Origin of the sequence: Kribbella sp. VKM Ac-2566, assembly GCF_004366005.1 — a bacterium.
Lineage (GTDB): Bacteria > Actinomycetota > Actinomycetes > Propionibacteriales > Kribbellaceae > Kribbella > Kribbella pratensis.
Genome location: NZ_SODT01000010.1, coordinates 283800 through 341470, shown reverse-complemented (window position 1 = coordinate 341470; position 57671 = coordinate 283800). Strand labels below are relative to the sequence as shown.

General features: G+C 68.3%; 54 protein-coding genes and 2 pseudogenes (2 of these 56 cut by a window edge). 41 read left to right on the top strand and 15 right to left on the bottom strand.

Annotation, left to right across the window (positions count from 1 at the left end):
* From EV647_RS20025 to EV647_RS20010, 4 genes are all read left to right on the top strand, one after another.
* Positions 1-750 carry the 3' portion of a DUF4389 domain-containing protein gene (locus EV647_RS20025; RefSeq protein WP_134005042.1) on the top strand. It extends 705 nt beyond the left edge of the window, so only the last 750 of its 1455 coding nucleotides appear in the window; the start codon falls outside the window, past its left edge; the stop codon is at positions 748-750.
* Between the two features lie 35 nt (positions 751-785).
* Positions 786-1781, top strand: coding sequence for a PEP/pyruvate-binding domain-containing protein (locus EV647_RS20020; protein WP_134005040.1), 996 nt, complete (start codon positions 786-788; stop codon positions 1779-1781).
* A gap of 74 nt (positions 1782-1855) precedes the next feature.
* Positions 1856-2704: a universal stress protein gene (locus EV647_RS20015; protein ID WP_166680385.1), complete on the top strand. Its 849-nt coding sequence runs from the start codon at positions 1856-1858 to the stop codon at positions 2702-2704.
* A complete protein-coding gene (locus EV647_RS20010; protein ID WP_202876237.1) occupies positions 2701-3378 on the top strand; it encodes a CBS domain-containing protein in 678 nt (225 codons plus the stop codon). Before EV647_RS20015 ends, EV647_RS20010 begins: the two co-directional genes overlap by 4 nt.
* Before the next feature lie 84 nt (positions 3379-3462).
* Here the strand turns inward: EV647_RS20010 and EV647_RS20005 are convergent, their stop codons facing one another.
* The 3 genes from EV647_RS20005 to EV647_RS19990 form a co-directional block, all read right to left on the bottom strand.
* Positions 3463-4329 (bottom strand): universal stress protein, encoded by an 867-nt coding sequence (locus EV647_RS20005; protein ID WP_134005036.1) that lies wholly within the window; start codon positions 4327-4329, stop codon positions 3463-3465.
* Between the two features lie 336 nt (positions 4330-4665).
* Positions 4666-5541, bottom strand: coding sequence for a universal stress protein (locus tag EV647_RS19995; RefSeq protein WP_166680384.1), 876 nt, complete (start codon positions 5539-5541; stop codon positions 4666-4668).
* Positions 5542-5558: 17 nt separating this feature from the next.
* The gene (locus EV647_RS19990) at positions 5559-6527 is read right to left on the bottom strand and encodes a nitroreductase (RefSeq protein ID WP_134005032.1); all 969 of its coding nucleotides are present in this window, start codon (positions 6525-6527) and stop codon (positions 5559-5561) included.
* 193 nt (positions 6528-6720) lie between these two features.
* Between EV647_RS19990 and EV647_RS19985 the strand changes: the two genes are divergently transcribed.
* The 5 genes from EV647_RS19985 to EV647_RS19965 all read left to right on the top strand — a co-directional run bounded on the left by EV647_RS19985 (position 6721) and on the right by EV647_RS19965 (position 9842).
* Positions 6721-7275, top strand: coding sequence for a hypothetical protein (locus tag EV647_RS19985; protein ID WP_134005030.1), 555 nt, complete (start codon positions 6721-6723; stop codon positions 7273-7275).
* A gap of 5 nt (positions 7276-7280) precedes the next feature.
* Positions 7281-8192: a universal stress protein gene (locus EV647_RS19980; RefSeq protein ID WP_134005028.1), complete on the top strand. Its 912-nt coding sequence runs from the start codon at positions 7281-7283 to the stop codon at positions 8190-8192.
* Positions 8193-8220: 28 nt separating this feature from the next.
* A complete protein-coding gene (locus EV647_RS19975) occupies positions 8221-8769 on the top strand; it encodes a hypothetical protein (RefSeq protein ID WP_202876236.1) in 549 nt (182 codons plus the stop codon).
* 9 nt (positions 8770-8778) lie between these two features.
* Entirely contained in the window at positions 8779-9021 is a 243-nt protein-coding gene (locus EV647_RS42585; RefSeq protein ID WP_202876235.1) for an SHOCT domain-containing protein, read from the top strand.
* A gap of 170 nt (positions 9022-9191) precedes the next feature.
* A complete protein-coding gene (locus tag EV647_RS19965; protein WP_134005026.1) occupies positions 9192-9842 on the top strand; it encodes a response regulator transcription factor in 651 nt (216 codons plus the stop codon).
* Between the two features lie 33 nt (positions 9843-9875).
* Here the strand turns inward: EV647_RS19965 and EV647_RS19960 are convergent, their stop codons facing one another.
* The 3 genes from EV647_RS19960 to EV647_RS19950 all read right to left on the bottom strand — a co-directional run bounded on the left by EV647_RS19960 (position 9876) and on the right by EV647_RS19950 (position 13646).
* Entirely contained in the window at positions 9876-10592 is a 717-nt protein-coding gene (locus EV647_RS19960) for a DUF4386 domain-containing protein (protein WP_202876234.1), read from the bottom strand.
* Positions 10589-10846: a hypothetical protein gene (locus tag EV647_RS19955; RefSeq protein WP_202876233.1), complete on the bottom strand. Its 258-nt coding sequence runs from the start codon at positions 10844-10846 to the stop codon at positions 10589-10591. Before EV647_RS19955 ends, EV647_RS19960 begins: the two co-directional genes overlap by 4 nt.
* Positions 10847-10934: 88 nt before the next feature.
* Entirely contained in the window at positions 10935-13646 is a 2712-nt protein-coding gene (locus tag EV647_RS19950; protein ID WP_134005024.1) for a LuxR C-terminal-related transcriptional regulator, read from the bottom strand.
* A 146-nt stretch (positions 13647-13792) separates the two neighbouring features.
* On the opposite strand from EV647_RS19950, the gene EV647_RS19945 reads away from it, so the two are divergent.
* From EV647_RS19945 to EV647_RS19870, 15 genes are all read left to right on the top strand, one after another.
* Positions 13793-14965: an alcohol dehydrogenase catalytic domain-containing protein gene (locus tag EV647_RS19945; protein ID WP_134005022.1), complete on the top strand. Its 1173-nt coding sequence runs from the start codon at positions 13793-13795 to the stop codon at positions 14963-14965.
* A 22-nt stretch (positions 14966-14987) separates the two neighbouring features.
* Positions 14988-16337, top strand: coding sequence for a serine/threonine-protein kinase (locus tag EV647_RS19940; protein WP_134005020.1), 1350 nt, complete (start codon positions 14988-14990; stop codon positions 16335-16337).
* A gap of 104 nt (positions 16338-16441) precedes the next feature.
* Positions 16442-16930 (top strand): CinA family protein, encoded by a 489-nt coding sequence (locus EV647_RS19935; RefSeq protein WP_134005018.1) that lies wholly within the window; start codon positions 16442-16444, stop codon positions 16928-16930.
* Between the two features lie 48 nt (positions 16931-16978).
* Positions 16979-17938 carry a TIGR03557 family F420-dependent LLM class oxidoreductase gene (locus tag EV647_RS19930; protein WP_134005016.1) on the top strand — a complete coding sequence of 320 codons (960 nt, stop codon included), beginning with the start codon at positions 16979-16981 and terminating at the stop codon, positions 17936-17938.
* Positions 17939-18186: 248 nt separating this feature from the next.
* Positions 18187-18360 carry a CsbD family protein gene (locus tag EV647_RS19920; RefSeq protein ID WP_133790049.1) on the top strand — a complete coding sequence of 58 codons (174 nt, stop codon included), beginning with the start codon at positions 18187-18189 and terminating at the stop codon, positions 18358-18360.
* 469 nt (positions 18361-18829) lie between these two features.
* Positions 18830-19954, top strand: coding sequence for a multiple monosaccharide ABC transporter substrate-binding protein (chvE, locus tag EV647_RS19915; RefSeq protein WP_238177301.1), 1125 nt, complete (start codon positions 18830-18832; stop codon positions 19952-19954).
* An 84-nt stretch (positions 19955-20038) separates the two neighbouring features.
* Positions 20039-21577 carry a multiple monosaccharide ABC transporter ATP-binding protein gene (mmsA, locus tag EV647_RS19910; protein WP_134005010.1) on the top strand — a complete coding sequence of 513 codons (1539 nt, stop codon included), beginning with the start codon at positions 20039-20041 and terminating at the stop codon, positions 21575-21577.
* Positions 21574-22824: a multiple monosaccharide ABC transporter permease gene (mmsB, locus tag EV647_RS19905; RefSeq protein ID WP_134005008.1), complete on the top strand. Its 1251-nt coding sequence runs from the start codon at positions 21574-21576 to the stop codon at positions 22822-22824. The genes mmsA and mmsB overlap by 4 nt, the downstream gene beginning before the upstream one ends.
* A gap of 12 nt (positions 22825-22836) precedes the next feature.
* The gene (locus EV647_RS19900; RefSeq protein ID WP_134005006.1) at positions 22837-23928 is read left to right on the top strand and encodes a LacI family DNA-binding transcriptional regulator; all 1092 of its coding nucleotides are present in this window, start codon (positions 22837-22839) and stop codon (positions 23926-23928) included.
* Positions 23929-23976: 48 nt separating this feature from the next.
* The gene (locus tag EV647_RS19895) at positions 23977-24960 is read left to right on the top strand and encodes a LacI family DNA-binding transcriptional regulator (RefSeq protein ID WP_134005004.1); all 984 of its coding nucleotides are present in this window, start codon (positions 23977-23979) and stop codon (positions 24958-24960) included.
* A 119-nt stretch (positions 24961-25079) separates the two neighbouring features.
* A complete protein-coding gene (gene araB / locus EV647_RS19890) occupies positions 25080-26744 on the top strand; it encodes a ribulokinase (protein ID WP_134005002.1) in 1665 nt (554 codons plus the stop codon).
* On the top strand, positions 26741-27418 hold the full coding sequence (locus tag EV647_RS19885) for an L-ribulose-5-phosphate 4-epimerase (RefSeq protein WP_134005000.1): 678 nt from the start codon (positions 26741-26743) through the stop codon (positions 27416-27418). The genes araB and EV647_RS19885 overlap by 4 nt, the downstream gene beginning before the upstream one ends.
* A gap of 43 nt (positions 27419-27461) precedes the next feature.
* A complete protein-coding gene (gene araA, locus EV647_RS19880; protein ID WP_370343504.1) occupies positions 27462-28967 on the top strand; it encodes an L-arabinose isomerase in 1506 nt (501 codons plus the stop codon).
* A gap of 90 nt (positions 28968-29057) precedes the next feature.
* Positions 29058-29828 carry an SDR family oxidoreductase gene (locus EV647_RS19875; protein ID WP_134004996.1) on the top strand — a complete coding sequence of 257 codons (771 nt, stop codon included), beginning with the start codon at positions 29058-29060 and terminating at the stop codon, positions 29826-29828.
* Positions 29825-31093: a wax ester/triacylglycerol synthase domain-containing protein gene (locus EV647_RS19870; protein ID WP_134004994.1), complete on the top strand. Its 1269-nt coding sequence runs from the start codon at positions 29825-29827 to the stop codon at positions 31091-31093. Before EV647_RS19875 ends, EV647_RS19870 begins: the two co-directional genes overlap by 4 nt.
* Here the strand turns inward: EV647_RS19870 and EV647_RS19865 are convergent.
* Positions 31049-32245: a CdaR family transcriptional regulator gene (locus tag EV647_RS19865; RefSeq protein WP_134004992.1), complete on the bottom strand. Its 1197-nt coding sequence runs from the start codon at positions 32243-32245 to the stop codon at positions 31049-31051. The genes EV647_RS19870 and EV647_RS19865 overlap by 45 nt on opposite strands.
* Positions 32246-32374: 129 nt before the next feature.
* Between EV647_RS19865 and hpnC the strand changes: the two genes are divergently transcribed.
* From hpnC to EV647_RS19820, 10 genes are all read left to right on the top strand, one after another.
* A complete protein-coding gene (hpnC, locus tag EV647_RS19860; protein WP_134004990.1) occupies positions 32375-33205 on the top strand; it encodes a squalene synthase HpnC in 831 nt (276 codons plus the stop codon).
* Positions 33202-34086 carry a squalene/phytoene synthase family protein gene (locus EV647_RS19855; protein WP_134004988.1) on the top strand — a complete coding sequence of 295 codons (885 nt, stop codon included), beginning with the start codon at positions 33202-33204 and terminating at the stop codon, positions 34084-34086. The genes hpnC and EV647_RS19855 overlap by 4 nt, the downstream gene beginning before the upstream one ends.
* Positions 34083-35423 carry a hydroxysqualene dehydroxylase HpnE gene (gene hpnE, locus EV647_RS19850; protein ID WP_134004986.1) on the top strand — a complete coding sequence of 447 codons (1341 nt, stop codon included), beginning with the start codon at positions 34083-34085 and terminating at the stop codon, positions 35421-35423. Before EV647_RS19855 ends, hpnE begins: the two co-directional genes overlap by 4 nt.
* On the top strand, positions 35420-36460 hold the full coding sequence (locus tag EV647_RS19845; RefSeq protein ID WP_134004984.1) for a polyprenyl synthetase family protein: 1041 nt from the start codon (positions 35420-35422) through the stop codon (positions 36458-36460). The genes hpnE and EV647_RS19845 overlap by 4 nt, the downstream gene beginning before the upstream one ends.
* Positions 36457-38370, top strand: coding sequence for a squalene--hopene cyclase (gene shc, locus EV647_RS19840; protein ID WP_202876232.1), 1914 nt, complete (start codon positions 36457-36459; stop codon positions 38368-38370). Before EV647_RS19845 ends, shc begins: the two co-directional genes overlap by 4 nt.
* Positions 38367-39818: a 4-hydroxy-3-methylbut-2-enyl diphosphate reductase gene (gene ispH / locus EV647_RS19835; RefSeq protein ID WP_134004982.1), complete on the top strand. Its 1452-nt coding sequence runs from the start codon at positions 38367-38369 to the stop codon at positions 39816-39818. Before shc ends, ispH begins: the two co-directional genes overlap by 4 nt.
* Positions 39819-39820: 2 nt before the next feature.
* Positions 39821-40816 carry an adenosyl-hopene transferase HpnH gene (gene hpnH, locus EV647_RS19830; RefSeq protein WP_238177343.1) on the top strand — a complete coding sequence of 332 codons (996 nt, stop codon included), beginning with the start codon at positions 39821-39823 and terminating at the stop codon, positions 40814-40816.
* 118 nt (positions 40817-40934) lie between these two features.
* Entirely contained in the window at positions 40935-41909 is a 975-nt protein-coding gene (locus EV647_RS19825; RefSeq protein ID WP_134004978.1) for an N-acetyltransferase, read from the top strand.
* Between the two features lie 143 nt (positions 41910-42052).
* On the top strand, positions 42053-42208 hold the full coding sequence (locus tag EV647_RS42090) for a hypothetical protein (protein WP_166680383.1): 156 nt from the start codon (positions 42053-42055) through the stop codon (positions 42206-42208).
* 3 nt (positions 42209-42211) lie between these two features.
* On the top strand, positions 42212-42523 hold the full coding sequence (locus EV647_RS19820) for a hypothetical protein (RefSeq protein ID WP_134004976.1): 312 nt from the start codon (positions 42212-42214) through the stop codon (positions 42521-42523).
* On the opposite strand, the gene EV647_RS19815 is transcribed toward EV647_RS19820, so the two are convergent.
* On the bottom strand, positions 42499-43107 hold the full coding sequence (locus EV647_RS19815) for a rhomboid family intramembrane serine protease (RefSeq protein WP_202876231.1): 609 nt from the start codon (positions 43105-43107) through the stop codon (positions 42499-42501). The two genes, EV647_RS19820 and EV647_RS19815, sit on opposite strands and share 25 nt — an antisense overlap.
* 116 nt (positions 43108-43223) lie before the next feature.
* A complete protein-coding gene (locus EV647_RS19810) occupies positions 43224-43931 on the bottom strand; it encodes a hypothetical protein (RefSeq protein WP_238177299.1) in 708 nt (235 codons plus the stop codon).
* Positions 43932-44296: 365 nt separating this feature from the next.
* Here EV647_RS19810 and EV647_RS19805 point away from each other — a divergent pair, with 365 nt between their 5' ends.
* Together EV647_RS19805 and EV647_RS19800 are read left to right on the top strand one after the other, a co-directional pair.
* Entirely contained in the window at positions 44297-45415 is a 1119-nt protein-coding gene (locus EV647_RS19805) for a hypothetical protein (RefSeq protein WP_134004974.1), read from the top strand.
* A 231-nt stretch (positions 45416-45646) separates the two neighbouring features.
* Positions 45647-47014: a mycothione reductase gene (locus EV647_RS19800; RefSeq protein ID WP_134004972.1), complete on the top strand. Its 1368-nt coding sequence runs from the start codon at positions 45647-45649 to the stop codon at positions 47012-47014.
* Positions 47015-47172: 158 nt separating this feature from the next.
* On the opposite strand, the pseudogene EV647_RS43075 reads toward EV647_RS19800, so the two are convergent.
* Positions 47173-47277: pseudogene (locus EV647_RS43075) on the bottom strand (NAD(P)-dependent dehydrogenase); the annotation flags it as partial.
* Positions 47278-47439: 162 nt separating this feature from the next.
* Between EV647_RS43075 and EV647_RS19790 the strand changes: the two are divergent.
* The 3 genes and pseudogenes from EV647_RS19790 to EV647_RS19780 all read left to right on the top strand — a co-directional run bounded on the left by EV647_RS19790 (position 47440) and on the right by EV647_RS19780 (position 49291).
* A complete protein-coding gene (locus EV647_RS19790; protein WP_134004970.1) occupies positions 47440-48312 on the top strand; it encodes an alpha/beta fold hydrolase in 873 nt (290 codons plus the stop codon).
* Between the two features lie 301 nt (positions 48313-48613).
* Positions 48614-48785 (top strand): annotated as a pseudogene (locus EV647_RS43070) (ANTAR domain-containing protein); the annotation flags it as partial.
* Between the two features lie 233 nt (positions 48786-49018).
* A complete protein-coding gene (locus EV647_RS19780; RefSeq protein WP_134004968.1) occupies positions 49019-49291 on the top strand; it encodes a GlsB/YeaQ/YmgE family stress response membrane protein in 273 nt (90 codons plus the stop codon).
* 154 nt (positions 49292-49445) lie between these two features.
* Here EV647_RS19780 and nadB read toward each other — a convergent pair whose 3' ends face one another.
* The 3 genes from nadB to nadC are packed head-to-tail and all read right to left on the bottom strand — an operon-like array spanning position 49446 to position 52868.
* Positions 49446-50960, bottom strand: coding sequence for an L-aspartate oxidase (gene nadB / locus EV647_RS19775; RefSeq protein WP_134004967.1), 1515 nt, complete (start codon positions 50958-50960; stop codon positions 49446-49448).
* Positions 50957-51988: a quinolinate synthase NadA gene (gene nadA / locus EV647_RS19770; RefSeq protein WP_134004965.1), complete on the bottom strand. Its 1032-nt coding sequence runs from the start codon at positions 51986-51988 to the stop codon at positions 50957-50959. Before nadA ends, nadB begins: the two co-directional genes overlap by 4 nt.
* Before the next feature lie 13 nt (positions 51989-52001).
* A complete protein-coding gene (gene nadC, locus EV647_RS19765) occupies positions 52002-52868 on the bottom strand; it encodes a carboxylating nicotinate-nucleotide diphosphorylase (protein ID WP_134004963.1) in 867 nt (288 codons plus the stop codon).
* Between the two features lie 68 nt (positions 52869-52936).
* Between nadC and EV647_RS19760 the strand changes: the two genes are divergently transcribed.
* Positions 52937-53641, top strand: coding sequence for an NUDIX domain-containing protein (locus EV647_RS19760; protein ID WP_238177298.1), 705 nt, complete (start codon positions 52937-52939; stop codon positions 53639-53641).
* Between the two features lie 225 nt (positions 53642-53866).
* Here EV647_RS19760 and EV647_RS19755 read toward each other — a convergent pair whose 3' ends face one another.
* The gene (locus EV647_RS19755) at positions 53867-54955 is read right to left on the bottom strand and encodes a hypothetical protein (RefSeq protein WP_134004959.1); all 1089 of its coding nucleotides are present in this window, start codon (positions 54953-54955) and stop codon (positions 53867-53869) included.
* A gap of 98 nt (positions 54956-55053) precedes the next feature.
* Positions 55054-55212 (bottom strand): PLDc N-terminal domain-containing protein, encoded by a 159-nt coding sequence (locus EV647_RS43730; RefSeq protein WP_202870781.1) that lies wholly within the window; start codon positions 55210-55212, stop codon positions 55054-55056.
* Positions 55213-55449: 237 nt separating this feature from the next.
* Between EV647_RS43730 and hrpB the strand changes: the two genes are divergently transcribed.
* Positions 55450-57671, top strand: the 5' portion of a protein-coding gene (gene hrpB, locus EV647_RS19745) for an ATP-dependent helicase HrpB (RefSeq protein WP_134004957.1). 295 nt of this gene lie beyond the right edge of the window; only the first 2222 of its 2517 coding nucleotides appear in the window; it begins with the start codon at positions 55450-55452; its stop codon lies off the right edge, out of view.

Here is a 57671-nt window from a genome sequence, read left to right as displayed (position 1 = left end):
AGCACACCGCCGGCCGGCGCACCATCGCCGGGGTCGGCGCAGCGGATGTCGGCTGGACGGATCGTCGCCCTCGTCCTCGGCGTTGTGGTGACGCTCGCGTCCGTCGCCGGCCTCGCGGTCGGCGGAGCGCTGGCCTGGCTCGACCAAGGTCGCCGGGACTCGGCGGGCTTCGTCACGTCGGGTCAGGTGGCGATGTCCACGTCGGGCTACGCGCTGACCAGTGAAAGGTTCACGATCGACGCCGGTGCGACGACGGTTCCGCGGAGCTGGTTCGGTGACGCGCGACTGCGCGTGGCCTCGACCGGCGGCGCACCCGTCTTCGTCGGTCTGGCGAGGTCGGCCGATGTGGCCACCTACCTGACCGGCGTCGGCCACACAACGGTGAAGGCGATCGGGCCGAACAACACGACGTACGACGATCACGCCGGCGGCGCGCCCTCGACCGAGCCCGCGGCGCTGCACATCTGGCGTGTCCAGGCCTCCGGTCCGGGGGAGCAGACGATCACCTGGCCGGTCGAGAACGGCGACTGGACGCTCGTCGTGATGGCCGCCGACGGCAGTGGGAACGTCAGTGTCCGAGCGGACGTCGGTGCGACCGCGCCGGCCCTCGAGTGGGCGTGGATCGTGGTGCTCGCGAGTGCGGGCATGACGCTCGTACTCGGCCTGCTCCTCGTGGTGCCGGCGGTCGTCCGGCGAGAGCAGCCGGGACCTTCGGCCCTGCAACAACCGCCACTCCCATCGGTGGAATGAGTACGACGGATCTGTGAGCAGTTCAGGAGGATGAGATGAACAGCGAGTACGTCGTACGACTCGACGGTGAAGCGACGCAGTCCGCTGTCGAGGCGGGTCCGGAGCAGGTCGGAGTGAAGGCAGCCCGGCTGGCCGAGTTGGCCCGTGAGGGCATCCGCGTGCCCGAGGGGTTCGCGGTGACCGCTGCGGCGTACCGCGAGTTCGTCCACCACGCCGGTCTCGGACCGACGATCGCACAGGAGATCCGTAGGTTCCGGGCCGGTCGCGACCTCGTCGTGGCAGCGGCCGAGGTCCGCTCGGCCTTCCGCGACGCGTCGCTGCCCGCGGCAGTGGCCGAGGAGATCCTCGACGCGTACGACGAGCTGGGTGGGGACGGCACGGAGGTCGCAGTTCGCTGCAGCCCGGTGACGTCCGCGGACGCCCTGCAGGACGACGTGTTCCTGCACCTCACCAGCGGCGCCGACGTCGTCGCGGCCTGCCGGCGGTGCTTCGCGTCGCTGTACAACACCGTTGCCGTTGGCAATCGCGAGGCCGAGGGGATCGACCACCTGAAGGTCGCGATGCCGGTGACTGTGCAGCGGATGGTGCGTGCCGATCTCGGTGGTTCGGGCTCCGCCCGCGGCGAGAACACCTTCGTCCGGGTCCGGGCCTCGTGGGGCCTCGGTGAAGGGGCCGACGCCGACCAGTACTCGGTGCACCCGGGCGCGCGGCCGACGATCGTGCGGCACTGTGGGGCCAAGCTCACCCAGACCGTGTACGCCGACCCCCGCGGGACCCGGCGTGTGCCGACGACGCCCGCCGAACGAGCCGTCCTCGTGCTGACCGACGAAGACCTTCAGGAACTCGCCCGCTGGTCGGTTGTGGCAGACAAACACTTCCGCCGTCCGACGACGCTCGACTGGGCGAAGGACGGTCACACCGGTGCGCTGTACCTCCTCGAGGTCCGGCCGGGTGTGGCACCCGCGGTCGCCATCGTGGCGCGCGGTCGATCCTTCCTTCCTCAAACACGGCTGTCGGCCCAGCGCGCATAGGACGTTCGGCTCTGCCGGGTCTCCGCGGCGCGACCGACAGTGGAGACATGAGGGCGAACGAAGGGAATTCGGTCATGACGAAGTACATCCTCGTCGGTGTGGACGACACGCCTGAGGCACAGATCGCGCTGCGCTGGGCCGTGGACGCGGCCGAACAGCGCGATCTTGCGGTGCGGGTCGTGCGGGCGTACCTGAATGATCTCAAGCGCTGGCCCGCGGTCAGCTTGGAGGGATATGTGCCACCGGCGATGCCGCTGGGCACGTTGCAGCGCGAGCTCGACGAGGCGGTGCAGTTCGCCCGCGACCGGCTCGGGTACGAGCGTGGGTCCGGGTGGCTGGCAGCCGAGGCTGCGCAGGACGCGCTCCTGATGGAGGCCGGCGGGGCCGAGATGGTTGTCGTCGGCTCGCGGTCGCGGAGCAAGATGTCGGCTGCGGTGCTCGGATCGGTGGCGACGGCGGTTGCGGCCAAGGCGCCGTGCCCGGTGGTCGTGGTGCGCAGTGAACGGCGTACCGGTCCCGTCATAGTCGGCACGGACGGCTCGCCCGACTCCGAGGACGCGGTGCTGTTCGCGTTCGAGGAGGCATCGCGGACCGGTCAGCCGCTCAGGGTCGTGTACTGCTGGCAGCCGCAGGCGGAGCACGCGGCGTCGATCGACACCACTGACGGTCTGCTGAAGAACTGGCTCGCCGAGAGTCTTGCGACCTACCGGGACAAGTACCCCACCGTCACAGTAGGCGCCTCCGTGACCGAGGGGCGGGCGAGTTCGCAACTGATCAAGCTGTCGGAAACTGCCTCGCTGGTCGTCGTCGGCTCGCGCGGCCGTGGCGGCGTCGCCGGCTTGCTGATGGGTTCCGTCAGCCAGAGCCTTCTGCACCACGCGGACTCGCCTGTCGCGATCGTCCGCCGGCATGAGGAGTCATGATGCGCCACTTCCTGACCGTCTCCGACGTGATGACCAAGGACGTCGTCACCGTCGCCGAGGACACGCCGTTCAAGACCGTCGCCGCGATCCTGGCCGAGCACCACATCAGCGCGGTTCCGGTCCGCAGTCCGTACGGCGGAGTCGCCGGCGTGGTGTCCGAAACGGACCTCCTGCGCAAGGAGGAGTTTCAGCGTTCACCGCGGCGCGCACTCCACCTCGCGCACCGCAAGGCCCACACGAAGGCGGAGGCGTTGACCGCCGGACAGTTGATGACCAGCCCCGCGGTGACGGTGGATCGCCGCTGCACTCTGGACGAGGCCGCGCGGTTGATGGCGGCTCGCGGGCTCACCCGCCTGGTCGTGACAGACGGCGGCGAACTGACCGGAATCGTGGCCCGCTCCGATCTGCTGCGAGCCTTCCTTGCCACGGATGAGGAACTCCTCGCCCGGGTACGGCGAGATGTCGTCGACCGCCATCTGTGGGACGACACGTTCGCCGTGGAGGTGAGTGTGCGCGAGGGCGTCGTGACGCTGAGCGGACAGGTCGAGAACCGCAGCACGGTTGCCTTCGCGGAACAGTTGATCGGCGGTATCGACGGCGTGGTCGGAGTGCGTAACGAGCTGACCTGGAGATTCGACGACACAACACGCGCGACCGGCGCCACGTTCTACTAGAAGCCTCGGCGCGGGTACGCGCGACGGTCCTGAGCAGCTCCGAACCGTTTGGTGAGGTTGTGGGTTCTGATGACGTGGTCCGTGTCAGGACTCCGGGTGGTGTACGACGGCGACGGGGCAGTGGGAGTGGTGGAGGAGGCCGCGGGCCACGGAGCCCATGCGCAGTTCGGAGAACGCCGTACGGCCGAGGCCGCCTACCACCACGAGGTCAGCGTTCTGGGACTCGCGGGCCAGGACGAGAACTGGGTGGTCGGCGACGCCGCCCTGCTGGACGGCGACGTCCGGGTACTTCGCGGTCCAGCCTTCGAGGGCCTGTGTCAGTAGCTCGTCGGAGGTCTCGATCCACGGCTGCCGGGCCGGGTCGAACCACTTGCCGGGGTCCGGGTACTTCTCCCGGACCTCGGTCGCGTGGACGCCGAGAATCTCCGCACCGGTCGCGGCCGCCAACTCGAAGGCGAAGCGGAGTGCGTCCTGGCCCTCAACGGAGCCGTCGACGCCGACGACGATCCGCTGATGTGCGGGCCCTGCGGGGTCCCAGGTGTCGGGGACGACGATCAGGGGGACCTTCGTGGCCAGCGCCGTACAGGCCTGGGAGGTGGAGCCGAGCACGAGCTCGGCGAAGCCACCCATGCCGCGCCGGCCGACGACCAGGGCGACGGACCGTTCGGAGAGCTCGTGGAGTGCCTGTGCAGGATGGCCGTGGCGGACCTCGAGCGACGCGTCGCGGAATCCCAGTCGATCGAGCTCCTCCAGGGCGTCGCCGAGTACCTCGGTGCCGTCGTCCGCTCCGATGGACGGCGGGCCGCCGCCGACCTCGCGCTCGTCGTCGAGGACGTACACGGCGTGCAGCGGTGCGTGATGCAAAGCGGCGTAAGCCGCGGCCCAGATGAGCGCGATCAGGCCGTCGCGGGATCCGTCGATTCCTACCAGTACGGGCAGTTCGTTGGTCATCGCACCTCCTCCGGCACCTCCAGTCAAGGCGACCCGAGCCGGTGTGTGCAGGACGGAAGGTCCCGAACACGAGCACCGAAGGTCCCGGTCCACAGGTGCTGTTCGGCCGCTGCCACGGACAGCCGCGCGGACGAGAGTCGAGGGTGTCGGTGTGCACGGCGCGCCGGCGACGCTGCACCTGGAAGACCTGTGGATCAAGAACGTCACCATCACCACCGGTCTGGTCGACACGTTCTCGACGCCGAGGCTGCTGTCGATGCTGGCCGCCGGCCGGTTGCAACTGCCCGGCCTGATCACCCACCGCTTCGGCTTCGTGGACCGCGGCTCATTTCGTGCTCAGCGGACGATGGCGATCGGGCAGTGCGTGTGGTGCAGGGCGCTCTGGCCGACGGACCCGAGGAGAAGGCCGGTGAACCCACCCCGGCCGCGGGAACCGACGACCAGCAGGTCGGCGGACTCGGAGCGCCGTACCAACGCCTGTGCCGCAGAGCCCATGGCCAGCTCGGTCGACCACTCCACGTCAGGATGCTCGGCCGCCGCGCCGGCTACCGACTCGGCGACCAGCAGGCGGGACTCCTCGCGGACCTTCTCCTCGTCGAACTGCAGCATCGACGCGCCGTCGGCGTACGTGAGGAACGGGCTGGTCCACGCGTGCACGGCGATGACCTTGGCGTGCAACGACTCGGCCTGGTCGAAGGCGAAGTCGATGGCCTTCGCCGATGCCTTGGAACCGTCGACGCCGACGACCACGGTGGACCCTTCGTGAGCTCGCGCTCGCAGGTCGTGCGGTACGACGACGACCGGGCACTCCGCGTGCGTGGTCACCTGTGTCGCGACTGAGCCGACCAGCAGGCCGCTCCAGCCGCCGAGACCGCGCGATCCGAGGACCACGAGCCGGGCGTCCTGCACTGCCTCGATCAAGGCCCCCGGAGCGGGGCCGCCCACGAGGCTCGTCTCGACCCGCAGGCCGGGGTACTGCGTGCGGATGTCGTCGGCCAATTGGTCGAGGCCTGTCTGGCGGGCCGTTCGGACCGCGTCCAGCGGAACGATGTGGCCTGGAGATGGGCGGGTGACGACGACGATCTCGAAAGCCTCGACGATCCGAAGCGGTGCCATGGCGCGGTGCGCCGCGACGGCGGCCCATTGCAATGCGGACCTGCTGCCTTGCGAGCCGTCGTACCCGATCACGATCGGAGCGGACTGTGTCGACATGATGTGGCCTCCTGTGTTCAGAACCATTGGTCGAAGGAACTGCGCCAGTCCAGCCGCGAGGTGTGACTCGCCGGCTGGGCCGGATAGCCGGCACGGAGAACGATCTGCGGCCAGGACCGGCCGCCGATCAGCTCCCGCACGCCGGCGCGGTCAGCTGGGCGTTCGAGGACTTGATTGAGGAACGACGCCGTCAGGTCGTACGACGTGGCGACCAGGAGCACACGCTCGAGCGCGACACCTGCACCGACCCACGCCGCACCGTCCTCGTCCTCGGTGCTCAGTACGGCGATCGCTGGATGAGCCTCGTAGCCGATGCGGTCGCGGTGGCTGCTGTCCAGACCGAGCGACAGGTCGCGTACGAAGGCTGTGCCCGCCGGGAGCGGCCCGAGCGTCTCCTCCGGAATTCCGTCGCGTGACCGGTCTCCGCCGACCCAGCGCAGCCGCTCGTTCAGGCGGTCTTCGTCGGCGAGATCCGCGGCGTCGGCCTGGCGTTGTAGTTCGGCGAGCCGCGACATGGCCGTCGAGCCGAGCCAGTGCAACTGCGCGCCCTCGCGGCGTGCAGCGTCGTCCAGATGGACTTGCACCCGTCGCGGGATCGGGACGTCGAGCAGCGGCCCACGGTAGGTGTGCCGCTCGGACACGTCGGCGTACAGCTTGCCGAGTTCCGGGACGGGCGCCGTGCGGTCGTCGAGGAACAGCCGGGCCACGACCTCGGGACGTGCGGGATCCGGATCGATCGCAAGACGCGACTTGTGGCCGAGGACAGCGGCGGCCACGCGGAGGTTGAACGCCGCCGCGCCGATCGCGACGCGTGCGGCCCGCCCGGACGGATCCGCGATGGGCAGCGAACGCTCCTCGTCGGCCAGTACGTCGATGACCGGCCCGTGCACCTCGAAGCGCCAGGGCTGTGTGTTGTACATCGACGGTGCGTGCGCGGCGGCCGTGAGCAGGATGTCCACCTCGTCGTCAGTCAGTACAGCGTTCATGATGCAGCCCTCTCTACCGGCGGACGTTCCGCCCGGTTCCAGCGTCTGCGTGTTGCCGGGCGACGGACAGCGGCAGACGTCCCGGGTCAGGAGGGCCGTTCGACTCCTGAGACCGAGGTGACAACGGCTCTGCCGGATCTCGCGGCGAAATCGGACGATCGAGGTGTCAGAAGTTCAAGGAAAGGACGACATCATGACCACCACGCCGCACCGGCGCGATCTCCAGACTCCTGCGACGGAACCCGTTCGCCATCCGATCATCACCACTGCGGCCGGCCGTGCGCTCGCCGTACTGCGGGTTGTTGTCGGGCTGTCGTTCTTGTGGGCGTTCGTCGACAAGGTCTTCGGTCTCGGGTACGCGACTCCGTCGGGTAAGGGCTGGATCGACGGCGGCGACCCGACGGCGGGGTTCCTGGGTAAGGGAACCAGTGGCCCGTTGGCGGATTTCTATCAGTCGTTGGTGGGTGACTGGTGGGTCAGCCCGTTGTTCATGATCGGTCTGGCCGGCATCGGTCTGGCGCTGACCCTAGGGATCGGGATGCGGATCGCGGCCGTCAGTGGCGCGATGCTGTATCTGCTGATGTGGTCGGCGAATCTGCCGCCGGAGAACAACCCGGTCCTGGACGACCACATCGTCGGTGCTGTCACGGTTGTCGTGCTCGCACTGGTTGCGGCTGGCAACGTCTGGGGCTTCGGTAAGTGGTGGAGCGGCCTGGACTTCGTTCGCAAGTACCCGTGGCTGCGGTGAGCTCGATGACTGACTGGAACCGCACCGGACCCGTTGTGGTCGAGGTGGACGGGACTGCGGAGAACCTTCGGGTGGTGGATTATGCGTCCGCCGAGGCGCTGCGGACGGGCGCGGAGTTGGTGCTTGTCGCGCCGTACTCCGCGCATGGGTCGTACACGCCGATGATGCCGGAGTACGCGCCGAAGTCGTCGGCCGAGCCGGCGGACGCCGCTCTGCGGTCCGCGGTGGCGCACGTGCGGCACCGCGACGGGTACGCGACCGAACTGGTCGCGCTCGCCGAGGAAGGCTCGCGGCTGCGGGTCCTCGCACATGCGGCACGGGCGGCGCGGATGCTGGTGGTCGGGCGGTCCCGGAGCCGTGGCCCGCAGCGGCTGGTGCATACGCAGACGAATCTGCGGCTCGCGGCGCGGGCCGGTTGCCCGATGGTCGTCGTACCGCTGTCGTGGCAGCCGTCGTTGCTCGACCGGAAGGTTGCCGTCGGCATCGACGGTACGGCGTTGTCCGCGGAGGCGCTGGAGTTCGCGTTCGGGATCGCGGCAGGGCGTGAGGGTGATCTGATCGTCGTGCACGCGGGTCTGCCGGCCGAGCGTCCGTTCATGGACGAGGACCCGGAGTGCTCGTGGATCAGCCGGGCCGACTACATCCTGTCGGAGACGCTCGCGCCGTGGACCGGTCGGTTCCCGGAAGTGAAGGTCACACGGTTCCTGAGCAGCCGGCCGCCGTCCGCGGCGCTGGTGCACGAGAGCGCCGACGTCGGCCTGGTGGTTGTCGGATCGCACAGTGGTCCGTTGGCGATCGATCCGGTCGCACGGCGCTCGGTGGCGGCGATGACGTGCCCGGTCGCGATCGTGCCGCATCACGTGACGGAGACCGAACACGCGGTGACGCGTGCGCGGGCCGTCGTACCGAGTCATTGATGGTCATTGATTCCAGAGGTGAGAGGTCATGTCCGAGAGTGTTCGTGCGCTGATCGTGTACGAGTCGATGTTCGGCAACACCGAGCGGATCGCTCGGGCGGTCCGGGACGGGTTGCGTCAGTACCTTCCGGCCGAGACGGCGCCGGTGAACCAGGCGCCGGACGTGGTGCCCGATGACGTCCGGCTGCTGGTGGTCGGGGGACCGACCCACGCGTTCTCGATGAGCCGGCTGTCGACCCGGCAGGAGGCCTGGAAACAAGGCGGCCTGGTCACGCCGGTCGAGGTCGGCATCCGCGACTGGCTGGCCGCGCTGAAAGCGCCGGCCGGAAGTCAGGCGAAGACGCTGCGGGTGACGACCTTCGACACCCGGATCGCCAGTGTACGGCGGCTGCCTGGATCGGCGGCGCGATCGGCGGCGAAGGTCCTGCGCCGGAGGGGCTACCGGATGGTCTCCACGTCCGAGAGCTTCTTCGTGAACGACACGACTGGACCCATCCGCGACGTGGAGATCGAGCGGGCGGAGCGCTGGGGCGCCGAACTCGGCCGTCTGCTGACCGGATCCGCGAAAGTCGCGTGAGGAGGAGTCATGATGCACTCGACGGCAGGCGCGGCCTTCTGGTCCGTGCTCGTGCTGGCGCTGTGGGTCGTGGCGATCGGTGGCGCGGGCTGGGCCGCCGTACGGATGATCCACCAGCCTCGGCGGCAACCGCCGCCGCACCTCCCGTCACCCTTGGACATCCTCGAACGCCGCTTCGCAGCAGGCGAAATCACCCACGAAGAATTCGACGAGGCCCGAGCCCGCCTCCGCGAACACCACCTCGACGTCTGACTCGGAGCGGATGCGGCGGCCGGTCGGGTGGGCAGGGGTGGCGGCGGCCGCCGAAGGTCCTGCACAAGGCGGGACTCTGGTCCCTGGCGGGTAGCGTGGGTACGGCGGGATGCTGGGGAGGGCCCCGGGCACCGGCTGGCCGGAGCGAGACGTGGTTGAAGGAGTTCGTGATGGCGATCAAGGTGTTCCTGCTCGACGACCACGAGGTGGTGCGGCTGGGGCTGCATCAGTTGCTCGACGCGGAGCCGGACATCGAGGTGGTCGGGGATGCGTCGACGGCAGCCGAGGCGATTGCCCGGATTCCCGCCGTACGTCCCGATGTCGCTGTCTTGGATGTGCGGCTGCCTGACGGTGACGGGATCAGCGTGTGCCGGGAGGTCCGCTCGCAGATGGACGAGCCGCCGGCGTGCCTGATGCTGACCTCGTTCTCCGACGACGAGGCGCTGTTCACCGCGATCATGGCCGGCGCGTCCGGGTACCTGCTGAAGCAGATCCACGGTCAGGCCTTGATCGACGCCGTACGTCGTCTTGCGGCCGGGGAGTCGCTGCTGGACCCGAGCATGACCGCCAAGGTGCTGGACCGTCTGCGGCACCCGGTTGACACCGAGGACCCGCGGTACGCGTCGTTGACCGAGCAGGAACGCCGGATCCTCGCCGAGATCGCCGAGGGCAAGACCAACCGCCAGATCGCGCAGTCGCTGTTCCTGGCCGAGAAGACCGTCAAGAACTACGTGTCCTCGCTGCTGCGCAAACTCAACCTGGAGCGCCGCACCGAGGCGGCTGTGTTCGCTGTCGAGCACGAGCGGAAGCAGCGCGGCTGAACCTCGATAGCGGCTGTCGTGAAGCGCCGATAGTCAGGGCCGGGGTTCGGTGTTCGTGATGGGGGAGGGCTTGAAACCCTTGGTGACCAGATAGACGCCGAGCGAGAGCTCCCACACGGCGATCGGGAGGGTCAGGACGGCTGAGATGGCGGACGTCTGCGCCCAGAGATCGAACAGTGTTCCGATCACGGAGATGACGAGGAGTGGGGCGCCGATCAGGCCGAGCACCGGGAGTGCTCGCGGCACGAGGCGCGACTGGTACAGCAGGGTGCCGATCAGCAGGGCGTTCACCGCCGGGATGAAGCCTTGCCCGAGCAAGAAGATCCAGTCATGGAACGCGACCAGCGCCCGGGCAGCCACTTCTGTGTCCGGTGCGGCGCCGGCCCTTCGCAGGCTGACGACGGACATCAGGCTCACGACGCAGCCGACGATGGTGGCAGCCTCGAGGACGCGCGCTCCGACGAAGCCCAGCGCACGCAGTTCGCTCTGCCTGCGCACCACCGGGTACAGCGCGACCGCGGTGCCGATGCAGGCCAGAGCGACGATCATCTCCAGGATGCCGCCGATGACCACCGGGGTGTCCGGTCCGGGGCCGGTGACATAGTTCGGCTCGCGGACCTTGCTGTAGAGGCCGAGCGTCGGGATCGAGACGAAGCTGAGCAGGTAGAAGGCGCCGGCGACGAGGGCGGTCTTCCGCAGGGAAGTCATCGGGACCCGGGTCGGCGTCGTGGTCTGCTTGAGGGTGGTCATGGGGTTCTCCTTGCGTGCGTTGAGGTGCCGTCCGGGTACGGCGTACCGGCTTGCGGTTGTCTGGTGACCGAGATCAGCGGCAGGCCCAGGTCACGGACCTTGTCCAGCAGACCGTGCAGGGCGGCTTGGTCGGCGACGTGGCCGGAGATGACGGTGGTGCCGTCGGGCTCGACGGTCAGGTTCAGGCCGTCGAACCAGGTAGCCCATCGGCGGTCGAGGTGGCCCTGCAGGCGGATCTCGTAGGCGTCGCTCACGATTCCTCCGTCCCTCGCCTTGATCGAAAGGTAGAAGGAGAGGCGGTGAGCGAGCATCACCACATGTGGTGATCTGCGTGATGAAAGGCTAGGCCAGCAGACCGAGTTCTCGAGCCCGGCGGACCGCGGCCCGGCGGTTGTTGACCCCGAGCTTGGCGTAGACGTGTTTGGTGTGGGTCCGCACCGTATTCAGGGAGACGACGAGTTCCCGGGCGATGTCGGGACCGTCCAGGTCGGTGTTGAGCATCCTCAGAATGTCCAGTTCCCGCGCACTCAGTTCCTCGACGAGGCCGCGTTCGGCCGGCCGGTTCGTCGCGACGCCGCTCAGGAGCCTCCGAACGTAACTCGGCGCGATGCCCCGTTTCGCGGCGGTTCTCAACAGCGTCGTCATCGGCGCGCCCTCGTCCGCGAAGACGCGAACGTAGTGTTCCGGCTCGGCCAGGGTCAGCGCTCGTCGCAGCAACGCGAGCGCGGAGGCGGTGTCGCCTCGCGCTTGATGCGCGAGGGCCTGTACGACCAGGATCTCGATGACGCTTCCCGTTCGCAGGCCCTCTTCGGCCGCTGTCAGGAGACGCTCGAGGAGCCGTACGGCGTCATTGATCAGGCCTTGGTCATGCTCGGCCGTGGAGCGGGCGAGAAGCAGCCTGGCGAGGGTGAGGTGTTCGAACTCGCGGCCGTAGCTCAGCTCGTCCTCGGTGGACAGAGTCGCGTGGTGCGCCCAGTCGAGGGCTTCGCCAAGATTGCCTTGCCGGATCCAGACGCGTGCTCTGAGTGCAGGGATCGGCCGTACGGCGGGGAAGAAGTCACCCACGTACACGCGCTCCGCCGCGTTGAGCAGTGTGACGGCGCCCTCCAGATCTCCGTCGGCTTCGCAGATCCTTGCCATCGCGACCCGTCGGCGGTACGGGTTCTGCGGTAGTCCGGTGTTCTCGCCCAGCTCTTGAGCGTGCTGCAGTTGCTTCCTTGCCGCTCGGAGGTCGCCGCGCTCGCGGTGGAGCTCGCTCAGGCCGACGTACATGTCCGCGGTGCCGCGCAGCACAGGCTTGCCTTCCTCGGCGGCTCGGCTCAGTGCCTGTTCGTAGGTGCGTAGTGCATCGCGGAGACGCCCCTGGGTGACCCGGATGTCTGCCAGCGCGATCGCGCAGCCCAAGGTGTCGGCGACGAACCCGGCCTTCAACAGTCCTGCGACGCAATCGGAATACGCCCGGTGTCCGGCCTCGAGATCTCCGCTGCCCCAGAACGCGAGCCCCATCAGACCGGCGGAGCCGGCACGGCACAGATCATCCTCGTCCTGGGCCAGACTGATCGCCTGCTGAGCGTGTCTGACGGTGGCCGCTGTGTTGCCTTCGGCAAGAGCGAGCGCGGCGCGGTACATCTCGATCGTCGCTGGAAGGCGGGAGAACTCGGCCCGGTCGACGACGACCATCTCGATCGCCGGGTCCTCCGACGGGGTCGCGACCGCTGATCGGTGAATCCACCGCTCCGCGATCCGCAGCCGGTTGTCGACGCCGTCCAGCTGACCGCCGGACAGCAGAGCGCCGGCCAGCCCAACGGTGAGTACGGGGCGCTGGTGGACGAGGTCGTCGGGCAGCATCTTCTGCCAGACCCGCAGTGCGGCCTCCTGTCTGGTACGGCGCATTGCCGGGATCGCCAGTTCGATGAGGCCGGCCGCTCGTTCCAGGTCTCCCGCGGCGAACGCGTGGCGGATCGCCTCGGCCGCGTCGTCGTTCTGCTGGTACCACAAGCTCGCACGCCGATGCAGCTCGGGAACATCGCCGGATCGCTCGTCCAGGAGATGCGCCTGGAGAACGTCGGCGAACAGTTGGTGATAGCGATACCACTGGCGGCGGTCGTCGAGCGGAACCAGGAAGAGGTTGGCGCGCTCCAGGGCCGCGAGCTGTGCGGTGCCACCGGACTGAGAGGTGACTGCGTCGCACAGCGGGCCGCTCAGCCGGTCGAGGATCGAGGTCATCAGCAGAAACAGCCGGGTGGATTCCGGCTGCCGTTGCAGGACTTCCTCGGCCAGGTAGTCGACGACGTACCGGTCGTCTCCACCGAAGCCTGCGACGAACCCGGCGACGTCCTCACGGCCCTGCATCGAGAGCGCGGCCAGTTGCAGGGCGGCGATCCAGCCTTCCGTACGTCGCTCCAGCATCAGGATCTCCTGTGCTGTCAGGGACAGTCCCATGGTCTCGCTCAGATAGGCCGCGGCTTCGTCGGGGGTGAATCGCAGGTCCGCGACCCGGATCTCCACGAGCTCGCCCTGCCCTCGCAGCCGCCCCAGCGGAAGTAGTGGATCTGTGCGGCCGGCGATCACCACGTGGACCTGTTCGGGCAGGTGTTCGAGCAGGAAGGCCATCCCGTCGTGGATGTCGCGTGTGTCGATGTGGTGGTAGTCGTCGAGCACCAGCACGACGTCCGTCGGGGCGGCGTGCAGATCGTTGAGCAGGGCGCTGAGAACAGCCTCCACCGGCGGCTGGGGCGACTGCAGGAGGGCCAGCGCGCCTGCGCCGATCCCGTCCACAGCAGTTCGCAGCGCGGCCACGACGTACGTCCAGAACACCGTGGGGTCGTTGTCCCGCTGATCGAGGGAGAGCCAGGCGATGGCCCGGCCGTCGCGCCCAAGTCCGGCCACCCAGTCCGTCAGCAGCGTCGTCTTGCCGAACCCGGCCGGAGCAGACACCAGCGTGAGCACCGAATCCGACCCACGGCTCATCCGGTCACTCAGCCGAGGACGTGCGACCAGCCCACGCCGCAGCCTCGGGACACGGACCTTGGCGTCGAGCAGCGTCCCCGCCATCACAACCTCCCCCTCGCGAGTTCCATTGTGACCGGACCAGCGCGAACCGGACAGCCTGGGCGGGACCGACCGTTTTCGAGGTCGACGACGCGGGCACCCGGCAAACACGGGCGAAACGCTGATCGGAACCGGGACCGGAGGGCTAAGTGAAAGCGCTGACCTGGCAAGGCAAGCGGGACGTCGCGTACGGCGATGTGCCCGACCCGATCATCCAGCAGCCGACCGACGCGATCATCAAGGTCACGTCGACCGGGATCTGCGGGTCCGACCTGCACCTGTACGAGGTGATGGCGCCGTACCTCGAGGAAGGCGATGTGCTCGGCCACGAGCCGATCGGCATCGTCACCGAGGTCGGTGCGGAAGTGACCGGCCTCGCTCCCGGTGACCGCGTCGTCGTACCGTTCCAGATCGCCTGCGGGCGGTGCTTCATGTGCGATCAAGGCCTGCAGACGCAGTGCGAGACCACTCAGGTCCGCGATCAGGGGATGGGCGCGGCGCTCTTCGGCTACACCAAGCTCTACGGGCAGGTCCCGGGCGCGCAGGCGGAATACTTACGCGTCCCGCAGGCGCAGTACGGGCCGATCAAGGTGCCGGCGGGGCCGCCGGACGACCGGTTCGTCTACCTGTCCGACGTACTGCCGACGGCCTGGCAGGCGGTCGAGTACGCCGACGTGCCGCCGGGCGGGACCGTCGTGGTGATCGGGCTCGGTCCGATCGGCGACATGGCTGCCCGGATCGCGATGCACCGCAGCTGTCGGGTGATCGGCATCGACCTGGTCGCGGAGCGGCTCGAACGCGCCCGGCGGCGCGGCGTCGAGACACTGGAGTACGGCGACGACGTGGCCGAGGTGGTCCGCGAGCTGACCGCCGGGCGCGGGGCCGACGCGGTGATCGATGCGGTCGGGATGGAGGCGCACGGGTCACCGGTCGCGAAATTCGGGCAGCAGTTGGCCGGGTTGCTGCCCGACAAGGTCCAGCAGCGGTTCATGGAGACGGCGGGAGTGGACCGGCTGGCAGCGCTGTACCTGGCGATCGACGTGGTCCGTCGCGGCGGCACGATCTCGTTGGTCGGTGTCTACGGCGGGATGGCGGATCCGCTGCCGATGCTGACGATCTTCGACAAGCAGATCCAGTTGCGGATGGGGCAGGCCAACGTTCGCCGCTGGGTGGACCAGATTCTCCCGCTCCTCGGGAACGACGATCCGCTCGGGGTCGACGACTTCGCCACCCATCGCCTGCCGTTGTCGGACGGGCCTGCAGCGTACGAGATGTTCCAGAAAAAGCAGGACGGCGCGGTCAAGATCCTTTTGGCTCCGTAGCCGGGTGGGTACCGGTAGCGGGATGTTGGCAGCAGGACGGTACAGACTGGGCTCCGTCATCGGGCGGGGCGGAATGGGCGAGGTCTTCCGCGCGACCGATGAACAGCTGGGACGTCCGGTTGCGGTCAAGGTGCTGTTACCGTCCGATCGCGATCCGTGCGCGGGGGAGAGGTTCCACCGCGAGGCGCGCGCCGCGGCGAGGCTGAACGATCCGCACGTCGTGTCCGTGTACGACTTCGGCCACCACGACGACGGTTTCTTCCTGGTCATGGAACTGGTCGAAGGTCGTACGATCGCCGACGAGTTGGCCGAGCACGGGCCACTGCCGAAAGACCGGGCGATCGACATCGTCGAGCAGGCCGCCGCGGGACTGGCCGCGGCACATCGTGAGTCCGTCGTGCATCGCGACGTCAAGCCGGGCAATCTTCTGCTGGCGGCGGACGGGACCGTCAAGGTCGCGGACTTCGGGATCGCTCAGCTTCCAGGAGATGGCGCGGCAACGCTGACGGCTGGCGGCCAGATCATCGGCAGCGCGCCGTACCTCGCGCCCGAGCGTGCCAGCGGCGGTCAGGCCGGCCAGCCGTCCGATGTGTACGCCTTGGGTTGCGTGCTCTACCAGTTGGTCACGGGGCAGCCACCGTTCACCGGGGAACACCCAGCGGCGATCCTCTACCAGCACGTCGACGCCGATCCCGAGCCGCCGAGTCTGCTCCGCCCCGAACTCGGCGGACAGTTCGAGAGCGTTCTGCTCAGCATGCTCGCCAAGGATCCCGCCGGCCGTCCGTCCGCTTCCGAGATCGCCACCGGCGCGCTGCGTGCTGCGCCACCCCGTACGCCAGACCGTACGCCAGTCGCCGCGCCTGTTGGTGCGCCTGTCGGCTCGCGGCTGAAGGCGTTGCTGGCCGGGGGGATCGCGGTCCTCGCGACCACAGCTGCCGTGCTGGCCGGAGTCGTCCTGGACGACAGTGAGAAGAGGTTGCCTCCGACAACCGACGTCGGTCCGCAACCGATCGTGACATCTGGTACGCCGGAAGCGCGCCCGACCGCGACGAGAACGTCAACCTCCACAACGCGACGTACCCCGTCAGGGGCGACGAGGTCAGCTCCGGCGTCGCAACGGGTGTCGCCGAGCACGCCTGCGGCTGCCACGACCTCGACCGAGCAGTCGCCGTCGAGCGCACCCACTCGAAGCAGCACGACACGAACGCCGGAAACGCCTGCAACCGGTCCATCCTCCTCGGCCCCGCCGACGACATCCGCGAGCCCGACGCCTGACAGGCCGACATCCGGCTCCCCGGCATCCGGCACGCCGTCGCCGAGTTCCCAGGCCAGCACCACGCCATCGGCTTCGACCCCAGCCGCTCAAGACTGAGCCCGCGGGAATTCGATCGATCGCACCGAACCGACTGCCTGCTGACGCCTACCGTGGGTACCTGGCTTACGGAGAGAGGATCCTGGACGGAGGAAATCGACACCATGGCTGAGGCGGAGCCCGCAGACGAGGCCGCGACGATCGCGGACCGGGTAGCTCATGCCGCTCGGGACCAAGGGCTGACGATCGCGGTCGCGGAGTCGTTGACGAGCGGTGCCATCGCCAGCCGCCTCGGCGCGGCGCCCGACGCCAGTTCCTGGTTCGCCGGCGGTGTCGTGGCGTATGCGTCGGAGGTCAAGTTCAAGGTGCTGGACGTCGTGCCAGGGGCAGTCGTGTCCGCACGGTGCGCTGCGCAGATGGCGCGTGGTGCCGCACGGTTGATGGCTGCGGATCTTGCCGTCGCGGTGACGGGAGTCGGTGGCCCGGGGCCGGTGGAGGGCCATCCTGCCGGGACGGTCTTTCTCGCGGTCAGCTCCGGCTCGGAAGAGCAAGTCCTCGAGCATCGTTTCGACGGCAGTCCGCAACGCGTGGTGGAGCTCGCGACGCTCGCCGCCCTGCAGGCGCTGCTGAGCGCGCTGGAAGACGCCGGCTGACGCCCGCGAGCGGGTTTGCGGGGAGCCAAGGCTGGCTACCGGCCGAGAATGACGAAGCTGGGGTTCAAGTTGATCGCCGAGGCGTACGGACCACGGGAGATCGTCGCGCAGGCGGCGCGCGCCGAGGAGGCCGGGTTCGACTTCGTCGAGGTGAGTGATCACTTTCATCCGTGGGTGAGCGAGCACGAGCATTCGGGGTTCGCGTTCTCGATGCTGGCGGCGATCGCTGCCCGTACGTCGTCTCTCGGTCTGGCGACCGGTGTGACGTGTCCGTTCATCCGGTATCACCCGGCGATCGTCGCGCAGGCCGCGGCGACCATCGCGATCCTGTCCGACGGGCGCTTCACGTTGGGAGTCGGTGCGGGGGAGCGGCTCAACGAGCACGTCGTCGGGGCCGGGTGGCCGGCGGCCGCCACGCGGCACGAGATGCTGCGTGAGTCGCTGGAGATCATCCGGCTGCTGTGGAGCGGCGGATACCACTCGTACGACGGGAAACATCTGCGGCTGGAGGACGCGCGCGTCTTCGACCTCCCCGATGAGCGGCCGGATATCGCGGTCGCCGCCGGTGGTCCGGAGGCGGCTCGGCTTGCCGGTGAGCTTGGTGACGCGTTGTTCGTGACCGAACCGCGTGCGGACCTGGTTGCGGCGTACGAAGAAGTCGGTGGGCGCGGCCCTCGCTATGCCGAGGTCCCGTTGGCGTGGGCGGAGTCGGAGGATGACGCGGCGGAGTCGGCGCGGCGGCTGTTCCGGTTCGGTGTGACGGGCTGGAAGGTGCAGGCCGAGCTGCCGAATCCGGTGAACTTCGACGCCGCGACGGAGCTGGTCACCGCGGATCACATGCGTGACCAGTTCGGCTGCGGGCCTGACGTGGAACGCCATGTGGAGATCGCGCGTCCGTTCGTCGAGGCGGGTTATGACCGTCTGGCGCTGATCAACGCCGGCCCGGACATGGACGGCTTCTTCGACTTCTTCACCAAAGAACTCGGCCCCGCACTCCGCGCCCTCTGACACGACCTGACACGACCCGGCGGACGGCATGGACCGGTGTGTCGGCGGGTACCGGGAGGGGGACCGTCCAGCAGCGGGCGGGTGCTGACGGATCGCAGCGCTGGAGGCGATTGTGATCACAGTTGGTGACGTGGACACGTACTACGACTACGACGAGCGTCGATGGAAGTATCGCCGCCTGGGCGGCGGCCCCGTTCGTTCGAAGCCCGTATGTCCACAGGCGAGAGAACTGATGACGGGAGAGATCGATGGGTCTCGGAGACAAGGCGAAGCACACCGCGGAAGCGGCGAAGGGCAAGATGAAGGAGAAGACCGGCGACGCGACTGACAATCGCGATCTGCAGGCCGAAGGGCAGGCGGAGAAGACCAAGGCCGACCTGAAGCAGGCCGGCGAGAAGGCAAAGGACGCCTTCAAGGACTGACCCCTCCCGCAAGGAACTCCCGGATCCCCACTCCTCACGGGTGGGGATCCGTCGCGTTGTGCGCACCCTCCGTTCGCCGCCCGGCCCGCTGCCACGGCCAGCTCGACCAGCCGGCCGACGCCGATCCGTCTGCTGAGTCACGGTTCGGTGACGTCAGCGGTACGGCATGAGCATGCTCGGTCTGGTGAGTATGTTTCAGTTGTTAACGTGTCCATAGATGGGTGAAGACTTTCCGCGTGCCGGTCGCGGGGGCGGAGGCAATTCCTCCAGGGATCGCGCTGTGCGCGGAATGCCCTTTCCAGGAACGATGTTCGGCGATGCGTCGCCAAGGTCCGATTGATCGCCGTTACGAGAACGTGACGCGTGGATGTCTGGTTGATGTCTTGACCAACCGGAATGTGAGCGCAAACATGTGAGCGCTAACAATCCGATCGGGCCCTGGAGGGGAAGAGTAGTGAAGAAGAGGTTTGTGGCCACTCTGAGTGGGGCCTTGCTGATGCTCGGCCTCGCGGCGTGCGGCGGACAAGGAGCGGGCGCGACTACCGACACCGCGAGTCAGCAGCCCAAGGATCTGACCATCGGGGTGTCGATGCCGACACAGACGTCCGAGCGCTGGATCGCCGACGGCAAGGCGGTGAAGGAGAAGCTCGAGGCGAAGGGATACAAGGTCGATCTGCAGTACGCGAACGATGACATCCCGACCCAGTCGCAGCAGGTGGACCAGATGATCACCCAGGGCGCCGACGTGCTGGTGATCGCCGCGATCGACGGCACCGCGCTCAGCAGCCAGTTGCAGGCTGCGGCCGACAAGAAGATCCCGGTGATCGCGTACGACCGGCTGATCCGCGGCAGTCAGAACGTCGACTTCTACGTCAGTTTCGACAACTACAAGGTCGGCGTCGCCCAGGCCAAGTCACTTCTTCGCGGGCTGGGCCTGGAGAACGCGGACGGCTCGAAGGGCACCAAGACCGGGCCGCTCAACATCGAGGTCTTCGCCGGTTCGCTGGACGACAACAACACGCACTTCTTCTTCCAGGGCGCCATGGACACCCTCAAGCCGTACATCGACAACGGCACGCTGGTGGTCAAGTCGAAGCAGACCAAGCTCGAGCAGGTCGCGATCCTGCGCTGGCAGCAGGAGGCCGCGCAGAAGCGGATGGAGAACCTGCTGACCTCGAGCTACAACGACGGCGCCAAGGTGGCCGGCGTCCTCTCGCCGTACGACGGCATTTCGCGCGGCATCATCACCGCGTTGCAGAACGTCGGTTACGGTACGGCGGCCAACCCGATGCCGGCGATCACCGGTCAGGACGCGGAGATCGCGTCGGTCAAGCTGATCAACACCGGTGTCCAGAGCTCGACGATCTTCAAGGACACCCGGTTGCTGGCCGATCAGGCCGTCAACGCGTCGGTGGCGTTCCTGGAGAAGAAGGAGCCGGAGGCGAACGACACCAAGTCGTACGACAACGGCGTGAAGGTCGTCCCGGCGTACCTGCTGCCGATCCAGACCGTCTTCAAGCAGGACATCCAGAAGCAGCTCGTCGACTCCGGTTATTACACGGCCGCCGAGGTCGCCGCCGGTCAGGCGAAGTGAAGCCCGGCCGGGTCCCGGCGGTATGCGAACCGCCGGGGCCCGGCCGCGATCCGATGTGGATGGTGTGGCCGTGAAGGAGGCTGAATGAACGACGTGCTGCTCGAGATGCGGGGAATCACCAAGCGTTTCCCCGGTGTCACGGCTCTCGAGGACGTGTCACTCGCCGTACGGCGTGGGGAGATCCACGCGATCTGTGGCGAGAACGGTGCCGGCAAGTCGACCCTGATGAAGGTGCTGTCCGGCGTCTACCCGACCGGTAGCTACGAGGGCGAGATCAGGTTCGACGGAAAACCCGTGCACTTCGGTGGCATCCGTGACAGCGAAGCCGTCGGGATCGTCATCATCCATCAGGAGCTGGCCCTCGTGCCCTACCTGTCGATCGCGGAGAACATCTTTCTCGGCAACGAACGCCGCGGCCGCGGCGGGCTGATCGACTGGAACCGGGCCAACGCCGAGGCCCGCGAACTGTTGACGTCGGTCGGGCTGGACGAGAACCCCGTGTCGCCGGTGATCCAGCTCGGAGTCGGCAAGCAGCAGTTGGTCGAGATCGCCAAGGCCCTGTCCAAGGAGGTCCGGCTGCTGATCCTCGACGAGCCGACCGCCGCGCTCAACGACGTGGACTCGGCACATCTGCTCGAGCTGCTCCGGCGGCTCCGGGACCGGGGGATCACCTGCATCATGATCTCCCACAAACTCAGCGAGATCACGGCGATCGCAGACTCCACCACGGTGATCCGGGACGGAAAGACGGTCGAGACTCTCGACATGAGCTCCGGGGACGTGACCCAGCAGCGGATCATCCGCGGCATGGTCGGACGCGACATCGACAGCTTCTATCCGGACCGGGTCTCCGAGCCCGGGCCCGAAGTGCTGCGGATCGAGAACTGGACTGCGTGGCATCCGGTCCAGCAGCGCAAGGTCGTCGACGGAGCCTCCCTCAACGTGCGGGCCGGCGAGGTCGTCGGCATCGCCGGACTGATGGGCGCGGGACGCACCGAACTCGCGATGAGCGTCTTCGGGCGCTCGTACGGGCGCAACATCAGCGGCCGGCTGTACCTGCACGGCAAGGAGGTCCGGGCCCGAACCGTGGCCGAGGCGATCTCCAACGGCATCGCCTACGCCACCGAGGATCGCAAGCGGTACGGGCTGAACCTGATCGCCGACGTCCGGGTCAACGTCTCCGCCGCGGCACTCGGCAAGCTGGCCCGGGCCGGCTGGATCAACGGCAACGAGGAGATCAAGGTCGCCGAGCAGGGCCGGCGGGACATGAACATCAAGACGCGCACCGTGCTGGACACCGTCGGCACCCTGTCCGGGGGCAATCAGCAGAAGGTCGTGCTGTCCAAATGGCTTTTCACGGATCCGGACGTGCTCATCCTGGACGAGCCCACGCGCGGTATCGACGTCGGAGCCAAGTTCGAGATCTACACAATCATCAACCGGCTCGTAGCCCAGGGGAAGGCGGTCATCGTCATCTCCTCCGAACTCCCTGAACTGCTGGGGATGTGCGACCGGATCTACACGTTGTCGGCCGGACGGATCACTGGCGAGTTGCCGGTCGGCCAGGCCACCCAGGAAGACCTCATGGCGCTCATGACGATGGAGAAGGAGCTCGCCGGATGACCAGCACCGAACCAACCGCTCGACCACAGGACGCACCGGCGGAGAGCGCCCCCGCCGCCGCGCTGCACGTCGGCACCAGCGATCCGCTCACCTTGCTGACGCGCAACCTGCGGCAGAGCGGCATCTACATCGCCTTCGTCGTGATCGTGGCGCTGTTCGCGTTCCTGACCGACGGTGTCCTGCTCAGCCCGGGCAACATCACCAACATCGTGCTCCAGTACTCCTACATCCTTGTGCTCGCGATCGGCATGGTGATCCTGATCATCGCCGGCCACATCGACCTGTCGGTCGGGTCGATCGTCGCGTTGACGGGCGCGGTGTCCGCCGTACTGGTCATCCAGCACGGACAGCCGTGGTGGGTCGGCGTGGTCGCGGCCGTCGCGGTGGGTGTCGCGGTCGGGGCCTGGCACGGCTTCTGGGTGGCGTACGTCGGTATGCCTGCGTTCATCGTGACGCTGGCCGGCATGTTGCTGTTCCGTGGCCTGACGTTGCAGGTGCTGGACAACGTCTCCTTGTCGCCGTTCCCGGCCGACTACCAGAAGGTCGCCAGCGGCTTCCTGAACGGCCTGATGGGCGGGCAGGGTTACGACGCGTTCACGCTGCTGATCGCCGGGATCGCGGTCGCCGGGTACGCGGTCAGCGTGTTCCGCACCCGGTTGGCGCGGATCCGCTACCAGCAGCCGGTGGAGTCGTTCCCGCTGTTCGTGGCTCGCGTGCTGGTGGTCGCCGCGGTCGTCATGTACTTCGCCTGGCAACTGGCTCACGCCCGCGGTCTGCCGATCGTCCTGATCATTCTGGCCGTCCTCGTGATCGCCTACGGGCTGATGACGAACAACACCGTCTTCGGCCGCCAGGTCTACGCGATCGGCGGCAACCTGTCGGCCGCGATGCTGTCCGGTGTGAAGGTCCGCAAGGTCAACTTCTGGATCTTCGTGAACATGGGCTTCCTGGCCGGGATCGCCGGCGTCATCTACTCGTCGCGGTCCAACGGCGCCCAGCCCGCGGCCGGCAACATGTTCGAACTCGACGCCATCGCCGCGGCATTCATCGGCGGCGCCGCCGTCGCTGGCGGCGTCGGCACCGTGGTCGGGGCGATGGTCGGCGGTTTGATCATGGCGGTGATGAGCAACGGTATGCAGTTGATGGGTGTCGACCAGTCGACGCAGTCGGTCGTCAAGGGCCTGGTGCTGCTGCTGGCCGTTGCCTTCGACATCTACAACAAGCGCCGCGCCGGCGCCTCCCGCTGACGAAGGAGCCCTATGGATCGCCCCGTGGTGGGTTCGGGACCAGCAGATCTAGGGGCGACCCGCTCCCTCGGTATGGCGGACGTCGCCGCCCGCGCCGGGGTTTCGCACCAGACGGTGTCGAGGGTGGTCAACGCGCAGCCGAACGTGGCTGCCGCGACCCGCAAGAAGGTGCTGGACGCGATCGCCGAGCTCGGCTACCGGCCCAACAGCGCGGCCCGGGCCCTGGTGACCGGGTCGTCGCGCACGATCGGCCTCGCGATCGCCAACGTGAGCCAGTACGGACCCGCCCAGACCTTGCTCGGTCTGGAACATGCGGCGCGCGAGGCCGGCTACTTCCTGACCGTGTCGGTACTCGACGACGACAGCCCCGGCAATCTGATCGAGGCTGTCGAGCGGTTGGCGACGCAGTCCGTCGCCGCCATTGTTGCGTTGAGCACCTATGAGGGTGCTGTTCGCGCCTTGCCCGTGGTGAATCCGAGGGTGCCGCTGATCACCGTCCAGGCGGAGCGTGGCGGGCAGGACCTCGCGGTCTGGGTCGACCAGGAGACCGGCGCCGCGCTCGCCACCAAGCATCTGCTCGACCTCGGACACCACACTGTGCATCACGTGAGAGGGCCGGCCAACGCCCTCGAGGCCGACGCCCGGCAACGTCGCTGGCGGATCGAGCTCGAGTCGGTCGGCGCTCCGGTGCCCCCTGTTCTGCACGGTGACTGGTGGCCGCCGACCGGCTACCTGGCTGGTCGCGAACTGATCGCACGGCGTCGCGGGGGAGAGGAGGTCACAGCCGTCTTCGTCGCCAACGATCAGATGGCCCTGGGGCTGCTCAGCGCGTTCGACGAAGCTGGGATCCGGGTTCCGGACGACATCAGTGTCGTCGGATTCGACGACGTCCCCGAGGCGCCGTACTACGCACCGCCCCTGACGACAGTTCGGCAGGACTTCGCCGAACTGGGCCGGCGCGTCGTCCAGGCGGTCCTCGCGCGCATCGGTGGTACGTCGGTCCAGCCCGAGCCGGTGCAACCGCGTCTGATGGTCCGCAGTACGACCGCCCCGCCACAGGCTGCTCGGCCGGGCATCCGGGGATCAGCGGCGCCGCGCACCTAGTATTTCCCCATGGCGAGAGCAAGCGAGGGGCTTGGGCGAGCTCCGAGCATGACCGATGTGGCCGCTGCGGCAGGCGTCTCGCACCAGACCGTATCCCGGGTGCTGAACGGATCGGAGCTGGTGCGGGACGAGACCCGCACCCGCGTGCTGGCGGCGATCGCCGAGTTGGGCTACCGGCGCAACAACGCGGCCCGGCTGCTCGTGACGAACAGGTCGCACCGCATCGGGATGATCTCGGCTCATCTGGTGCTGCACGGGCCGAGCATGATCGCTGTGTCGGTCCAGGACGCCGGCCACAAGGCGGGGTACGACGTCTCGCTCGTCGCGGTCGAGGACTTCACGGCGCAGTCGCTCCGGGAGGCCGTCGATCGCCTGCTCGACGAGGCGGTTGAGGCGATTGTCGTTGCCGTCGCCCATCGCGAGGCACTCGGGCAGGTCAGGTCCCTCGAGATGCCCGTACCCCTGGTCGTCGTCCAAGGCGTGAGCGACGGACAGCGGATGGCGGTGGGAATCGACCAGGAGGCGGGTGCCTGCCTGGCGGTGGAGCATCTGCTCGACCTCGGCCACCGCCACGTCGCCCATGTCACCGGGCCGCTGGAGTGGGTGGAAGCCGGCCAGCGGCGTGCGGGCTGGCGGAGCGCGCACGAGCAGCGCCATGTTCTGCCCGGACCGGAGCTCTCCGGCGACTGGTCGCCGGAGAGCGGGTACCAGGCGGGTCTGCGGATCGCCGAGGATCCGGACGTGACGGCGGTCTTCGTGGCCAACGACGGGATGGCCATCGGGTTGATGTACGCCTTGCACGAGAAGGGCCGCGACGTCCCCGGTGAGATCAGTGTCGTGGGATTCGACAACGTGCCGGAGGCGCGGTACCTCTGGCCGGCTCTCACGACCGTCGACCAGGAGTTCTCCCTGCTCGGCCGGCGAGCTGTCGAGTTGACCCTGCGGGCGCTCGGCGGTGAGGTCGATCCGTCGGCCGAGCTGATCCGTCCGGCACTCGTCGTACGCGACTCCACGGGACCACCGCGGTACTGACAGTTAGCGCTAACAGGCACTGTCCGAATGGTCGTTGGCGTTGTTGACAAGCTAGAATGTTAGCGTTCACAATCTCGGCACTGATGCTGTTCCTGCGCATCATCAGAGAGGATCTGTGCATGAGCCCCGAAGACCAGTACGTCGTCGGAGTCGACTTCGGTACGTTGTCCGGCCGCGCTGTTGTCGTTCGCGTGAGTGACGGGGCCGAGCTCGGTACCGGCGTCCACGAGTACGCGCACGCGGTGATCGACGACCGGCTGCCGGCGACCGGTCTGCGGTTGCCGCCGGAGTGGGCCCTGCAGGTCCCCGACGACTACCGCGAGGTGCTCAGGACCGCCGTCCCCGCGGCGATCGCCGCGTCCGGGATCGACCCGGCGCGGGTGATCGGAATCGCTACCGACTTCACCGCCTGCACGATGGTCCCGTGCCTCGCCGACGGTACGCCGCTGAACGAGGCCGACGGGTTCGCGGACAGACCACATGCGTACGTCAAGCTGTGGAAGCACCACGCCGCGCAGTTGCAGGCCGACCGCATCAACGAACTCGCCCGCGAGCGGGGCGAGGACTGGCTGCCGCGGTACGGCGGATTGATCTCGTCGGAGTGGGAGTTCGCCAAAGCGTTGCAGATGTTCGAGGAGGACCGCCCGCTCTACGACCGGATGGAGCGCTGGGTCGAGGCGGCCGACTGGATCGTGTGGCAGTTGTGCGGGCGCTACGTCCGCAACGCCTGCACCGCGGGCTACAAGGGCATCCTGCAGGACGGCCGGTATCCGTCGACGGACTTCCTCGAGGGCCTCGCGCCCGGTTTCGGGCGCTTCGTCGAGGACAAACTGGAGCACCCGATCGGGCAGCTCGGCTCCGCCGCCGGACCGTTGACTGCCGAGGCAGCTGCCTGGACCGGCCTCCCTGAAGGGATCGCGGTCGCCGTCGGGAACGTCGACGCGCACGTGACAGCGCCCGCGGCGCAGGCAGTGGATCCGGGGCAGATGGTCGCCATCATGGGTACGTCGACGTGTCACGTGATGAGCGCGGACGCGCTGCGTGAGGTGCCCGGCATGTGCGGTGTTGTCGATGGCGGCATCATCGCGGGCCGCTGGGGCTACGAGGCCGGCCAGAGCGGTGTCGGCGACATCTTCGGCTGGTACGTCGACAACGCCGTACCGCCGTCGTACCACGAAGCTGCTGCCGCCGCGGGGGAGTCGTTGCACGAGCACCTGACGAGGCTCGCGGCCGATCAGGCGGTAGCCGAGCACGGGCTGGTCGCGCTCGACTGGCACAGCGGCAACCGGTCGGTGCTCGTCGACCACGAACTCTCGGGACTGGTCGTCGGCCAGACGTTGGCGACTCGCCCCGAGGACGGCTACCGCGCCCTGCTCGAGGCGACCGCGTTCGGTACCCGCGTCATCGTCGAGACGTTCGCGAACAGCGGCGTACCGGTCAAGGAGCTGATCATCGCCGGCGGGCTCGCGAAGAACGCCCTGTTGATGCAGATCTACGCCGACGTCACCAGGCTTCCGCTGTCGATCATCGATTCCGAACAGGGGCCGGCGCTGGGTTCGGCCATCCACGCGGCGGTCGCCGCCGGTGCCTATCCCGACGTCCCGACGGCGGCCAAGAGCATGGGCAAGGTCCGGCGCGGCGTCCACCTCCCGGACGAGGAACGGGCCAAGGCCTACGACGAGCTGTCCGAGCTGTACCTCGAACTGCACGACTACTTCGGGCGGAACACCAAGTTGATGCGGAAGCTGAAAGCGATCCGGCGTAGGGCGGTGGAGACCAAGTGAGCGCGATCGCGGACGTTGCCGACACGCTCACCCGGCTGCGGGCCGAGGTGTGTCAGCTGCATGCGCATCTGCCTGCCTACGGGCTGGTGGTGTGGACGGCGGGCAACGTCTCCGCCCGGGTTCCCGGACACGACCTCATGGTGATCAAGCCGAGCGGGGTCGCCTACGACGAGCTGACACCGGAGCACATGGTTGTCTGCGACCTCGACGGCAAAGTCGTCGACGGTGAGCACGCGCCGTCCTCGGACACCGAGGCGCAGGCCTACGTCTACCGGGAGATGCCGGACGTCGGCGGTGTGGTGCACACCCATTCGCCGTACGCCGTCGCGTGGGCCGCGCGCGGCGAAGCGATCCCGTGCGTCACGACGATGTGTGCCGACGAGTTCGGCGGCCCGATCCCCGTGGGGCCGTTCGCGATCATCGGAGACGACTCCATCGGCCGCGGCATCGTCGAGACGCTCCGCGGCTCGCGTTCGCCCGCCGTGCTGATGCAGAACCACGGCGTCTTCACCATCGGGCCGACCGCCAAGGCCGCCGTCAAGGCGGCTGTCATGTGTGAGGACGTCGCCCGGACGGTGCACCTCGCCCGGCAACTCGGCGAGCCGATCCCCATCGACCAGTCGTACGTCGACCAGCTCTTCGACCGCTACCAGAACGTCTACGGACAACGATGACCGCTGCTCTGTGCTGGTCAGATCCCGGAAGGACCGCATGACTGTGAACACCACTGAGACCGCTCGCGAGGTCTGGTTCCTGACCGGCAGCCAAGGCCTGTACGGCCCTGGCACCCTCGAGCAGGTCGCCGAACAGTCTCAGGCGGTTGCCAAGCGTCTCGCCGAAGCCGGCCTGCCCGTGGAGATCGTGTGGAAGCCGGTGCTGCTCGACGCCGATGCGATCCGCCGGCAGATGCTGGCGGCGAACAGCGCGCCGGAGTGCGTCGGCGTCATCGCGTGGATGCACACGTTCTCGCCGGCCAAGATGTGGATCGCCGGACTCGACGCGCTCCGCAAACCGCTGCTGCACCTCCACACGCAGGCCAATGTCGCGTTGCCCTGGTCAACGATCGACATGGACTTCATGAACCTCAACCAGGCCGCCCACGGCGACCGCGAGTTCGGCTACATCCAGTCCCGGCTGCAGGTGCCGCGCAAGACCGTGGCCGGGCATGTGGAGTCTGCTTCGGTCCAGCAGCGGGTCGGGCACTGGGCTCGTGCGGCGCTCGGCGTCGCCGAACTTCGCTCGCTCAAGCTCGCGCGCTTCGGCGACAACATGCGCGACGTCGCCGTGACCGAGGGAGACAAGGTCGAGGCGCAGTTGCGGTTCGGCGTGTCGGTCAACACCTACAGCGTCAACGAGCTCGTCGCAGCGGTCGACGGCGTCTCGGGTGACGAGGTCTCCACCCTGGTGGACGAGTACGTCGAGACGTACGCCGTCGCACCCGAACTGCTGCCCGGCGGCGAGCGGCACGAGTCGCTGCGCTACGGCGCACAGATTGAGCTGGGGCTGCGATCGTTCCTGACCGACGGCGGGTTCGGAGCGTTCACCTCCAACTTCGAGGATCTGGGCGGACTCCGCCAGCTGCCTGGTCTGGCCGTGCAGCGGCTGATGGCCGACGGCTACGGATTCGGCGGTGAGGGGGACTGGAAGACCTCTGTGCTGCTGCGTGCCAGCAAGGCGATGGCCGACGGGCTGCCGGGCGGCACGTCCTTCATGGAGGACTACACGTACCACCTGGTGCCGGGGGAGGAGAAGATCCTCGGCGCCCACATGCTCGAGGTGTGTCCGTCGCTCACGTCGGCCCGCCCGTCGCTGGAGATTCACCCGCTCTCGATCGGCGGCCGCGAGGATCCGGTCCGGCTGCGCTTCACCGCCGACCCGGGAGACGGTGTTGTGGTCGGGATCGCCGACCTGGGCGACCGCTTCCGGCTCACGGCCAACGTCGTACACCTCGTCGAGCCGGACGAGGCGCTCCCGCGGCTCCCGGTCGCCTGTGCGGTGTGGAAGCCCGAGCCGTCCCTGTCTACCTCGGCCGAGTCGTGGCTGGTTGCCGGCGCACCGCATCACACGGTCCTGACGACCGCCCTCGACCGGGAGGTCTACGAAGACTTCGCCGACATGCTGTCCGTCGAGCTGGCCGTCATCGACGCGTCGACCACCGTGCGCGAGTTCCAGCGCGAACTCCACTGGAACGACGTCTACCACCGCCTCAGCAGAACCCGCTGAAGGAGGTTGATCTGCGCCATCAACCCGTGATGCAACTGCCGTCGGGCCCGCCTGGTGCATGGTGGTGGGAGGACGCGGGTAGGAGGTGCTATGCGGCTGGGCGGGAAGGTTGCGTTGGTGACTGGCGGGTCCGCGGGGATCGGGGCTGCTGTGGTGGAGCGGCTCGCTGCGGCTGGGGCCCAAGTGGTCGTACATGGACGCGACGCTGAGCGGAGCGCTGCGGTTGCCGAGAGGGTGGGCGGTGCCGTTGTGCTGGGAGATCTGGCTGTGCCTGGCGTGGCGGCCGAGGTCGCCGAAGCGGCGATCGCCGTCCACGGGCGTGTCGACGTCCTGGTCGCGAATGCCGGCGCCGGCTGGTCGGGGCCGTTCACGAAACTGAACGGCGACGAGCTCGAGCGGCTGGTCATGCTCGACCTGCTCGCACCACTGCACCTGGTTCGTTGCCTCCTTCCCCCGATGATCGAGCGGCGGAGCGGTCACATCGCGCTCGTCGGGTCGGTCGCCGGGCGTACGGCGGTCGCCGGCGAGGCCTTCTACGCCGCCACCAAGGCCGCTCTGGACATCTTCGCTGAGAGCCTCCGCCTGGAACTTCGTGATACCGGTGTCGGTGTGAGCCTCATCGTCCCCGGCGTCGTGGACACCGCGTTCTTCACCGCCCGCGGCCGGCCGTACGAGCGGAAGCGCCCCCGCCCGGTGTCCGCAGCCACAGTCGCGCAGGCGCTGGTCGATGGCCTTGCCAACGACCGCGCAGAGGTCTGGGTGCCGGGCTGGCTCCGCGTCGCGCCGGCCGTGCGTGCGTTGGCGCCCGGCCTCTACCGACGACTGTCCGCTCGGTTCGGCGAGCAGGCGCCGGGGAGATGAAAGGCACCGTCGTAGCGTCCGCGGACGCTTTCTTCCTGCACATCGAGCGTATGGGCGCAGCGCAACATGTCGGCGGTGTCGTCGTCCTCGAACCCACCGATCAGCGACCCACGCTCGACGAGGTCCGGACTCTGGTGGCCAGTGACTTCGCGCGACTGCCACGAATGCATCAGCGCCTCGCACCGCCGACGCGCTGGCGCCGTCCGCGCTGGGTCGAGGCGGAACACGTCGACCTCGATTGGCACGTAGTCGAGCACCGGTCGCCTGCTGGGTACACCGGCCTGCTGCGGCTCATCGGCGATCTGGCGGAACAGCCGATGCCGCGGGACCGGCCGCTGTGGCGGATCGTGCTCGTTCGCGACGTCGGTCCCGACGGCGCCGACGCCCTGGTTGTGCTCGTTCACCATGCGATTGCCGACGGCATCGGAACGGTGCTGCAGGCCATGAGCCTCTTCGAGCCTCGCATTTCGATCGCCGTGCCGACCGGTCCCAGGCCCCGTCGACCGGCACGTGCGGCGGCCATCGCGGCCGGTCTGGCCCAGCTGGCGACCGACGGCACCGCGAAGCCGTTGCCGGGCGGCTCGTTGCGCCGCGACTTCGCGACGGCCGACGTCCAGTTCGACGTCGTACGACGGATCGCGGCAACCCGGGGCGTACGGGTCACAGACCTGTTGATCGCACTCCTTGCCGACGGCGTGCACGCTGTGTCGCCAGGGCTCCCGCGGACAATGCGGTTCTCCGTGACGACCATGGTGCGGACGCCGGACAGCGCGGCGGAAGGCAACGCGACCGCGGCGGTCATCGTCGAGGTTCCGGTGGACGGGAGGCCGTTCGACGAACTGGTTGCCGAGGTCGCCACGCGGACCGCCCGGCTGCGGCGGCCCACGCGGGCGCTCGCGTCGCGGTTCGTGATGGCGACCGGGCTGCGGGTCGTACCGGAGCCGTTCGCGGAGTGGTTCGCGCGCACCGTGTACGGTCCACGATTCCTGCACGCAGTGGTCTCGAACATGCCCGGTCCGACGGTCCCGATGACGTTCGCCCACGTCCCGCACCGCAGCGCATACCCGATCCTGCCGCTGGTGCCGGGTACGCCGCTCGCGGTTGGTGCGCTGAGCTGGTCCGGCGTCCTCGGCATCGGCCTGGCGACCGACCCCGAGTTGATCGACGGTACGGCGCTGGCCGCTCATGTGCAGCGGAGGCTCCGGGAGCTGAGTGCCGGGTCAGGGCCCCGGCCACTCGAGGGCCAGGAAGAGGCGGGCGCGTGAGTCCGGGTCGTCCAAGCGGTCGCCGTACAGGGTTCTGAGCCGCGCCATCCGGTACCGCACTGTCTGGGGGTGGATGCTCAGCTCGTCTGCGATCGCGTGCCGGTCGCCGAAGTGTCGCAGCCAGCTGGCCAACGTCTGTGCGAGCCGCTCGCGGGCGGCAGCGGTCTCACCGGCGAGTGGCGCGAGCATCTCGTCGCGGAGCGCGGCGACCAGGGCCTCGTCGCGCCACACGATCAGCGCGTCCAGGTGCTCGTCGGCGAACACCGGGTCGTCGGAGAGTACGCCGGTACTCCGCAGCCGGACCGCGATCCGGGCGATCTCCAGGCTGCGCGGAAGTTGCGCCAGGGCGACGGCGTTGCCGACCACCGCGCCCATCCCGGCGAGCTCGCGACCGAGCTGCAGCCGGCGTCCCGGACCCGACGGTTCCGGAACGATCGCGCCGACCAGCAGGCCGTTGCGCCGGATCGGCAGCGCGCCGGGCTCGAGCCGCGCGACCAGCGTGCCCGCGGGCTGGTGGTCGCCGCCGTAGATGACGACTGCGGCGGTCTCCGGGATCCGCCAGGCCGCCTGCCGTGCGGCGGTGCGGATCGCTTCGGTACTCGCCCGGCCGGACAGCAGCAGGCTGGCCAGCTCCTCGCGACGCCGCTCCCGGGCCAAGGCATCGTCGAGCTGTTCCTGCAGATAGCCGTTCGCAGCCGAGAAGGACAGTTGGTTGACGAAGACGAACACCGAGTCCGCCAGCGCGGCGAGATGGTCCGGCGCGAACTCCAGCCGCAGCGCAGTGGCCGCGACGTGCCGCCACGCGACCCGAGCACCGAGCTGGAAGGCGGTGAGCAGCCGGGTCAGATCGGTGCCCTCTCGCAGCTGGCGGCGACCGATCTCCTCGAACACCTCGCGGACGCCTCCGTCAGCCCGTTCGGCGTGGTCGAGCGTGGTCTGCCCCGGGCTGCTGAGGTTGGCGATCGACATGTCGAGCAGGCGGTGGACGAACAGTTCCGCGGGCCCGAGCACGACGTCCCGGTCGGTGTCCAGGAACGCCGCGTAGTCCGGCCAGTGCTCGGCCAGCCGGTCGCGGACCTCGTCGAGCAGATCAGGGAGGCCTGTGAGCAGAGCCGCCTCGAGGCCGGCGCGGTCGAAGGTGGCGATGGTCATGCGATGACTCCCACCGAGAAGCTCAGGGAATGCGCATCGAGCCAACTGTAACGCGGTGACAAATTCCGGTCGCCCGAATGTGCACGATCGGGGCAGAGTTGGCAGGAAACCGCTTCCGATCATGGAAAGGTGCATCCAGACGGGCTGCAGAGAGAACTCGGTAGGAGGGAACAGGGCGAGAACTTCCCTGTCGCGTTGAAGCTCCTCCCCGGCGCACCGCGGGAAGGCCTGCATGCCATCTACGCCTACGCACGGACGGTCGATGAGCTGGGCGACAGCCTCCCCGGAGACCGTACGGCGGCCTTGCACGCCTTCGCGGACGACCTGGACCGTATCTGGACCGACCGCCACCCGACGCACCCCGTCCTGCGCCGGCTGGAACCGGTCGTCCGCGCCCACGACCTGCCGGCCGATCCGTTCCACCGCCTGATCCAGGCCAACCTGCAGGACCAGACGGTGACGCGCTACCGCACGTTCGACGATCTCGTCGGCTACTGCCGGCTGTCCGCCGATCCGGTCGGCCGGATGGTGCTAGGTGTCTTCCATGTCAATGATCCCGAAACCGAGCGGCTGTCCGACCTGGTGTGTACCGCGTTGCAGCTGGTCGAGCACTGGCAGGACGTCGCGGAGGATCGCCGGGCCGGACGGATCTACCTCCCGCAGGAGGACCTGACGTCGTACGGCGTCCCCGAGAGTGACCTCGACCAGCCCGCGGCGTCGGAGGCGCTGCGGCGGCTGATGATTTTCGAGACCGATCGGGCCGCGAGGATGCTCGCCGAAGGGGCCGCGATCGTGCGGCGGCTGCACGGCTGGGCGCGGGTATCGGTCGCCGGGTTCGTGGCCGGCGGGCAAGCCACGGTACGGGCGTTGCGCCGTACGGGCGGCGACGTACTGGCACACGAGGCGCGGCCGTCGAAGGCCGAAACGGTCCGTCTGTTGATCAAGGCGGTGGCGCGATGAAGCCGACGGTTGCCGAGGCCTACGCCGCCTGTTTGGACATCACCAGAGCGGAGGCGCGCAACTTCTCTTACGGCATCCGGCTGCTACCGCCTCCGAAACGCAATGCCTTGTCGGCGCTGTACGCACTCGCCCGGCGGATCGACGACATCGGCGACGGCGACCTGCCGTTGGAGGACAAGCGAAACGCGCTCGCCGGGGTCCGCAAGGATCTCGGCCGGCTCGACGACCTGGACGAACCGGTGTACGTCGCGGTGGCCGACACCGCCCGTCGGTACCCGGTCCCGCTCGGTGCCTTCGAGGAGCTCGTCGCGGGGGTCGAGACGGACCTGTGCGACGTACGCATCGCGGACTTCGATGAGCTCGTCGTGTACTGCCGCCGGGTCGCGGGATCCGTCGGTCGGCTCTGCTTGTCCATCTTCGGTCCCAGCACCGGCGGCACCGACTTCGAGACCCTCGCGCTGTACGCCGACCAGCTCGGTATCGCTCTGCAGCAGACCAACATCCTGCGCGACATCCGCGAAGACTTCACCAACGGCCGGATCTACCTTCCGTCCGACGAGCTGGAGCACTTCGGCGCCCGGGTCGCCCTCGACGAGCACGGCGCGCTCGATGACCCGCAGGGCCGGCTGGCCGGGTACATCCGGTACGCGGCCGGCCGGGCACAGGACTGGTACTCGCTCGGCTGGCGGCTGCTGCCGTACCTCGATCGGCGCAGCGGTGCGTCCTGCCGCGCGATGTCCGGTATCTACCATCACCTCCTGCGCCGGATCGGCGCGAACCCTGTCCTCGTCTACGACCAGCGGTTGTCGCTGTCGGCGGGCGAGAAGGCCCAGGTCGCTCTCGCATCGTTGGCCGGACGACGGAAGTCGGTGCCGTCATGAAGCGGGTGGCTGTCATCGGCGGCGGACTGGCGGGGATCACCGCTGCGCTCGAGCTGGCCGATGCGGGCTGTGCGGTGGCGCTGTTCGAGGCGCGGCCGAAGCTCGGCGGGCTGACACACTCGTTCGAACGGCACGGTCGGTGGATCGACAACGGCCAGCACGTGTTCCTTCGGTGCTGTACGTCGTACCTGCGGCTGCTCGACCGTTTAGGGGTGCGGGATCAGGTGCAGCTGCAGAGGCGGCTCGATGTACCGGTGCGAAGCGGCCTGCACAGCGGTGTAGGGCGGATCCGGCGGAACGGGATGCCTGCGCCGCTGCACCTGGGGCCTGCGTTGGCGTCGTACTGCTGGTTGAGTGTCGCGGAACGGGTTGCGGCGATGCGAGCGGCGCTGGCGATCGCACGGGTGGACCGTACGACTGCCGAAGCGGATGCACAGTCGTTCGGGGAGTGGCTGGCGGCGCACGGTCAGAGTCCGCGCGCGGTGGAGGCCTTGTGGGAGCTGATCGGGATCGCGACGCTCAACGCCCGGGCTGACGATGCGTCGCTGGCGGTGGCGGCGACAGTGTTCCAGCTCGGACTGCTCGAGCGGAGCGATGCCGCGGACATCGGATGGTCGTTGGTGCCGTTGCAGCAATTGCACGGTGATGCTGCGGCGCGGGTGTTGATGGCTGCGGGCGTCGCGGTGCGGTTGCGGGCCCGGATTCGTGCCCTGGAGGAGGGCGACGGTGCGTGGGCGATCGAGGGGGAGGAGTACGACGACGTCGTACTGGCGGTGCCGCCGGCCGAGGCTGCAGGACTGCTGCCGGACGGTGCGGTGGAGCTGCCTGCAGGGTGGGCGGAGGCACTCGGTAGTTCGCCGATCGTCAACGCGCACGTGATTTTCGATCGGACTGTGCTGCACGAGCCGTTCGTCGCCGGTGTCGACAGCCCGCTGCAGTGGGTGTTCGACCGGACGGTGCAGAGCTGCGGGGGAGTTCATGGCGACAGGGATGAGCAGTACCTCGCCGTCTCACTGTCGGCGGCGGACGAGCTGATCGACGCTCCGGTCGCGGACCTGCGTGAGGTGTTGGTGCCTGCTCTCCGGCAGTTGCTTCCCGCGGCTGCCGACGCGCGTGTGAAGGAGTTCTTCGTGACCCGAGAACGACATGCCACCTTCCGGGCGGCACCTGGCTCCGGCCGGCTCCGTCCGGGTGCGACCACGGCCCGCGCGGGCCTGCATCTCGCAGGTGCGTGGACCGCGACCGGCTGGCCCGCCACGATGGAAGGCGCCGTACGCAGCGGCGAGGCCGCGGCAGCCTCGGTGCTACAGACCTCAGCACTGCCGGTCGCGTCATGACCGCCGTCGATCCGATGCCGTCGGCAACCAAGGTTCCGGATCTGTTGGCCCGTGCGCGGGACCTGGTCGAGCCTGCGCTGCGGCAGGCCGTGACGCGGCTCGACGACCAGACCCGGCTGGTCGCGTCCTACCACCTCGGATGGTGTGACGAGGACGGCCGGCCGACGACCGGCAGCTCTGGCAAGGCGATCCGGCCGGGGCTGACGCTGCTCGTCACCGAGGCGGTCTGCGGTACGCCGGATCCGGGTGTGCCCGGCGGTGTCGCGGTCGAGTTGGTGCACAACTTCTCGCTGATCCACGACGACCTGATGGACCGCGACAGCCGGCGCCGGCACCGCCGGACCGTCTGGGCTGTCTGGGGCGACGCCACCGCGATCCTGGTCGGGGATGCGCTGGCCTGTCTCGCCGACGAGGTGCTCGCGGAATGCGGCTCGCCGTACGCTGCCCGAGCCGGTCATGCACTGGCGGTCGCGACGCGGGAGCTGATTCGCGGACAGGTTCTCGACGTGGCCTTCGAGCAACGAGACGACGTCGGCCTGGCGGAATGCGTGGACATGGCCGTCGGCAAGACCGGCTCGTTGCTCGGGGCATCGGCCGAGCTCGGGGCGATCCTGGCCGGTGCTGACCCTGCGACGTGCGAGGCGTTCCGGAGATACGGGCGGGAGCTGGGGCTGGCGTTCCAGCTCGTCGACGACCTGCTGGGCATCTGGGGTACGCCGGAGCAGACCGGCAAACCGGTGTTCTCCGATCTGCGGGCGCACAAGAAGACGCTGCCGGTCGTGTGGTCCCTCGAGTACGGCGGGACGCCTGGGCAGGAACTGGCTGCGTGGCTCGCGGAGACCGGGGACCCGTCCGAGGACGACCTGCAGCACGCCGCCGTACTCGTGGAACGTGCGGGCGGACGCGAGTGGGCGATGGCCGAGGCCGCGGAGCGGGTGCGCCGAGCTGGCAGGGCCTTGTACGTCGGGGGCGTCCAGCCGGCCAACCGTGAGCAGCTCGATCAATTGGCCCAGTTTGTCGCGGAGCGTCAGCTGTGACCGCCGAACGGGTGGCCGAGGAGTCGCGGGCCGACGTACAGGTGCAGGAATGCCTGGACGCCGCGGTGGCGTACCTGCGGTCGTTGCAGCACGAGGACGGATGGTGGAAGGGCGACCTGGCGACGAACGTGACGATGGACGCCGAGGACCTGATGCTGCGGCACTTCCTCGGAGTGGCGACGGCGCGGACGGACGCGGAGACGGCGCGATGGATCCGGTCGCAGCAGCGTGACGACGGGACGTGGGCGACGTTCCCCGGCGGGCCCGGGGACCTGTCGACGACGGTCGAGTCGTGGGTCGCGCTGCGGATGGCGGGGGAGGATCCGGAGGCGCCGCACCTGACGAAGGCGGCCGAGTTCGTCCGATCGGCGGGCGGGGTGGAGAAGGCCCGGGTGTTCACGCGCATCTGGCTCGCGCTGTTCGGGCTGTGGCCGTGGGACGCCTGCCCGGGCCTTCCGCCGGAGCTGATCTTCCTGCCGCGCTGGGCGCCGTTGAACGTCTACAACTGGGCGTGCTGGGCCCGTCAGACCATCGTGCCGCTGACCATCGTGAGTGCGCATCGCCCGGTCCGGCCGGTCGGCTTCACGATCGACGAACTGTTGTCGGGTCGTGCAGCGTCGGCGCATGCTCCGCTGTGGAGCCTCGAAGGAGCGTTCCAACGGTTGGACGTCGTACTGAACGCCTACACGCGGTGGGGGCCGCGCGGGCCGCTGAAGGCAGTGCGCCGGTTGGCGATGCGGCGGGCCACCGAGTGGATCGTGGCTCGGCAGGAGGCGGACGGCGGTTGGGGCGGCATTCAGCCCCCGTGGGTCTATTCGCTGATCGCGCTGCAGTTGATGGGCTATCCGATCGACCATCCCGTGATGGCCGCGGGGCTGCGTGGGCTGGAAGGGTTCACGGTGCACGAGGAGACGGCCGACGGGCCAGTGCGCTGGTTGGAGGCCTGCCAGTCGCCGGTGTGGGACACCGGGCTCGCGGTGGCCGCGCTGCTCGATGCCGGCGTACCCGGGGACGACCAGACGGTGCTCAAGGCAACTGATTGGCTACTGGCCGAACAGATCGACGCGCCGGGTGACTGGCAGGTCCGGCGGCCGGAACTGGTGTCGGGCGGGTGGGCGTTCGAGTTCGCGAACGACAGTTATCCCGACACCGACGACACCGCAGAGATCGTCCTCGCACTCCGCCGGGTCGAGCATCCCGAACCGGAGCGATTGCGGTCAGCGCTGGACAACGCGGTGGCGTGGACGACCGGCATGCAGTCGGCCGACGGGGGATGGGCTGCGTTCGACGCCGACAACACGGACACGACCGCGCTGAAGTTGCCGTTCTGCGACTTCGGTGCCGTGATCGACCCGCCGTCGGCCGACGTCACCGCGCACGTGGTGGAGATGCTGGCGGCGGAAGGGAAGGTTGACACGGACGAGTGCCGGCGCGGCGTTCGGTGGTTGCTGGCCGCGCAGGAGGACGACGGATCCTGGTTCGGTCGCTGGGGGACGAACCACGTGTACGGCACGGGGGCGGTGGTCCCGGCTCTGATCGCGGTCGGGATGCGGACGGACGATCCGGTCATCCGGCGGGCGGTGCGATGGGTGGAAGAACACCAGAATCCGGACGGTGGCTGGGGCGAGGATCTGCGCTCGTACGTCGACCCGTCCTGGATCGGCCGAGGTGACTCCACGCCGTCGCAGACCGCGTGGGCCCTGCTGACCTTGCTGGCCGCCGAGTCGCGCAGCGAGGCCGTGCAGCGGGGACTCGCGTACCTCGTCGACACGCAGCGACCGGACGGCGGCTGGGACGAGCACCGGTACACCGGCACAGGGTTCCCCGGCGACTTCTACATCGGCTACCACCTGTACCGCTTGGTCTTTCCGATCTGGGCCTTGGGCCGCTACCTGAGGAGCACGCGATGAGCGGCGTCGTCTGCACGCCTCTCTACGCCGAGTGGCTGGCGGTCCGAGCGGCACGCCCCGTTCACACCGGCCGTTCTCGCGGATCCCGGCACGAAGGCCCGGTCCTCGTTGCAGGGGTCGCCGGCGCGCTGGTCGACGGAATCGCTCCGGGAGACCTGGTCGTTGCTACCGAGATCCAACACCACCAGCGAACAGTGAGCTGTGATGCCGCTCCTTTTCTCGTGGGGGAGCTACGGCGGCGGGGGTTCACCGTGCATGCGGGGCGTGTCGTGACCACTGATCACGTTGTTGACTCGCCCGCGGAGCGGGCCGCGTTGGCGGCGCAGGGGGCTGTTGCCGTTGACACCGAGTCAGCTCTGCTGGCCGGCGGCGACGGGCGGACCGTGGTCGTTCGGGCGGTGGTGGATACGCCGGGGCGGCCCCTTCGGGCGTGGGGGATGCCCGCGCGCGGAGTGCGTGCACTGCGAGAGTTGCGGCGTACGGCGGGAGTGATCAACGCGTGGAGCGCGGCCACGGGTGAGCGGGAGGTGCTGCTGGCCGGGCCGCGGTCGTTCTGCGCTGGTGTGGAGCGGGCAATCGAGACGGTCGAGCGAGCCCTGGAGCGATTCGGTGCGCCGGTGTACGTACGCCGGCAGATCGTCCACAACCGGCACGTCGTCAGCGACCTCGAACGCCGCGGCGCGGTCTTCGTCGAGGAGGTCGACGCGGTCCCGGAAGGCAGCCTGCTCGTGCTCGCGGCGCACGGCGTCGCTCCCGCGGTACGCGCCCAGGCGGCCGAGCGTCAGCTCCGCGTCGTCGACGCCACCTGCCCACTGGTCGCCAAGGTCCACCAAGAAGTACGACGGTACGCCGACCACGACGACACCGTCGTACTCATCGGGCACGCCGACCACGAGGAGGTCGTCGGGACGACGGGCGAGGCGCCCGGCCACGTGCTCGTCGTCGCCGGACCCGCCGAGGCCGAAACGATCCAGGTGCCGGACCCGACCAGGGTCGCCTACGCGATGCAGACCACCCTCGCCGTCGAGGAAGCCTCCGAAACCGCTGCCGTCCTCCGACGGCGATTCCCGGCGCTCAAAGGTCCCCGCACCGACGATATCTGCTACGCCACCAGCAATCGCCAGGCGGGCGTCCGCGCCATCGCCCGGCAGTCCGACCTGGTGATCGTGCTCGGTTCCCAGAACTCGTCGAACTCCCGCCGCCTTGCCGAGGTCGCCGAGGCTGCGGGAGCCCCCGCAGTCCTCATCGACGACGCCACCGAGCTGGAACTCGCCCGCTTGGCCGGCGCGAGCAGGATCGGCATCACAGCAGGCGCGTCCGCCCCGCCAACCCTCGTCGACGAACTTGTCCGCTGCCTGTCGGGCCTGGGGCCGGTCATGGTGACCGAGGCCGGCGAGCTGACCGAGGACATCCGTTTCGCGCTACCGAAAGAGGTGAGTCAGGCGTGACCATGCCGCTGCGGCAGTCCATCCGCCTGGGCAGCTACCTGATGAAACAGAAGCTTCGGTGCCGGGAGAAGTTCCCGATCCTGCTCGAGCTCGAGCCGCTGTACGCGTGCAATCTGAAGTGCGCCGGCTGCGGCAAGATCCAGCAGACCCACGACTGGCTGAAGCGGCGGATGCCCGTTGAGCAGGCCGTCGCGGCGGTCGAGGAGTGCGGTGCGCCGATGGTGTCGATCGCCGGCGGCGAACCGCTGATGCACAAGGAGATCGACGAGATCGTCCGGCAACTGCTGGCGCGGAACAAGATCGTGTTCCTGTGCACCAACGCCGTACTGCTGCCGAAACACCTGCACAAGTTCACGCCGCACCGGAACTTCGCGTGGATGGTGCACATCGACGGGCTGCGCGACCGTCACGACCAGTCGGTGTGCAAGGACGGCGTGTTCGACCAGGCGGTCGACGCGATCAAGCAGGCGCAGGCGGCCGGCTTCCGGGTGATGACCAACACGACGTTCTTCGACACCGACAGCCCGCAGGACGTGATCGACGTCCTCGACTACCTGAACGACGACCTGCACGTGGACAACATGCAGATCTCCCCGGGGTTCGCGTACGAGAAGGCGCCCGACCAGGAGCACTGGCTCGGCCCGGACGAGACTCGGCAGTTGTTCCGGAAGGCGTTCGGCGACGGGCGGCGGAAGCGCTGGCGGCTGAACCACTCGCCGCTGTTCCTCGACTTCCTGGAGGGAAAGGTCGACTTCGACTGTACGGCGTGGGCGATCCCGCTGTACTCGCTGAAGGGCTGGCAGCGCCCCTGCTACCTGATGGACGACGGGTACGTCGAGACGTACCAGCAACTTCTCGACGAAACCGACTGGTCCAAGTACGGCCGCGGCCGCGACCCCCGCTGCGCCAACTGCATGGCCCACTGCGGCTACGAACCAACCGCTGTAGTAGCAACCCTGGGCTCCCTCCGAGAATCGATCCGCGCAGCCATCAGTTAGCCCGGGGGCCGCCGGGCCGCTCCAGCTTGCCCATCCCGGCCTACGCGTCGCACTGTAGCGGTGCAAGGTCCAGTCGCCGGGCCCTTCCGCTGCAGTGCGTGCGGGCGCACGATGAGTCATGAAGACCATCGCTGCACTGCCCGACGGTTACACCGTCCGTCCGGCTGAGCCGGCCGATGCCGAGGCGCTGTTCGACATGCTCGCGGCCTACAACACTGCGGTGGTCGGGTTCGCCGACACCACGTTGCAGGAAGTCGCCTACTGCATTGACAGGCCCGGCTTCGACCGGACGATCGACGGCTGGCTCGTGCTCGCCGCGGACGGCCTGCCGGCCGGGTATGCGACCACGCTCGGCACAGGTGACCGTCGGCAGATCGACATCGAAGTGGCGGCGAAGGACCCAGAGGTCGCCGGCTGGCTGGTCGATCGGACGACGCAGCGCGCCCAGGAGATGGGACGCGAGCGCGGCCATGCCGAGGTCACCGTCGACGCGTTCGTCTGCCGGACAGACGAACCGCTGCGCGCGCAGCTGTCCGACCACGGCTTCACCACAGGTACGTCGTACCACCGGATGCGGATCGACCACACCGGACCGGCTGCCACCCCGGCTGTCTCCCCGGACGGGCCCGTCGGCGTCGTGGTCCGCCGCGGGGCCTTCGACGACGCCACCCGCTGGGCCGCACACGAGGTCATCAACGAGTGCTTTCGCGGCCAGTTCGGCTGGGTCGAAACTCCCCACGAGGCGTGGCTCGAGGCGAACGACGACTTACCCATCTTCGAGTGGGCCCAGCTCACCTTGCTCGAGGTTGACGGCCGGGCGGTCGCGGTCCGCGTGTGCAGCGACAAGTACGTCGAGACCGAGAACTGTGGTTACATCGGCATACTCGGCGTGGTCGAGGAGTTCCGGGGGCGGGGGCTGGCCAAGTTCCTGCTGCACGACGCCTTCGCCCTCGACGCAGCCATCGGCCGGGCCGGCACGATCCTGCATGTCGACACGAACAACCCGACGCCTGCACTCGGCCTGTACCTGTCAGTGGGCATGAACGCCACCGTAGTCTTCGACGGCTGGCGCCGTGTTGTCCCCGTCGCCTAGCTCGGCGAAGCGGGCACCGACCGAGGGGCTGACGGGGTTCTGAAAGGTAGGGGCATGTCCGATCGCCCCTGCTCTTGCCACCCGCCGGTTTCGCCCGTTTCAGCTCCGATCGTCCCGGCCGCCACAATGCCATCTGCTGGCCGATGGTCATGGGATTGTGGGGGTACGCGGCGGCCGCGGCTCAGCATCCGGCTGAGTTCGGCCGCACGCTGGACGACCTCGTCACTGTCTTCCGCTTGAGTGGTGACGAGTTGTTCGAGGTCTACAACGCGACAACAGGCGAGGTGGACGGCGGCTGACAGGTGGGCCGACAGTGGCAGTCGCTCCCGCACCAGACATGGTCTGCCACCGCGTTCCTCCGACTCGTCCACGAAGGTCTGTTCGGGCTCAGGTTCGGTGCCGACGGCATCACGATCCGGCCGACCGTGCCGACGACGTACGCCGGTGAGTGGTCGCTGCAATCGCTTCGTTACCGAGCAGCGACGCTCGACGTGACGCTGCGGGGCGAAGGCACCCGCGTCCGGTCTGTGCACCTCGACGGTCAAGCGATGGAAGCACCGTTCGTCCCGGCGACCCTCGCCGGCCACCATCACGTCGAGGTCGTTGTCTGCTGATCGCGCCGGTGTGGCAAGAGCAGGAATCCCAGGGCAACCCCGAGGAGACAGGGGAGGCCGTGGTTGTCGTGCAGGATCGTGTCGACCACGGCCAACACTGGTACGGCGAGCGCCGTGATCCGGAGCTGTACTGGCGGTAGGACGCCGTACCGGCGCGGGGCCAGGAGGATCACCGTGGCCAGCCCGCCGATCAGGCCCGCGACGCACATCGAGTTGCCTGCCCCCACTGGATTGAGCCAGATGTAGCTCATGAACTGACCGAACCATCCGCAGGCGAAGTAGAGCACTGGCCACCGCCGGCGGCCGAACACGCGCTCGGCCAGCGTGCCGAAAACCGCCAGCAAGAGCAGGTTCGAGACGAGCCCGGACGCCCACCCGTCCTGGAAGAACATACCTGTCAGCAATCGATACCACTGGCCGTGGTCGATGCGAGAGGCGTCCCGTACGACGTGCTCGTAGAGCGGCCGGTACACCAGTTGCGCGATCCCGCACGCCAGCGTCACCAGAAACACGGCTGCAGTCAGCAAGGGCCGGGTCGGGCCGACGGCGAGTGCCGTGAGCGGGGTACGAGTTGCGGTGGTCACAGCAGGACCCTAAGGTGCCGACGGCTGCCGCACCTCCGACGTTTGTCATGGTGAAGGTGGTCAGCTCGAAGACTTGACCCACCACCGGTGACGTGCGCCGGTGGCGGGTCAAGCGCCTACTCGCCCACGAGTGGGTCGACGGACGGGGCCCAGCGGAAGTACGCCGGGTCGTTGAACGTGCCCGGAACCTTGCCGAGACCCTGGATGACCGTCGCGGTGCCGTTGGCGTGTCCGACGGCGTACAGATAGGCCGATTGGGTGTCCTTGTCGATGCCCAGCAGCAGGGTGCCCTGAATGCCGCACTTCTGCGCGATCAGGAATTCGAAGCCCTGCCAGGTACGGGTGCGTACCGGTTTGACGACCGGTTTCATCGGCGACGTCGTCGGGATGTGAATCGTGTAGAGCGCGCCGCCCCGGGTGTTCGCGAGGAACGTGTCGTAGGTCCGGGTCTTGCTGATCAACGTCATCGCCTTCACCGACGCGAAGCCCGAGGACATGCCGGTGATCTGCCTACCCGCGCTGGTGGAGGTCCATCTGTGCAGCGCGCCGTCGCCTCGCAGTCCGTAGTTCGTGGTTCGCGGGACGGAGGTTCCCTCCTGATAGCGAGCCTCCTCGAACGCGACCATGTCACCGTACTCGCCGCCGTCGACCGGCAGGAGTCGGATCGAGGCTGTATCGAGTCCGCCGTTGACGAACGTGTACACACTGCGGGCCAGGGTGCCGCCGGTGATCACCTGGCTCTCGACCAGATCTCCGCCCGGACTTGGGACGGTGAAGGTCGAACCGCTGAGCCGTACCGGATCCTTGAACAGCCCGGGTGCCACCACATGGTCGTTCGTTCTCGTCGGAGGCGAGTTGGCAGTGATGCGCTGCGACCTGTGATCACCTCCAGCCGTGACCGATCCCAGATCCATGGTGCACTTGCCGGCGCTTACATCACCGGTGGTTGTCGTCACAGCGTCCGCGGCTCCGGGAAACAAGCCGACGGCCAACAGCGCAGCCGCACTGAGTACTACCGATCCTCGACGGACAAGCCTTCGCTTACCGTGCATTTCGCAACCTCTCGCGACCCGACCCCCAGGTTGCGGCTCCATGCCGGCAGTAGATCGTTACTCACCTTGATGCAGCCGACCCGCAGAAAGTTGCGCGCACTCGTGGCCGAGCCACGTTACGTCCTATCATCAGCGGCATGGGGGAATCTGAAGCCGGGGAGGGGACCGATCGCGGTCCCGATGATTCAGATCTCAGTCGTTGGCGTGAGCGTCAGCAAAGATTGTCCGAGATCCACACGCGTGGAACAGCGCAACTCGACGCGCAGTTCGAGTTGCGGCCGATCGCACGTGACTTGGCCGAACTGCTGTGGTCCTTTCACGACGACGGTCAGCTCTGGAAGCAACTGAGATCGGAGCATCGAACGCTGGAGGGCCTCGACGGAGGTCAACGAGTGCGCCTCCTTGCCGCCGGCAACCTTGATTGGACGCCGTTCCTGGTCGAGGCGGGCTATCGCCCGCCTCCGCAGGTCGAGGTGCTCGCTGACGAATTCCGGCGAGACATGTTTCGCGCCATCGACAACCCGCAGGGAATCCACATCCGCGCGCTGCGCGATCGCGTCGCCGATCTCGCCACCCGGCTCGACCAGACCTTGGCGGACGAACGGCCCGGAGTCTTCGCAAAGCTCGGCTCGTATCTGCGACTGACCCTGCCCGTCGCCGCCCGGGCTGCCCTCGTCAACGGAGCCGCCGCAGCCGGCGGCCTCGCAGCCGGCGCCGCAGTAACCGCAACGGTCGCAGGGATCGGGGTAGGTCCGGTCGCTGCCGCTGTTGCCGGAAGTGCCCTCCGGGTTGCGTTGGACCGGGCGCTTCCGGAGTGGTCGCCGGAGGATCGGCCACAGGCCGGGCGTACGGCGGATGAAGTCACCTGGACACTCATCCAACGGATCCGTCCAGGCGAGGCCGGCATGACTCAGGCCAACCTCCGCATGCTGAGCATGGTGGCCGCCGAACGTCCGGACGACATGCTGTGGGTCGTCGCTCAGGACGCCGGCATGGAACCCCACTTGCAGGCTGCGATCGAATGGATCGACCGCAGCCTGGGCGCTCTCTTCATTGCCTGGGAGCAGACCGGCACCGAAGGCAAGCGGGACGAGAATCTGGAGCGCCTCGTCGATCGATTGACCGGCGTCCGCAGAATTCTGGCCGACATCGGCCTCGGTGGTGGGCCGCTCCTCGGCGAGCTCGCAGACGGCCTGGGCGAAGCCGTCGTCGCCGTCCTGAGCGACCTCCCTCCGGGCCACGGCCAGCCAGGCTGATCACTCGCCTACGCGGGAGGTCGCGTGGTCCGAGCCGCGGACCTCGAAAGACGGATCGACGGCGGCGCGCGCTCGACGCTGGCTGGGTGGGGGCCGTGGACCTGCACGAGCTGGCGTTGACGTACCAGCACGCCGAGCGGACTCTGAAGTGGAAATCGTCCCGCTGGCCGACCGTGTGGATGAGCACCGGCCCGAGGAGGGATACGCACCTTGACCATCTAGACTGCGGGGGTGCGACATCACGACGTGATTGTCATCGGGGCCGGGTCCGGGAACATGGTCATAGGGGACTCCTTTGCCGGGCTCGACGTCGCCGTCGTGGAGGAGCGCCGGTTCGGTGGAACCTGTTTGAACTTCGGGTGTATCCCGTCGAAGATGCTCGCCTATGCGGCCGAGGTCGCAGACACCGTACAGAGGGCGGGGCGGTACGACGTCGACGCCGAGTTGCTCGGATTGCGCTGGACCGAGCTCCGGGACCGCGTCTTCGCCCGGATCGACGCCGATGAGGCGAAGGGGCGTGCTGGTCGGGAGGCGAGCGACTTCGTGACGGTGTATCCGGGACACGCTCGCTTCCTCGGTCCAACCAGGTTGCAGATCGAGCTGGGTGCCGAGTCGGTTTCGGTGGAGGCAGATCAGATCGTGATCGCAGCCGGCGGCCGTCCGGTGATACCGCCGCCGGTTGCGGCGTCGGGTCTGCCGTACGAGACGTCGGACACGATCATGCGGATCGAGACTCCGCCGCGGCGGCTGGCAATCCTCGGGGGCGGCTACATCGCGGCTGAGCTCGCCCACGTCTTCGCTGCCGCGGGCAGCGAGGTCGTCATCATCGAGCAAGCAGACCACTTGCTCGGACCCCAGGACGAGTCGGTCGCGCAGGCTTACACCGAGCTGGCGCGGCATCGTTTCGAGCTGCACCTTGGTCGCGAACTGACGAAGCTGGAAGGCGGACCCGGCGCACTGCGGCTGCGGCTTGACGATGGTACGACGCTGACCGCCGATACTCTCCTGGTCGCCGTGGGCCGCATGGCGAACTCGGACAAGTTGGATCTGGACAAGGCCGGGATCAGCACGCACGACGACGGACGCATCGTTGTGGACAAGTACCAGCGCACCGAGGTCGACGGGGTCTACGCGCTGGGCGACATCTGCTCGCCGTACCCGCTCAAGCATGTCGCGAATCGGGAGGCCGAGACCGTCGCGCACAATCTGCGCCATCCCGACGATCTGCGTGCGACCGACCACGGCGCCGTACCCGCGGCTGTCTTCACTGATCCGCAGGTCGCGTCGGTCGGTTCGACCGAGCAGGACATCCGGGACGCGGGAAGCGACTATGTTGCCGCAAGCACCCAGTTCGCCGATGTCGCGTACGGGTGGGCGATCGAAGACACCACTGGCTTCTGCAAGCTGCTCGCCGACCGTGCCACGGGCCGCCTGCTCGGCGCACACCTCTTGGGCCCGCAGGCGGCGACGCTGATCCAGCCGCTCGTCGTGGCGATGACGCTCGACATCGACGTCAAGACCCTTGCCGAACGCCCCTTGTGGATCCATCCAGCCCTCACCGAGGTAGTGAAGGAGACCCTGCGCCAACTCGCGGCTTGATGCGATTGCTGAGCGGTGAGTGTGCGGCGGCGGGTAGCTGCACGGCCCTCGCAGCCCTTGCCGCTCTGCTCACCGCCGTGCATGTTTGACTTCGGGCGGCGGCGTGAGCTCTTGTGCAAGTCCCTTGGTGAAGTTGAGGATCGCTTTGCTGGTGGCGTAGCTCCCTTCCGCGCGAACGCGACCGCGAGTGCGACGGCGCGCCCGATGCCGGAGTCGCCGCCGGTGATCAGCGCCCGCTTGCCGGTCAGCTTCCCGCTGCCGCGCCCGGCAGGCGCCTTTCTGCCAACGCGGCGGCGGCACCTTCTGCGCGACGTCCGGGCGGATAGTGAGGGCCCGCGAAGAAGGTGGACAGGCGGGCACAGGCATCACGTTCCATGACTGGAGGTTGCGACCTGTTGCGCTTGTGAAGTGGGTACAGCGGAGGGATGTTCGAAGACTTTGTGTTGAAGGAGCTCGACGTCGCCGGGATCCGGACCCGGGTGCGGTACGGCGGTTCCGGGCCGGCTGTGGTGTTGCTGCACGGTCACCCGCGGACGCACACGACGTGGTACGCCGTCGCGCCACGGCTCGCCGACGCGAGGTTCACCGTGGTGTGCCCGGATCTGCGTGGGTACGGCGGATCGGGCAAACCTGTGACGGACGCCGGCCACACTCCGTACTCCAAACGTGCGATGGCCGCCGAGGTCGTCGGCCTGATGGAAGTGTTGGGCCATCAGCGGTTCGCTGTCGTGGGGCACGATCGGGGCTCGTACGTCGCCTACCGGACCGCGCTGGATCATCCTGATCGGGTGGCGAAGCTGGTCGTGATGGACGGGGTGCCGGTGGTGGAGGCGCTGGAGCGGTGCGGGTCCGAGTTCGCGGCGGCGTGGTGGCACTGGTGGTTCTTCGCGCAATCGGCGAAACCGGCCGAACGGGTGATCTGCGCCGACCCGGAGACCTGGTACGAGGCCTGGACCAAGAACACACCGCAGGCGCTCGGACCGGAGAACCACGCCGACTTCTTGGCGGCGATCCGCAACCCGGCGACGGTGCACGCGATGCTGGAGGACTATCGGGCCGGGATCGGGATCGATCGCCACAACGACGAGGCCGACCGTGCTGCCGGTCGGCGGATCGAGTGCCCGACGCTGGCCCTGTGGTCGACCGATGACGATCTCGAGCGGCTCTACGGAGATCCGGTCGAGGTCTGGCGGTCCTGGTGCCACCAGGTGGAAGGGCACGGCATCAAGTCCGGTCATCACATGGCCGAGCAGGCGCCGGAAGAGCTGGCCAACAGCTTGTCCGCGTTCTTGGGCTAGTTGCCGGGGAGGAAGAGGCACACCAGGTGGACGCGGACGCCGTCGGGTTATGGCTGATGTGACTCGACCGTCGCGCCGAGCTTGACGGCGCGCTCGGCCTCGCGATCCAGGTCATCGACCGATTCGCCTTGCTGGTCGAGCTTGCGCCGGCAGAAGTCGTAGGCGGGCGGCCTGCCTGCTCATGCCCAAGGCGGTGCCGACCTGGCTCCAGCTGGAGCCCTCCTCGCGGGCCTGACGCATGAGGTGCCACCGCGCAGCGGTCAACGGCTCCACCACTCGCCTGCTTGCCCGCAGCGCCTCCAGCCCGGACGCCCGCCAACTCGTCGGTCAGGCAGTGGGCATCCTGATGGAGCGCTACAACCTCGACGGCGACCGGGCCCTTCGCCATACTGCGGCGCTGTTCCCAAGACACCAACACGAAGCGGCGCGCCGTCGCGCTCCAGCTGATCGACACCCGCAAGCTGCCCGACTGATCATCCGGAGTGCCGCAGGCCGGGTGGTTGCCGTACGCATACGGCCGGGCACCGGCAGTGTCAGGAAGCCTGATCGCGCGCGAGGTCCGGTGTTCCAGGTTCCGGGAGTTCAGACCAGCAGCCCCGGAACCGCACCCGACACCAGGGGCTTGACCGGTTTGTGGCGTGGGCACCGGTGAGGTCGCTGCGGTACATCACCTCAGCGATTCGGGGTTACAAAGAGGAACGGAATCATGGAAATCATCGGAGTCATCGTCGCCGGCATCATCATCGGCCTACTCGGAAAGTTCGTCGCTCCGGGCAACAAGGACAACATCCCGATCTGGCTGACCATATTGTGCGGAATCGGCGGGGTAATCATCGGATGGTTCGTCTACACAGCGTTCGGCGGTAATGGCAGCCCAGGCGTCGACTGGGTGCGCTGGATCGTGGCCATCGCGATCTCAGCCGTTCTGGTCGTCATCGCATCCACGGTGACCGGTCGGAACACGTCCGCGCGAGGCTGAACGGCAAGTCTGCTCGCCCATTCGAGCCGCGGTGGACGGCTCGAAGGGGCGTGGGGCGGGGGACATCAGGAGCGGCCTAGCCTCTCCGGTCGATGTGACATGAAGTTGGTTGGAGCATTGGCGGCGGGGGCCAACGCGACCCCGGATGGGTGGACTACGCCGGGCACGTCGAGGGGAGGAGTTGGCGTGTAGTCGGGCGGCCTTCTTGGTCGAGGCGTACGACTATGTGCTTGTCCCATCGTTCGTCGGCGTGCGGATGGTCGGAGCGCCAGTGGCAGCCGCGGCTGTCTTGTCGTGCGGTCGCCGCAGCGACGACAGCCCGTGCCACCGTCGCGAGCGGGCCGGTGCCTAGGGTGTCGAGCTCGTCCGCGGCGGCGTTCAGGCCGGCGCCGTCGCGGCGGATGCCGGCGTACCTGCTGAGGATCGTGCGAATCCGCTCCGGTTCACGATCCTCGCCGAGCGTGAGCTCACGGGCGCGGCCGAGGTCCTTCGCGGGGAGGTCGAGGGTCAGGGCCGTTGCTACGCGTCGCCCGAAGACGAGTCCTTCCAGCAGGCTGTTCGAGGCGAGCCGGTTGGCCCCGTGTACGCCGGTCGCGGCGACTTCGCCGACCGCGTACAGGCCGGGTACGTCGGTTGCGCCGTTCCGATCGGTCCGAACGCCGCCGCACAGGAAGTGTTCGGCCGGCGCGACCGGGATCTGCTCGGACAACAGGTCGACGCCGATGCGTGCGCACGAGGCCAGTACGGTCGGGAACCGCTTCCGGAGTACGTCCGGAGCGACAGCTGTCGCATCCAGCCAGACATGGTCCGATCCGTCGCGGCGCATCGTCGCCTCGATCGCCCGAGCGACGACGTCTCGCGGCGCCAGGTCGGCCCGCGGATGCCGTCCGGCCATGATCCGACGGCCGTGGACGTCGCGCAGTACGGCGCCTTCACCTCGGACAGCCTCGGTGACCAGGGGCAACTGACCGCTGGTCTCACCGGTGTGGAGCGCGGTCGGGTGGAACTGGACGAACTCCATGTCCACCAGCGACGCGCCGGCTCGCAGCGCCAAGGCGATCCCGTCACCGCGCACCGTCGCGGGATTGGTGCTGGCCAGGTAGGCGTTGCCGATACCGCCGGTGGCCAGTACGACGGCGCGTGCCTCGATCTGCCTGAGTTCGGTGCCCGTCTCCACGAGCACCCCGACCACGCTTCCGGACTCCGACTGAAGCAGACCGACGGTACGCCCGGTCACCGTCTGAACGCTGCTTCGCTGCAGGGCGCTGAGGAGCGCGCGATGAACCTCAGCACCGGTGGCGTCACCGCCTGCGTGCACGATCCGAGGACGACTGTGGCCGCCTTCCAGCGTCCTCGACAGCGAGCCGGCACCGTCACGGTCGAAGCGCGCCCCGTGAGCGATGAGTTCGGCAAGCCGCTGCGGTCCCTCCTCGACCAGCGCGCGGACGTTCCGGGGATCGCAGAATCCCGCGCCCGCGACCTCGGTGTCGTGCCAGTGGTCGAGTGGATCGTCCTCGCCGTACGCGGCCGAGATGCCACCCTGCGCCCAGGGCGTGCTGCCGTCGCCGGCACTGAGCAGGATCACCTGACGGGTGGCCGCGAGACCGAGTGCGGTTGACATGCCCGCCACGCCGGAGCCGATGACGACGACATCGGCCACGCGCGTCATCGAGCACCCGCAGGCTTGCCGATGGCAACCATCCGCTCGACCGAACGCCGCGCCCGCTCGACGACCTCAGGCGGTAGCTGGATCTCGTCGCGTCCCTCCCGCAGGCACCGCACCAGCAGCTCCGGGGTGATCATCTTCATGAAGCGGCACGAGGCCTTCGGGTTCACCGGCAGGAACGTCGTCTGCTGGTTGACCTTGCGAAGCTGATGGAGCATGCCGATCTCCGTCGCGACCAGAGCCGTCTTCGCAGTCATGCCGCGAGCGGTGTCCAACATGCCGGCGGTGGAGAGGATGTGCGTCCGCTCGGCCGGAAGGTCACCCACGCCGGCGAGCCAGAGGGCCGATGACGCGCAGCCGCACTCGGGGTGCACGAGAACTTCGGCCGCGGGATCGGCGGCTACCTGAGCGCGCAGGTCGGCCGCGGTGATGCCGGCATGTACATGACACTCGCCCATCCACACCTCGATGTTGTCCCGGCCGGTCTGTCGCCGGACGTGCGCGCCGAGGAACTGATCCGGCAGGAACAGGACCGGCTGATCCGCCGGAATCGAGTTCACCACCTCCACTGCGTTGGACGAGGTACAACAGATGTCGGCCTCGGCCTTCACCGCCGCGCTGGTGTTGACATAGGCAACAACAACCGCATCGGGATGGTCAGCCTTCCAGGCTCGTAGCTGGTCGGCGTCGATGGTGTCCGCCAGCGAGCAGCCCGCCTGGGCCGTCGGGATCAACACGGTCTTGCCGGGGCTGAGAAGTTTGGCCGTCTCCGCCATGAAGTGCACGCCGCAGAACACGATCGTGGACGCCTCGGTACTGGCCGCGATGCGCGACAGTGCGAGTGAGTCGCCGACGTGGTCGGCTACGTCCTGGATCGCCGGTTCCTGGTAGTTGTGGGCGAGGATCACAGCATCCCGCTCCTGGGCGAGGCGCCGTACCTCTTCCTGCCAGCTGATTGCCGTGCGCTGACCAACGGTCACAACAGATCCTTCTTTCGGGAGGTTTTCGCTTGATAAGCGATAACTGGGCATGGCGAGCCCTGGTTCAGCCGTGGCTGCGGGTCACCAGCAGACTGATGTCGAGTGCGGTAGGGGAGTGGGTCAGGGCACCGACCGAAATGGCATCGACGCCGGTGGCGGCGACATCGGCAATGGTGTCCAGGGTGATGTTGCCGGAGGCCTCGAGCCGGGTGGCGGATCCGGAGGTGTTGCGCCGCTCGACGATCAGAGCCATCTGCTCGAGCGGCATGTTGTCCAGCAGGATCCACTCGACCTGGCAGTCCAGCGCTTCGCGGGCCTCCTCGGCAGTGGTGACTTCGACCTCGATCGCCATGCGGTTGTCTTCGGCGGCCATGCCGTCCCGGACCCGGCGAACGGCCGGGAGGACGCCGCCGGCCGCGGCGAGATGGTTCTCCTTGAGCAGCACCATGGCCGACAGGTCGAGCCGGTGGTTGGTCCCCCCGCCGCAACTCACGGCGTACTTGTCCATGGCCCGGAGGCCGGGTGCTGTCTTTCGGGTGTCGAGGAGCGCGATCGGGCGTCCGTCGATCGCTGCGACGAACGCCGACGTGAGGGTTGCGATGCCCGACATCCGTTGTGCGAAGTTCAGCGCCACCCGCTCGCCGGTGATGACCGACCGCGCTGCGCCGCTGATCCACGCCAGCGGCTGCCCCGGGACAACCGGATCGCCGTCGGCGACAGCCGTCCGCACCGTCACGGTGGGATCGACGGCGGCGTACACCTCCTGTACAGCGGTCAGACCGGCCACGCGACCGGACTGCTTGGCGATCATCGTCGCCTCGGCCTCCAGCGCCTCCGGGACGCTCCATCGGGTGGTGACATCGTCTGCCGCCTGGTCCTCGATCAGTGCGGCCGCCACCGCGGTCCGGACCGTCTCCGTCGTCAGTTGCATCTGCTGCCTGCTCTCCGTGATGTTTTCGCTTCAGAGGCGATAACTAGATGCACGCTACCATCGGCCTCGTGCCCACAGCCAAGAAAGGTGATCCGGTTAACTTCCCCAGTTACCCGCACGAGGTGCTCGCCGTGGTCCTGTCCGTTCGCGACGGCAGGCTGTGCGTGCTGCTGTGGAAACGCGCACGGAGCCCGTACCGCGGCCGCTGGGCCCTTCCCGGCGGCGGGGTCGAGCCCACGGAGCGGCTGCGGGACGCTATCACCGGGCACCTTGCGACGAAGGTCGACGTTCGTGACGTCGCGCACCTCGAACAGTTGGCCACGCACAGTGCGATCGATCGTGATCCGCGGGCCCGCGTGCTGGCGACGGGTTATCTGGGCCTGGTTCCGTCCGACGTACAGCCGAAGCTTCCGTCCGACACGCAGTGGCACCCCGTCGACGAGCTGCCGCGGACCGCGTTCGATCATCACTACTTCATCGATGCCGCGGTCGCGCGGTTGCGCGCGAAACTGTCGTACACGAACATCGGTTTCGCGCTGGCTCCGCTGGAGTTCACCATTGCGGAGCTACGTGATCTGTTCGGTGCCGCACTCGGCTATGAGCTCGGTGCCACCAATCTCACCCGCGTCCTGACCCGCAGGCACGTGATCGACCCCACCGAACGGCGAGCCAGCCCCGGCCAGAGCGGCGGCCGTCCTGCGACCGTCTACAAGTTCGTGGCCCGCGAGCTGACCGTCACCGATCCGTTCGCAGTACTCCGCCCACCACGCTGACGAGTTTCCCGAGGGTGGCAGGAGAATCACGCACCTTCTCAGGTCATGCCTGGACAGTGCCTCGGTAGCCGGGGGTCTGGCGGCGTTGGGTCCAGCCGCTGCCCCAATGGACGATGTCGAGGATCCCAGCGAAGACGACCCAGCCCCAGTCGAATCCGTGCAGGCCGCCGCCGGTGTGCAGGGTATGCTCCAGCCGCCGGGTGATCGCCTTGAACTCCTGGACAGTCAGCGTTCCGCTCCTGTCCGGTCGGAGCCGGCGGCGCGGTAGTCGGCGATCGGGTGGTATCGGTCGTACAGCGTCGTGAGAATGCTGAACAGGAAGATGAAGAAGAACGCGTCCACCAGGTGCAGTTGACCTGGTCCCCGCGACAGCAGCACGTCGGCCAGGATCACCAGTACGACGTTCGTCGCGAAGACGACCCCGAACGACACCGCGGCGGAGTTCCACGAGTAGCCGCGCTTCGCCGCCCACAGGCCGATCGCGGCGTTGATCACCACGAAGACCGCGATCCCGAGGAACACCTGGAGGCTGCTCGCCTCGACGCCGGGCAGCACCTCCCCGAAGATGATGCTGATCAGACCGATCAGGAAGACCTTCTCCAGTGTCGTCGCGTCGAGAACCTTCCGGTGCGCGGCCTGGTACGCCGCACGCTCGGACGCCTCGTCGATTCCCAGCGGCAGCGGATCGGCGCGGAACTTCCAGGACCAGTCGGCGGGGCTCAACCGTGGACGGACGAAGAAATACAGGACCGCGAGCAGCGCGAGCACCGCGACGACGAGCGCCGGGAGGAACCACGGGACGTCCTGGATCGTGTCTGTCAGGTCCAGCTTGGCGACGTGGATCCAGTACTCCTGCGGCAGCTTGACGATGATCCAGATCGCAGCGGCGACGATCACCCAGAACTTGAAGGCGTACCGCAGTGGGTTTCGCCGGGTGCGAACCCCCTCGTACGCGATGAAGAAGTACTCGAAGGTGTTCGGGAACAACAACAGCAGCAGCCGTACGCCGCTCAGCTCGAACACGACCACACCGATCTGCCGGAAGAAGAACAGGAAGCGGCTGACCTTCACCGCCGAGGGATTGGTCCAGTTCCGCAGACTCGCCAGGTAGGCGATGGACAGGTAGAAGACATCCATCGCCTTGTCATAGCTCTGGTAGAACGGCGGGTCGAACCCGAAGGTCTGGAAGATCGTCTGGTCGACACCGTCGAGCAGAAGACACGCGATGATCGCCGGCAACGGGAACAGGGGGATCAGCAGCGGCAGCGCGAACCGCGCGAGGACCACACTCCAGAACACGACCTCGACATCCATGTCAGAACTCCCCGTTCCGGCCCATCCGGCGGGGGCGACCTGTGGTCGATCATCGTGACCCCCTCCGTCGAGTGTTGCCTGCCGGCCGCTCAGGTTGCTCATCCGCTGCGGGTGAGTCTTCGCCGAACCGGCGGTGATAGATGTGCCGGATGGAGCCTGTCCCAGTGCGCCATGCCGCTACCACGCGCGACGACGTAGACGAGCGCGGTGATCAGCGGGAAGAACAACAGGGCGACGAGCCAGACGGCCTTGACCACTCCCGAGGTGTCGGGTCGCGGAACAGGTCACCCACGATCGAGAACAGCATTATCAGATAGGCGACGAAGGCAAAGCTGATGATGAACCACACAACATCCCAGGCGTGGTCCTGGTCGTGGCGGGCCTCATGCTGAGCCGCCAACACGCCTGGCCACCGGCGCCGACGACTACTCCTGATGCGTCTTCTTCGTGATGCGGCACCCCGACGTCCAGCGGTGGTCGGCTAGCGTCGGGGCGTGTTGCTGCCTGAATCGTCGGTGCCGGGGGCGGATCTGCCTGTCCGGGCGGTTTTGCCTGCCACGGTCGATGCGGTGCGTTCGCGCGGTACCGCGGTGTTGGTTGCGCCGCCTGGGTCAGGGAAGACCTCGCTGTTGCCGCTTGCGCTGGGCGACGCGCTCGAGGGCACGATCGTCGTCGCCGAGCCGCGAAGGATGGCAACCCGCGCGGCTGCGACCCGGCTGGCGATGCTGGTCGGCGAACCGCTCGGGCAGCGGATCGGCTACGCGATGCGCGGCGAACGCAGCGGCAGCAAAGGACTCCGTATCGAGGTCGTGACGACCGGGCTCCTCGTACGGCGACTGCAACAGAACCCGGAGCTGCCGGGTGTCGCCGCGATTGTGATCGACGAGTGCCACGAGCGGCACCTTGATGCCGATCTGCTGCTCGCGTTCTGCGTCGACATCCGGGCGAATCTCCGGGAAGACCTGGCGATCGTCGCGACCTCGGCCACGGCGGACACGATCGGGCTGAGTCGCGCGTTGGGCCCGGATGCTCCGGCGCCGGTGATCACCGCGTCTGCGGCGCTCTTCGACGTGGCGATCGAGTGGGCGCCACCACCGGTCCCCGTGCCGCTGCTTCCCGGTGGGCGGGTCGACCCACGCCTGCTGGATCACGTCGCGGCCGTCGTCCGGCGTGCACTGACCGAGAACGACGGCGACATCCTTGTGTTCGTCCCGGGGGAGGCCGAGATCAACGGTGTGACTCGCCGGCTGGCCGGGCAGAATGTCCTGCCGTTGTACGGTCGCCAGTCCAGGGCCGAACAAGACCGCGCGTTGACGCCCGCCGCCACTCGTCGGGTCGTGGTGACGACGTCGGTCGCGGAGAGTTCACTGACGGTGCCTGGCGTCAGGGTTGTGGTCGACTCAGGTCTTGCCCGGGAGCCGCGGACCGATCAGTCCCGTGGCCTCGGTGCGTTGGTCACCTGCCGGGTGTCGAAGTCGTCGGCCGACCAGCGAGCGGGCCGTGCCGGGCGGGAGGCGCCCGGCCGGGTCTATCGGTGCTGGTCCGCCACCGACCACGCGCATCTCGACGATCATCCGGCGCCGGAGATCGCGATCGCCGATCTGGCAGCTTTCGCCCTCGATCTCGCGGCGTGGGGTGCGCCGGCCGGCGACGGTCTGACCTTGCTCGAGGCGCCGCCCGTGGTGGCGATGACCGCGGCCACCGAACTGCTGCGCCGCCTCGACGCCATCGACGACAGCGGCCGGATCACCCAGCGAGGACGGCAGATGGCGGCGATCGGCGCGCATCCTCGGCTGGCTCGTGCGCTGCTGGACGGGACGCCGCGGGTCGGCGCCGACCGGGCACGCGAGATCGTCGCGATGCTCTCGGACGACTCCGGACGCGACTTCGGCGATGACCTACCGGCCCGCTGGCGGGCCCTCCGCCGCGGCGAGGACCGCGGAGCCACGGCCCGCTGGCGAGAAGAGACGAAGCGCCTCGGCCGAGGCGACCCGCTGGGTGGAGACGGAGTACGGCGGGGGACGGGCGCCGTACCGGATGATCTTGCAGTGGGGGTTGTGGTGGGGTTGGCGTATCCGGATCGGATTGCCCGGGTTCGGGGAGCCGACTCGGCGACGTACCAGATGTCTGGTGGGACGGGGGCTGCGCTGGATCCGCAGTCGCCGTTGCGGACGACGACCTGGCTGGCGATCGCGGTCGCCGACCGAGCGCCCGGTCGCGCCGACGCCAGGATCCGTTCCGCGGCGCCGATCGACGAGCAGACCGCGCGAGACATCGCAGGAGACCTCGTCTCGACCACCGACCAGATCCGCTGGGACGACGGCCGGATCGTGACGCGACGTGTCGAGGCACTCGGCGCGATCGTGCTCAACGACGTCCCGCTGGCAAAGCCCGACCGGTTCCTCGTCCAAGCCGCCGTCCGGGACGGTATCCGGCGCAGCGGTCTGTCGGTACTGCGCTGGTCGGAGGCCGCACTTGCCTTGCGGGAGCGGCTCGCGTTCTGCCACGCCCACCTCGGCGCCCCGTGGCCTGCGGTCGACGACGAAGCGCTGCTGGCCGATCTCGACGAATGGCTGGGTACCGAGCTCGCCTCGGTGCGAGGCGCGCGCGATCTTGCCCACATCGACGTGGCTTCGGCGCTCCGGCGACTACTGCCGTGGCCCGCGGCAACCCGGTTGGGTGAACTCGCACCGGAACGGCTCCAGGTCCCATCGGG

Coding starts and splice junctions, on each gene's coding strand:
- EV647_RS19920 (WP_133790049.1), top strand. CDS start 18,187: ATGGGTCTCGGAGACAAGGCGAAGCACACCGCGGAAGCGGCGAAGGGC.
- EV647_RS19900 (WP_134005006.1), top strand. CDS start 22,837: ATGGATCGCCCCGTGGTGGGTTCGGGACCAGCAGATCTAGGGGCGACC.
- EV647_RS19930 (WP_134005016.1), top strand. CDS start 16,979: ATGACGAAGCTGGGGTTCAAGTTGATCGCCGAGGCGTACGGACCACGG.
- EV647_RS20005 (WP_134005036.1), bottom strand. CDS start 4,329: ATGACCAACGAACTGCCCGTACTGGTAGGAATCGACGGATCCCGCGAC.
- araB (WP_134005002.1), top strand. CDS start 25,080: ATGAGCCCCGAAGACCAGTACGTCGTCGGAGTCGACTTCGGTACGTTG.
- EV647_RS19805 (WP_134004974.1), top strand. CDS start 44,297: ATGGGGGAATCTGAAGCCGGGGAGGGGACCGATCGCGGTCCCGATGAT.
- mmsB (WP_134005008.1), top strand. CDS start 21,574: ATGACCAGCACCGAACCAACCGCTCGACCACAGGACGCACCGGCGGAG.
- EV647_RS19965 (WP_134005026.1), top strand. CDS start 9,192: ATGGCGATCAAGGTGTTCCTGCTCGACGACCACGAGGTGGTGCGGCTG.
- EV647_RS19960 (WP_202876234.1), bottom strand. CDS start 10,592: ATGACCACCCTCAAGCAGACCACGACGCCGACCCGGGTCCCGATGACT.
- EV647_RS19755 (WP_134004959.1), bottom strand. CDS start 54,955: ATGGATGTCGAGGTCGTGTTCTGGAGTGTGGTCCTCGCGCGGTTCGCG.
- nadA (WP_134004965.1), bottom strand. CDS start 51,988: ATGCCCAGTTATCGCTTATCAAGCGAAAACCTCCCGAAAGAAGGATCT.
- EV647_RS19825 (WP_134004978.1), top strand. CDS start 40,935: ATGAAGACCATCGCTGCACTGCCCGACGGTTACACCGTCCGTCCGGCT.
- mmsA (WP_134005010.1), top strand. CDS start 20,039: ATGAACGACGTGCTGCTCGAGATGCGGGGAATCACCAAGCGTTTCCCC.
- EV647_RS19950 (WP_134005024.1), bottom strand. CDS start 13,646: ATGGCGGGGACGCTGCTCGACGCCAAGGTCCGTGTCCCGAGGCTGCGG.
- EV647_RS19790 (WP_134004970.1), top strand. CDS start 47,440: ATGTTCGAAGACTTTGTGTTGAAGGAGCTCGACGTCGCCGGGATCCGG.
- hpnE (WP_134004986.1), top strand. CDS start 34,083: ATGAAGCGGGTGGCTGTCATCGGCGGCGGACTGGCGGGGATCACCGCT.
- EV647_RS42585 (WP_202876235.1), top strand. CDS start 8,779: ATGATGCACTCGACGGCAGGCGCGGCCTTCTGGTCCGTGCTCGTGCTG.
- ispH (WP_134004982.1), top strand. CDS start 38,367: ATGAGCGGCGTCGTCTGCACGCCTCTCTACGCCGAGTGGCTGGCGGTC.
- hpnH (WP_238177343.1), top strand. CDS start 39,821: ATGCCGCTGCGGCAGTCCATCCGCCTGGGCAGCTACCTGATGAAACAG.
- EV647_RS19935 (WP_134005018.1), top strand. CDS start 16,442: ATGGCTGAGGCGGAGCCCGCAGACGAGGCCGCGACGATCGCGGACCGG.
- EV647_RS19975 (WP_202876236.1), top strand. CDS start 8,221: ATGTCCGAGAGTGTTCGTGCGCTGATCGTGTACGAGTCGATGTTCGGC.
- EV647_RS19855 (WP_134004988.1), top strand. CDS start 33,202: ATGAAGCCGACGGTTGCCGAGGCCTACGCCGCCTGTTTGGACATCACC.
- EV647_RS19870 (WP_134004994.1), top strand. CDS start 29,825: ATGAAAGGCACCGTCGTAGCGTCCGCGGACGCTTTCTTCCTGCACATC.
- EV647_RS19995 (WP_166680384.1), bottom strand. CDS start 5,541: ATGTCGACACAGTCCGCTCCGATCGTGATCGGGTACGACGGCTCGCAA.
- EV647_RS19845 (WP_134004984.1), top strand. CDS start 35,420: ATGACCGCCGTCGATCCGATGCCGTCGGCAACCAAGGTTCCGGATCTG.
- EV647_RS19980 (WP_134005028.1), top strand. CDS start 7,281: ATGACTGACTGGAACCGCACCGGACCCGTTGTGGTCGAGGTGGACGGG.
- EV647_RS42090 (WP_166680383.1), top strand. CDS start 42,053: ATGGTCATGGGATTGTGGGGGTACGCGGCGGCCGCGGCTCAGCATCCG.
- nadC (WP_134004963.1), bottom strand. CDS start 52,868: ATGCAACTGACGACGGAGACGGTCCGGACCGCGGTGGCGGCCGCACTG.
- EV647_RS19940 (WP_134005020.1), top strand. CDS start 14,988: ATGTTGGCAGCAGGACGGTACAGACTGGGCTCCGTCATCGGGCGGGGC.
- nadB (WP_134004967.1), bottom strand. CDS start 50,960: ATGACGCGCGTGGCCGATGTCGTCGTCATCGGCTCCGGCGTGGCGGGC.
- EV647_RS20020 (WP_134005040.1), top strand. CDS start 786: ATGAACAGCGAGTACGTCGTACGACTCGACGGTGAAGCGACGCAGTCC.
- EV647_RS19780 (WP_134004968.1), top strand. CDS start 49,019: ATGGAAATCATCGGAGTCATCGTCGCCGGCATCATCATCGGCCTACTC.
- EV647_RS19985 (WP_134005030.1), top strand. CDS start 6,721: ATGACCACCACGCCGCACCGGCGCGATCTCCAGACTCCTGCGACGGAA.
- EV647_RS20010 (WP_202876237.1), top strand. CDS start 2,701: ATGATGCGCCACTTCCTGACCGTCTCCGACGTGATGACCAAGGACGTC.
- EV647_RS19990 (WP_134005032.1), bottom strand. CDS start 6,527: ATGAACGCTGTACTGACTGACGACGAGGTGGACATCCTGCTCACGGCC.
- EV647_RS19875 (WP_134004996.1), top strand. CDS start 29,058: ATGCGGCTGGGCGGGAAGGTTGCGTTGGTGACTGGCGGGTCCGCGGGG.
- EV647_RS19865 (WP_134004992.1), bottom strand. CDS start 32,245: ATGACCATCGCCACCTTCGACCGCGCCGGCCTCGAGGCGGCTCTGCTC.
- EV647_RS20015 (WP_166680385.1), top strand. CDS start 1,856: ATGACGAAGTACATCCTCGTCGGTGTGGACGACACGCCTGAGGCACAG.
- EV647_RS19895 (WP_134005004.1), top strand. CDS start 23,977: ATGACCGATGTGGCCGCTGCGGCAGGCGTCTCGCACCAGACCGTATCC.